The organism is Salinadaptatus halalkaliphilus (genome assembly GCF_006543045.1).
In the GTDB taxonomy this organism is placed as follows: domain Archaea; phylum Halobacteriota; class Halobacteria; order Halobacteriales; family Natrialbaceae; genus Salinadaptatus; species Salinadaptatus halalkaliphilus.
On the sequence record NZ_RBZW01000012.1, the window covers coordinates 1 to 57,466 of the forward strand.

The following is a 57,466-nucleotide window of genomic DNA, read 5'->3' on the forward strand; positions in this document are numbered from 1 at the left end:
ATATCGCCAGACGGCGTCCATTTCCCAGTTAATCTGACGGAAGATAACCGTGAGAGCGTCTGAGACTGTCGTCATTCGGCGGCAAAACAAGGCAACCTCGGAGCGAGACCGCGGCTGGTCGAACGCCATCGGGAAGCCGATCTCGCCGTTGAGTTCTCGCAACAACGAGGCGTGTCGCGCTTCGACGCTGTGGATGCTGAGTGCCGGCGCCACGAGATCGACGTTCTCGATAGAGGGCGCTGCACCGGCGTAGGCGGAAACGCCGATATCCTCGAGCATCGCACCCGTCGCGATGAACTCGTCGGGTTGCTGGACTGCCGTCCCGAAGTCGAACTGCGGGCTCGCGACCGGTTCGCCGCCGAGCATCTCGACCGTCTGACCGAGTACCGCTGCGTGCGTAATTTCGTGGTCCCGAACGGTCCGTAGTCGCTGGAGAACGCGATCCTCCATCACGCCCAGCTCCGCGACTTGCTGTCGGAGGGCCGCCTCGTCGATGTTCTGGAGCCCCTCCCTGTAGAACTCGGCCTCGAGGAACTCGAGCGTTCGAGCGAAGTTGAGGATCTCGATGTCGTTTTCGAACTCGTCGGGCACTGCTTCGGGTGGTTCGTCGCCCATCCGTTCCTCGTCGTTCGGCGCTCCCTTGTGCTCGTCTTTGTGGTCACCAGCTGAAGCCATCGGTGCGACACCGGTTGCACCCGCACCGAGGATCGCGGACGCCGCGAGAACGCGTCGACGTGACGTGGTTTCGGGTACTGCACTGTCCAGATGTTGCTCGACTGTCGGGGTTTTCCCAGGTTCGTGGTCAGTCATTTTGTGTAATTATAATCTACCAAGGACCGAACCACTGCAGTAGCCGGTCCACGACAGGCGTATCTACCAGAACCGCACATATATAATAAACACAGTAAATCTATGAATTTGTTCACCAAGAACACGTTATGGTAGTTTAATGTGGGATTTGGATGGGGAAGAGCGATACCCTATACTATTTCTGTTGATTATGTCCCAGCGGACAACAGTTCGGACACACTCGATCACGTCTCGACGCTCGTTGCGTCCCGCGATGGGGTCTCGAGTTCTTCTCTCCCGCCGTAGGCCCCAACTACGATGGCTCGCATGGTCGACCGTCGGTCGTCCGTTCGGATAACTCTCGAGGGAGCGACACGTCGTCGGCCATCGCGATTCATCTCGCTGCCGAGCGGGTCACGGTTTTCGCGTGCAACATTTGCCCTTCGTATGGTTTAAGACCGCGCTGGCTGACTGTCGATACAATGAGTTCGGAGAGTCAGGAACTCGGGATCACCGAGTCGAAATCGCACAAGCCCGGCGAGTGGTACGCCGAAGTCGTCCAGAAAGCCGGCCTCGCGGACTACGCCCCTATGGGCGGGTTCATCGTCACGAAACCGCGCGGCTACGCCCTCTGGGAACGCATTCAGGACGCACTCGACGGCTGGTTCAAGGAGACCGGCGTCGACAACGTCTACTTCCCGATGTTCATCCCCGAGAGCTTCCTCGAGCGCGAGAAAGACATCGTCGAAGGCTTCGATCCCGAGGTCGCGTGGGTGACCCAAGGGGGCCACGACGAACTCGAGGAGCGCCTCGCCGTTCGACCGACCAGCGAGTCGATCATCGCGCCGTTTATGGCCGACTGGACGCGCAGCCACCGCGATCTGCCGCTGCGACTCAACCAGTGGTGCTCGGTCGTCCGCTGGGAGGCCACGGAGACCAAGCCGTTCTTCCGGACGAAGGAGTTCATGTGGCAGGAGGGCCACACGGCTCACGCCGACAGCGAGGGTGCCTGGGAGGAGGTCTGGACTCGGCTCTCGCAGTACGAACGCGTCTACGAGGACGTGCTTGCGATTCCAGTGCTTCGCGGAAAAAAGCCAGAACACGACAAGTTCCCCGGCGCGGATACGACCACGACCGTCGAGGCGCTGATGCCCGACGGCAAATCGGTCCAGGGCGGCACCAGCCACCACCTCGGCCAGAGCTTCGCCGACGCGTTCGACATCACTTACGTCGACGAAGACGAGGACGAACGAACCGCCTACACCACCTCGTGGGGGCTCTCCTGGCGTGCACTCGGCGCGCTCATCATGACTCATTCCGACGACCAGGGGCTCGTGCTCCCACCGACCATCGCACCCACCCAGGTCGTCATCGTCCCGATCTGGCAGGAAGACACCAAAGACGACGTCCTCGAGTACTCCCAGGACATCGCCGACGATCTCGAGGACGCCGGCTTCCGCGTCGAACTCGACGACCGCGACGAGCGCAATCCCGGCTTCAAGTTCAACGAACACGAACTCAACGGCGTCCCGCTACGGCTGGAGATCGGCCCCTACGAGGTCGAAGACGAGGAAATCACGCTCGTCCACCGACCCGACAACGAAGAGTCCGTCGCCGACCGCGACGGCATCGTCGACAGCGTCGACGACCACCTCGAGACGATCTTCGAGAAACTCTACGACACGGCCGAGGAGCACCTCGAGAACAACATCCGAGAAGCCGACAGTCCCGAGGAGATCATGGGAACGATCGGCAAGCACGGCGGCTACGTCAAGGTGCCGTGGTGTGGCGACGAGGCCTGCGAGGAGGCGATCAAGGAGAAGGTCTCGGCCGAGATCGTGATGCAACCGCTCGAGGAACAGGGTGGAACGACCGCGGGCGTCCCGAAAGCGCCCGAAGACGACGACGCCGTCTGTGCGGTCTGTGGTGAGCCGGCGGATCAACTGGCGTACTTCGCGAAGTCGTACTGAGCCTGGCAACTCGATCGGTGCGGCCTCGTCTGGTCGCACGACGATCGGATCGCATCCACACCCGTCTGATGGCCCTTACGACGATTGGAAATCGGTCGAATATGGCGAATTCCGTTGTAGAGTGCCCACTGTCTGCTGTACAATGTAAGGATTAATGATGAATGGATCTGCATAGAACCTAACTGTTTAACCCAAGATTCCTTACCGGATGCCCGTGAATGGGCTCACGTGGTGTTCACTCTGCCGGGGTGAGCACTACGTGCCTCTGACATTCCGTTCTTCGCTATTCTGCGGATGACTCGCTCGAGTCGCCGGCATCGGCATCGTTGCTAGGCTCGGTCGTCTGGGTCGACCCGTCGATTTGTCCGGACTCGTCGGCCTGTTCGGCCTCGTCGATCGCGGCGTCGGCGAGGATCTGTTCGCCGTCGATCCCTTGCTCGTCGGCGATCGCCAGCAACAGCTCACGCTGTTCGGCGATCTGGTGGTCGAGTCGTTTGACGGTGTCGTGGGTGTCGTCCATCTCCTCCTCGAGGCCGATGATCCGTTGTTGGAGCTGCTGGACCTGCTTGTACATCGCCTCGGCGCGGTCGGAGAGTCCCTGAATCTTCTTTGCGGTGCTGCCAAGTCCCATACGTATTTGATGTGTCGGGCGGCTAATGGGCCTTTTCCTCCCCGGTCGGTACTGCGCTCTTCGTGTCACCGTGTCTCTCGGAAGGAGATATTTATCGCCGGTCGTGAACAAACGACTCGTAAGCTGTTTCAGTTGATATGCGAGCGCAGCGACGGCGTTACCGGCTGTCGGCGTTTGTGTTCGGTCTCGGCGTGGTACTCCTCGAGTTGATCGAGGATCGCCGGCTCGACGCCCGTCCGTTCGACGACGGTTTCGTGATCGATTCCTTCGTCGAATCGGAGCCGAAGAACGCGATCGACGGTTGTGGGCGCAATCTCGAAGTCGGCTATCGGCAACTGGCCGGGGTACAGCGGCGATCCGGATGTCTCGACGGTGAGTTCGTCCGGAATGCCGACAGTTCCTGCGAGTTCGCTCACTTCGGAGTGATAGAGATCGCCGAACAGCAGACAGTCGGCACCGGTCTCACCATGTTTCGTGACGCCCCCGAGCAGATACTGGGTTCGGTCGACGGTCCCGACGACGAGCGCGTTCGTCGTATTCGCTACGTAGTAGGCACACGTCATCCGCAAGCGCGAGAGCGCGTTGTTCGTCGCGACGACATCGTCGGCTGGGCCGCTCGAGTCGCCGACCGCCTCCTGAAACGCCGCCAGGACGGGCTGAAGTTGGAGCCGACAGTGTTCGATGCCGAGCGCGGACGCGACCGTTTCGGCCGTTCGCGAAATCGCCTCGTGGCTCAGAAACGCCGGCATCACGAGCCCGGTGACGCGTTCCGAACCGACGGCATCGACGGCGAACGTTGCCGCGAGGGCCGTTTCGACGCTGCCATCGAGCCCGACGACCAGCCGGTCCGCACCGGCGTCGTCCACCAACTCCTCGAGAAACGCTGGCCGTTGCTCGCGGAGCCGCGCCTGTGCCTCGTCGGTCGTCGCGAGTCCGTCTTCCCGCGGGAGCGACGCTGGCTCACTGGTGTGTGACACCGTCATCGCTGATCGGTCACCCGTTGTGGGAACCAAACCGTCATTCAGCTCATCATCCGCCGCTCGACAATATAATGGTTTGCAGTAAATTCCTTAGTCAGTTGCGTGCTAGTGGCCATAATTAGTAAAATATATATTTCTAAATTCGACTATTGGTGAACGATTAACTCTTATACTCTTCCGCTCCTTACTCGTAGTTGCCGGCTTCATCCACACCCCTGAAGGGTGGGTTTTCGCCTCGATACCGCTGTAAATCGCCAGGCGATCGATACGACTTCGGCTCGGAGGCGAAAAGTCCTTAAGTCGTTCCCCGCTAGGAGAATCTGGATAGGTCGGGCAGTTTGGCCCTGCTCGTTACCCGCGCTATGGTCATTAGCGGGGACCGAACACCGCGGGCGTCCGGTCAGACCGGCCGGGGCCCCGAGAGCCAACGTGGAAGCCTCGTCCGTCGGGGACAGCGGTCCACGGTGGTCGTCCGCAGGGACGTTCCATCGTGGTTAGCCGGCGACAGCCCATCAGGCGCGGAAGCGAGCAGTGGACCGTCGGACACCTGTCGCTCGACGGGTCGCGGGGTGGAGAAGGCAATCGGGATTCCCCCGTCCGGAACGCCAGGCAATCGCGGCCTCCATACTCATACTGCATACCAACTGACACTCGAGAGCAACCGCGTCGTGGTGCTCGAGACCGTAACACGGGTAGAGGACCGACGCGAGGGAAGCGTATAATCTCGCTTGCGTATGTCGATTCGCCAGTGTGACTGTTCTCTCATACGGTTTACTGTACGCCATTTCCGGCGCACCCGCGACCCGGGCGGCGGGTACGCCGGTACATCGGTACAGCAATCCGTATCAGCGCCGCGAGTGGGGCCCACGACGTGGTCTTCGTCACGCGGCGCTGGCTGTGTGCCCCCTCGTTTCGACGACCGATAGTAAGGCTTAGGCATCTTCTCACGATCATATGTGGCGATGGCTCCCCGTCGACTCGTACTCGCCGTTGGACTCGTCGTCCTCGTCGCCCTCCTCGGCGGGTGCGTCGCCCTCCCCACGACCGACGACACGCCCGATCCGGCCGATGTCTTCGAGGACACGTTCGTCCACAGCGACGACCTCGAGGACATCCACGGCGAACGGACGACGACCGTCACCCACGGCGACGAGAGCCGAACGGAGGTCGTCGCCGTCGCCGAACGTCCTTACGTCGAGTACCGCAGCGAAATACTCGAGTCCCCGGCCGAGGACCGCGTCGGTGCTGTCTACGTCTCGAACGCGACGGCGGCCTGGCAGTACCTGCCGGAATCGAACACTGCGACCGTCTACGAGGCCGCCGAGCCCTACGACAACGACGTCGTCGAGGCCGCCCGCGCCGACGAAGCCGACCGCCAGCGCGACCGCTACGACCTCGAGTACCGAGGCACTGAGACTGTCGCCGACCGCGAGGCCCACGTCCTCGCCGTCGAGGCAACGAACGAGTCAGTCGCAGACGGTATCTCCCTGCTCGTCGGTGACACGGAGTTCGTCTATGCCCTCGAGACGGTCGAGCCGTCCGACGATCTCGCGGTCACCGAACAGACGATCTGGATCGATACGGAGTACGCCTACCCGCTGAAAGAGACCGTCGTCGCGGAGGTCGACGGCGAAACCTACGAGTACTCCGAACGGTTCGAGGACATCACGTTCAACGACGGCCTCGACGACCAGACGTTCGCGTTCGAACCGCCCGAAAACGCGAGCGTCGAGGAATTCACGTAACGGCGACCGACCCGTTCCCGACGGTCGGCGCTGTGTCGTGGACCGAATCGATCGCGTGTTACTCGGCCGGTTGTCCGATGGTCCTCGACTCCTCGAGTGCGAGTCCGCCCTCGAGCGTGCGGACGGGGTACGGGATGTCGATGCCCTCCTCGTCGAAGCGCCGTTTGACGTCCGTGATGTACTCGCCTTTGATGCGGACGAAATCGGCTCGAGAGGGGTTCTCGATCCAGAATCGCGACTGGAGTCCGACATCGGAGTCGTTGAGTTCGGTCAGTCGAACCGACGGGCCGGGATCGTCCATGATGTCGGGGTTGTCTCGCGCTTCCTCGACGATAATGTCCGTCGCCTGCTGGATGTCGTCGCCGTAGCCGATCCCGAAGACGAACTTCAGCCGGAGTTTATCGCCGTCGACAGGGTTCTTGAGGACGTTGTCCGTCAACTGCGAGTTCGGGACCGTCAGCAGTTCGTTGTCGAACGTGCGCACGCGGGTCACGCGGAGACTGATGTCTTCGACGGTGCCCGCGTACGTGCCATCGTCCCACTCGATCCAGTCGCCGATCCGGAACGGCTTATCGGCGTAGATGAAGATGCCCGCGACGAAGTTCGAGATGACGTTCTGGAGTGCCAGGCCGACCGCCAGCGCGCCGGCCGCGGCGACGCCGGCCAGCGAGACGAGGAAGTTCTCGAGACCCGCCGCGCCGAACGCGACGGCAACCGCGACGAAGAACACGCCGAATTTCGTCAGCATCAACAGCGGGTTGCGAGCGTGTTCGTCCAGTCCCCGCCGATCGAACGCGCGGTTGATCAGCGGGAGGACGACCACTCGGCCGAGCAACCACACCACGACGAAGCCGACGACGAACCAGATCAGCGCCTCGACGGCGGCCGCCGCCGATCCGAACCCTATCTCCTCAAGCAGCGTCTCGAGGAATCCGCTATCGGCCTCCAGCGCCGGTAACCTGCCAGTCATCGATACAGAACTGCCGTGTGGCCGCGCGTATCGACGAGCTCAGCGTCGACGCGCTCGGCCAGGTCGGCGGCCTTTTCGTCGGTCGAACTGCCTGCTCGAGCGGCCCGGAGAAACTTCACCTTGACCAGATCGTCGTTCGAGAGCTGATCGTCGAGTTCGTCGACGACCGATTCGATGCCGTTCTTGCCGACCCAGACGGTGACGTCGAGGTCGTGAGCTCGCCGCTTTCGCTCTTGTTGATCCATATCCCCGAGTAATGAACCCGATCCGTTTGAATCTTCGCGAAACGGATCGTCCGGATTCGTGATCGTCGGTCGACACCACGCACGGATCACATCGTCTCCAGTTGTCGTGGGCGATCGTCTCCGGGTTACTCGTCGTACGGATACCGCGCGTGAGCGCCACAGTCACACGAGATGACGACGTGGCCGTTCTGCAAGCGCACCCGCGCGTTGTCACCCGGTCGAAGATAGGCATCGCAGCGGTCACAGGTAAAACGCTCGAACGACCGCGGGAACTCCAGTCGGTTTCGCTCCGCGATACGGCGGGCGAGCTGGACGTAGTACTTTGCACGCTCGTCGTCGCCGTCGATAGTTGCCGCTCGAGCGAGTTCCTCGAGCCGGTCGATCCGTTCGGCGGCGACATCCATGGCCGGTTGTTTCGTCGGTTCACGTATTGATGTTTCGTCCGGGGCTCGGGCGAGCCGTCGGTATCTTTGGTCACGACGCCGAAACCACACGGTGGGCCGGGGATACGAGCGCAATACTGTTATAGCGCGACCGGTGAACTCAGATACCGAACGACAATGTGCGGTGCCCTCCCCCGCGACGACCAGAAAACTGGATATAGCCGTCGTGCGATGTTGGCCGCAACCGGACTCGCAGTCGCGACCAGCGGCTGCATTCGCCGGGTGCGAAGCGTCGTCAACCGCGAGGAGATCGACCAGTTCTCGCTGACGATCACGACGCTGCCAGCCGACGGCGACAGGGAAAGCATCTTGCTCGCTCGAGCGATCCGAACGGCACTCGAGGCCGCCGGAATGGCCGTCGATATCCGGATGCTCCCCGAGGACGAGTTTCTCCGGACGGTACTGGTCAACCACGACTTCGATATCTACGTCGGTCGCCATCCGGGTGGCCTCGATCCGGATTTTCTCTACGAAACTCTTCACTCCCGGTACGTCGACGAGGGCGGCTGGCAGAATCCCTTCGGATTCGCGAACCTGACCGTCGACGATCGGCTCGAGGCCCAACGCGACGCCGACGAGGACCGGGAATCGGCGGTTGCAGCGACGCTCGATGCGATCGCGACCGAACAGCCGTTCGTGCCGATCTGCGTGCCGGCGGAGTATCGCCTGGTTCGGACGGACCGCTTCGAGGGCTGGACCGACGCGCATCCGGCGACCCGACAGAGCTATCTCGGCCTCGAGGCGGCCTCGGAGGACGCGACGCTGCGAACGGCACACACGGACCCGCGGCCGTCGAAGAACCTGAATCCCCTCGCCGTCGAGTACCGCAACCAGGGGACGATCGTCGATTTAGTGTACGACTCGCTCGCAACGTTCGACACCGGCGCGGTTTCGCCTTGGCTCGCGACGGACTGGACGTGGGACGACGGGACGATGACGGTCGACCTACACGAGCAGTGTCAGTTCCACGACGGCGAAGCCGTGACGGCCGAGGATGTCGCCTTCACCTACCGGCTACTCGCCGATACGACGCTTGGAAGCCGGGAGTTTACGGCACCAGCGCCTCGATACCGCGGCGAAGCCGGTGTCGTCGACGAGGTGACCGCCCACGACGAGTCCAGCCTCGAGCTCTCGGTCGACGCGGCCGAAGCCGTCGCCGAGCGGGCGCTGCTGGTACCGATCCTTCCGGCCCACATCTGGCGGGACCGGGCGGTGACGGCGTCGCTGCCGGGCTATGCGGTCGACGAGGGGACCACCGAAGCGATCGTGACCGACAACGTCCCCCCGGTCGGGAGCGGCCCCTATCAGTTCGGCGAGCGCGTCGAGCGCGAACACCTCACGCTCGAGCGTTTCGACGAGCATTTTACGCGACGAGACGATGTCTCGCTTCCCGAGCAGACCGCCGGATCGATCCGATTTCAGATCGACCCACGTAGTACGTCCGCGATCGAACTCGTCGAGACCGACGCCGCCGATCTCACCAGTTTACCCCTCGAGAGCTACGTCGTCGACGATATCCTCGACGCCCGAGACGAGGTCGACGGCGCTGATCCCTTGCCCGACGATGTCGACGTCCTCGGGTCGCCCTCCTGGACGTTCTATCATCTGGGGTTCAACACGCGCCAGGCACCGTTTGGCAATCCGAACCTGCGCCGGCTCGTGGCCCGACTGCTCGATAAAGCGTGGCTGGTCGAGGACGTCTTCGACGGTCACGCCCGCCCGATCGCCGCGCCGGTAGCTCAGGAGTGGACGCCAGCGGCTCTCGAGTGGGATGGCGAGGACCCGGTGACCCCGTTTCTGGGGACCGACGGCGAGGTCGATCGCGAGGCGGCAACAGCCGCGTTCGAGGATGCAGGGTTTCGATACGCTGACGACGGAACGCTGCGGGTGAGACGCTGATGCTCGTTCGTGTGCTCACCCAGATCGCCGTCGTCGTCACGCTGCTGGTCCTGGTCGGCGTCGCGCTGTTCGTTGGCCGATACCGGTTCCGGGACACCCGCCTCGAGTGGCGCGACCGCGTTCGAAAGGTAGCGCCGATTACCGCGGTACTTGCTGCGGTCTTGCTGTTCAACAGCGTCGCCAGGCAGATCGTGCCCGACCTCTCCCTGCTGGTCGGCTGGAACGTCACCTGGCCGATCTACGACCTCGAGGGACAGTTTATCCTGTGGCTGCAAGATCAGGCGACACCAGTAGCGACGGCGTACTTCTCCTTCATCTATATCTACGGCTACATCTTCTTGCTCGTCTTTCCCGTCGTCGCGTATTTCGCGCTCTCGAATACGCGGCCGCTCCGGGAGCTGTTGGCCGCGTACACGCTCAACTACACGCTCGGATTGGGGCTGTACGTGCTGGCTTTGGCCTACGGCCCGCGGAACATGATGCCCGAGCTGGTCGAGGCGCTGCTGTACGACACCTATCCGCAGTATCAACACCTGACCCGGCAGGTCAACCGCAACACGAACGTCTTTCCGTCGCTACACACTTCGCTCGCGGCGACGGTCACCTTTTTGGCCTACCGCACGCGGTCGGTCTATCCAGGGTGGGCGGTTATCGCGGTCGTCCTCGGCGTCTCGGTCGCCATCTCGACGATGTATCTCGGTATTCACTGGATGATCGACGTCGTCGCGGGAATCGGCCTCGCCTACGTCAGCGTCGCGCTGGCAGGTCACCTCGTCGGCCGCTGGTCGCTATCGGCGTCGCTGAGCGAACGAGATCTGTCGCCGCGGCGCCTCCTCGAGCGCTAGCGCCGGTCTCGGGGGACTTACAGCTCCTCGAGCGATCGAAGCTTCTGCTCGATGGCGGGAGGTGCAGCGCTCGGGCCGTCCCGAACCCGGTGGTCGGGGATCAAAATGGGGGCCGGATTCGCCTCGAGTGCCGTCCGCACGAGGATAACGTCGTCCTCGTCGTCGGGATCGAGTACCGGCGTCATCCTGGCGAGGGTCTGGGCGTCGACCTGGTCGCCGTAGGGGATCGCCTGGATCTGCTCTAACACGGCCCGCTGGTCGGTCGGGATCGTCAACGCGACCGTGATGTCGTCGAAGGTTACCGCCTCGAGGCCGTCGAGGTACTCGAAGATCCGATCGAGAACCGGGTGGTCGGTCCCGGCGTCGTCCGCCGGTGTGTCAGGAAACGAGACGCGCAGCACGCGGCCGCTGGCGACCCCCAACTGAACGTATCGATCGAGATATGCCGACTTCCGCGCGTAGATTCCAGCGTCGCTCACGTCCTCCATGTGACGTGGGTAGGGGACGGGGACTTGAATATCCTGTCGGCTGCCGGCGCGATATCACTCGAGACGGCGTCGATCGCCCGTCCCCTGGGTGAGTGCGCTCGCGAGTGCGCCCTCGACGACGACGTCGTCGCCGAGATCGGTCACCCGGATTTCGGGGACGTTCGTCATCACCATCTCGGCGACGCGCTCGCGAATCGGATCGACGACGAGGTCCTCGTTGTGGAGGGACACGGCGCCACCGAAGGAGACGACGATCGGCGCGAACGCGTGGATCACGTTCGTGACACCGATCGCGTTCCAGTGGGCGAGCTGGTCGATGACGTAGTCGGCTAACTCGTCTTCGCCCGCGAGGTCGAACACGTCTTTCGCGGTGAAATCGGGCTCCTCGAGCGGGAGGCTAGTCGATATCGTCGGATCGTCTTCGGCGAGCAGCCTGGTGTAGTCGGGGATTCCGTTGCCCGAACAGTAGGCTTCCCAGTGACCGTCCCGACCGCAGCCACAGGTCAGTCGGCCCTGGGGGTCGACGACGTAGTGGCCGACTTCGCCGGCGTTGCCGTCCCAGCCGGCCAGGATCTCGCCGTCGCTGCAGACGCCGGCACCGATGCCCGAGGAGATCGTCACGTAGACCATGTCGTCGGGGTTGCGGTCCGCGTGAAATCGCTCGCCGATGACGCCGGCGTTCGTATCGTTGTGGAGATAGACCTCCTCGCTGTCGACCAGTTTCGATATTGGGCCGGTCAGCGGGATGCGATCGATCGAATCGGGCAGGTTCGCGGGATCGATCACGGCGCCTTCGGCCAGATCGAACGGGCCGATCGAACCGATGCCCGCAGCCACGATCGATTCGGGTGTGACGCCGGCATCAGCACAGGCCTCGCGCAGCGTCTCGAGGACGCCCTCCGTCACGTCGATTCCCGTCGGTCCGCGTGGCGTTCCGTTTCGACCCGTGCCGATCGTCGTCCCGCCGTCGTCGGCGACGACCGCCCGAACGTTCGTCGCACCGAGATCGACGCCCGCGTAATAACCCATCTTGTTCGAACGACATCCCCGACGCTACTTAACATATTGTACTCGGACTCGAGTTACGAATCCGATCACCGTCCAGGAGGCGTCGTCGGGTGATCGGTCATTTCATGGACTCGGGCGGTCGTCGGTTGGCGACGGCTGGATCACGACGACCGCCTCGCCGTCGATAACGGTCGTTTCGTCCTCGTTTCTGACCGTGGTCTGGAGGCGATACCGATCGCCGCCGAGCTCCTCGACGATTTCGCAGTCGGCGGTGACGACGTCGCCGATTTCGACCGGCGCGTGGAACTCGAGATCCTGGGAGAGATAGACCGTCAAGCCGGGAAATCGTGCGAGGGCGGCGCTGATCGTGCCGGCGACGAGCGTGCCGTGTGCGATCCGGCCGTCGAACTGGGTGTCGGCGGCGAACGCCGGCTCGAGGTGGAGACGGTTCGTGTCGCCAGAGATCTGTGCGAACGCGGCGACGTCGGTATCGGTGATCGGTTTGGTAAAGTGAACATAATCGCCGACCCCGAGGTCGTCGTTCGCGTCGGTCGATCGCTTGAGGAGCCAGGTCTCGTCGCCGAAGGCGACTTCGGCGACCGCCGGGTCAGTTCCGGTCGTCGACTCGAGGGTTATCTGGTCGGTGACGGACCGATCGTCGTCGCGGACACAGATCGAGCCCTCGCCATCAGTTGTCGACTCGTCGCCGTGAGACGGCGTCTCGTCGCTGCTGGCTGTCGAGAGACCCATCGCGGCGAGCACGGCGTTGTTCGCTTCGCGGTAGCTGTTGAGCGCGTGTTTCGAAACGGTGGACCAGCCCGTCGGGGACGATACAGCGGCCTCGGAGTCCGAGCGATTACTACTCATGAATTGGAACGTTCGCAGTCGCTGCTGTAAGAAGGGTACGTATCCAGCTGCTTGGGTGCGTCGCCAACGTGTGTTGGCACCTCTTCGAAACCAGATCGGGACGAGCGCTCGTAAACTCAGCCGGCCGGTTCCGCCTCGAGCTGCGAGAGAAACGCACGGGTCGCCTCGTTGAACGCCTGCGGTCGATCCTGATTGACGAGGTGGCCGGACTGGTCGAAGATGAAGTGACGGCCGTCGGCGACGGCGGTCGCGATCCGTGCGCCTTGCTGTTTGACCAGCGGGGCCTCCTGCTCGCCGTGGATGACGAGCGTCGGCGTGTCGACGCCGGTCAACGCCGGCGGCTCGAACCGATAGAGTGCGCCGAAAATCTTGCGAAACTCCGACCGGGAGACGTCGCCGACGGCGTCCATCGCCGCCGTACGCACGTCGGGATCGACCGATAGCCAGCGCTCGCCCGTCGTCGCCCGAATCGAGTACAGCATCGATCGGAACGTCGCCTGTGGCCCCGTCAGCGAGAGGGTCGTCGCCAGCGCCGGCATCGGCGAGACGAACGGCTTGACGCCCGCCGGGAGCTCGACCGGCGGCATCGAACGCACCGCACCGCCCAGAATCGCACCCGTCGCGGCCGCCGGATGTCGATGGAGGTACTGCTGGACGATCATCGATCCCAGCGAGAGCCCACAGAGGATCGGCTGCTCGATCTCGAGGTGGGCCAGCAACGCCTCGAGGTCGTCGGTAAAGAGGTCGATCGAGTACCGATCCCGATCGGTCGCGCCGGTCTGTCCGTGCCCACGAACGTCGAGGGTCACGACCCGGTGGTCGTCGGCGAAGTGCTCGATCTGGGGCTGCCAGGCCTGTCCGTTCATCCAGCCGCCGTGGACGAACACCAGTGGCGGCCCCTCGCCGCTCGTCTCGTACCATATCGTCCCGTCCTCGAGCTCGAGTGCTGCCATCGTCCGTTGTGGGACCTCGACGTATATAGCGTAGTTGGTTGCACGGGAGGTAACAGCCGGCTGTCATCCACCTCCGTCGACGTGCACTCGAGGTAACTCATACGATCATTCACTGCATAGCGCGGGAAAGCTGGTGGGCAGTGCGATACGAAGGTTCAATTCTACCGCCATATTGTCCAGAAGGATGACTGTCGGTACTACTGATAAAATATATATGTGCTATCTTCGACACGCTCTGGTATGCAGTCTACTCGTCGGCCACCCTCCAACTCCTTTCGACCGGCCTCGCATGTGGAGTAGCAGGCTGTGGCGCGCTGACGACGAATCCAACCAATACCGTTGTGATGGAAAACCGCCACGACACACGGCGGTTTGTATCGGTAGCAGTGACGACAATCCCGGAGGGTGAGAGCGGCTATACGATATACTTCGACGAGTCAGCGTGGCTCGGTGCTGACGAGGAACGCACGTACGAGGATGCGATGAGCTACGGAGACGCGGGACCCGACGTCCTGGCTCTCGTTGCGCTCGAGGACGAAACGACGACGCGATCGGAATTCAGCCTCGGCCCAGGCCTCCACGAGTTACGGGTCGTCGTCACTGACGAGGACCAACCCGAGATCCAGGCACACCCATCTTGAGCTGCCACCCGTTTACGGCGGATGGCACGCCACCGACGCATTCAAGTTCGGTTGTTCGAACGAACCCATAATGAACGGATTCGTCCTCGGCGGCGTCAGCTCGAGCGTCGGCAAGACCGTCGCGACGCTGTCGATCACGCAGGCGCTTTCGGACGCCGGCTACGAGGTCCAGCCGGCTAAGGCCGGCCCGGATTTCATCGATCCGAGTCACCACGAGGCGATCGCGGGCCGCCCCTCGCGGACGCTGGATCTGTGGCTCGAGGGGACCGACGGGCTGCGACGGAATTACCGTCGCGGCGACGGCGACATCTGCGTCGTCGAGGGCGTCATGGGCCTGTACGACGGCGACGCCTCGAGCACGGCGATGGTCGCCGACGCGCTCGAGTTGCCCGTGGTCCTCGTCGTCAGCGCCAAGGCGGGGATGGAAAGCGTCGCGGCCACGGCACTCGGGTTTCAGCAGTACGCCGAGACGCTCGAACGCGATATCGAGGTCGCCGGCATCGTCGCCCAGCGAGCCCACGGCGGTCGCCACGAACAGGGGATCGTCGACGCGTTACCCGACGATCTCGAGTACTTCGGCCGAATTCCGCCGAACGACGACCTCGAGATTCCCGACCGCCACCTCGGCCTCGAGATGGGCGGCGAGGCGGCGCTACCGACCGACGCGCTTCGGGCGGCAGCCGAGTCGCTCGAGACCGAGCGGTTGGTCGAGGTCGCATCCGAGGCAGCCGAGCCAACGTCGGCGCTCGAGACCGACGCGACAGCAGCCGGGGAACCGACGATCGCCATCGCCGACGACGAGGCCTTCTGCTTTCGCTATCCGGCGACTATCGAGCGATGTCGCGAGTACGGAACGCTCCGTACGTTCTCTCCGGTCGCTGGCGACCCCGTCCCCGACTGCGACGGCGTCTACCTCCCCGGCGGCTACCCCGAACTCCACGCCGACGCGCTCGCGTCGGCCGGCACCCTCGCCGAGTTGGGCGACCGCGCGAGCGAGGGTTTGCCGGTCCTGGGCGAGTGTGGCGGCCTGATGGCGCTGAGCCAGTCGCTTTCGACCGTCGAGGGCGACCGCCACGAGATGGCCGGCGTGCTCCCGGCCGACGTGACCATGCACGACCGCTACCAGGCGCTCGACCACGTCGAACTCGAAGCGGTAGACGACACGCTCACCGCGGCCGCCGGCCAGTCGATCCGTGGCCACGAGTTTCACTACTCGAGTGCATCGGTCGACGGCGACGCCCGGTTCGCCTTCGAGACCACCCGCGGTGACGGCATCGACGGCGACCACGACGGTCTCACCGAGTACAACTCGCTCGGTACCTACGTCCACGTCCACCCCGAAAGCGGCGCGTTCGATCGATTCCTCACCGAGATGATTCGGTAACGCCGTTTCTGTTGAATTCTGTTGAACAGATTTACCGTTTGTGTAGAGCTAATAGGCTGGGCAAATATTGCCACGGTAGATCATGCCAATTGAGTACAGTAACCGTGAGAAGTCTTACGAGCTGTATCGGAAAGGGAAACGAGAGGGGACGTGGGATCCCGACGACTACGATCTCGAGGGCGACAAGGAAGACTGGGCGGCGTTTAGCGAGGACGAACAGGAACAGTTCCTCCTGACGTGTGCGGGATTCTACGACGGCGAGGAGGACGTAACGCGAACGCTCGCGCCGTACATGATGGCCCTGGACGCGCTCGACAACGACGAGATGCCGTTCGACACCGTCCAGGAGGAGATATATCTCGCCCAGCAGGTCTACGAGGAGGCCAAACACACCGACCTCTTCAGTCGGTACTTCGAGGAGGTCTTCGAGACCCAGGATACCGAGCCGCTCCGGGAAGGCGGCTACCAGGATGAGGGCTACAGCACGGACAACCTCTACGACACCGCCGACGAGTTGCTCGCGGCGATCAACAGCGGCGACCAGCAGGAGCTCGTCTACGCGCTCGGGGAGGCGTACCTGAACTACATGGGGATCGTCGAGGCCCAACTCGCCCGTAGCGGCTACCTCTCGTTCGACCAGATGATCGAGCTGAAAGCCGACGAGATGGGCCGCGACGTGGTCCTCGAGTCGTTCCAGGAAGCGATCGGGCGGGTCCGCCAGGACGAGACGCGCCACATCGAAAACGGTCGCTGGGTGCTGTCGAAACTCGCGGAGGCCGAGCCAGACATCGTCACCGACGTCTACGAACCCCGTATCGACGAGTACGTCCAGAATCGAATCGTCGGTGCCCAGCGCCGGGAGATGCCCTTCGAGGGATACGACGCTCGCAAGATCGGTAAGCAGTCGATCCAGTACCTCCAGGATACGATCGATTACATCGGCGCCGATCGGTTCGACGAGTACAGCGACGTTCAACGGGCGGTGCAGGCCCAGCGCGCTGCGGATTGATCGACGGAGTACGTGCGATTTCACCGTCGTCCTCGAATAGTTTTTGTAGGATCCCTATCACACTCGAGACGTGCTGGCGCTCCGACAGCTCTCCCGGTCGGTGGTCGCGACCGATCGGCTCCTGGCCGTAGCGATCGTCGTAACGCTGCTGGAAGGGCTCGTTCGCCTCGGGCTCGCCCTCGCGCTCGAGCCCTATTTCGGCGATATCTGGCTCTCGATCGCCGTCGTCGCCTGGCCGCCGGTCGTCGCGGTTATCGGGCTCACGGCGATCGTTTCGACGACTCGAACGGGAGACGACGATCGACCTCGAGAGTGGGGCGAGCACGTCGCCGCGTTCGCCCGGAAGCTTCCCGCACTCACGGCGATAGCGACCGTCGGCCACTGGGTGACTGTCGTCGTCGGAGCAGCGGTCTTTCTGGTGATCGATACCCCGCTTCGGTACACCCTCTACTGGCTCGGCTACGACGGGTTGTTCACGTTTCACGTGGCCGTTTACGGCACGTTCGTCGGCATCGCCGTCGGGACGCTCCTCACGTGGGTCGTTCCCGGGATTGCGGTGGTCAGGGTCGGTGGCGGTGAGCGCGCTCGCACTGCAGCCGTTGCAGCGATCACGGCGCCGGTAGCGCGGCCGCGATCGGTCGCGACCCTCATAGGGGCCACGCTCGCGTTCGTGGGACTGGCCGCCGGCGTGACGCTGGCCGTCGCTCGAGCCGTCCGCTGGATCGACGCGGCGGGACTCGCGGACGGACCCGTCCTCGCCGTTTCGCTGGCCGTGGGCGGACTGGTTCTCGTCTTCGCTGGCGGCTACTGGCTCGCGTGGACGATCGTGTTCGTCGGCGATCGGTTCGGGACGCGGGCGTCGAAATCGTCGAACGGCACGAAAGACGCGAGGTGGGCGCATGGAGGCGACCACGGCCGACGATCGGTTCCGGTCGCCCGTCTCGCGCTCGCCTGCCTGCTCGTCACCGCCCTCGTCGGAACTGCCGGCGCGGTCAGAACGAACGAGATTCGGCCGGTGGATAGCTCGCCGGAGCCGTTACCGGACGATCCCGACGAGTTGTACGCGACCGCCCTCGAGAACACGGATCGGACGAGCCACGAGTTCCGGTGGTACCAGCCCGCGGAGAACGGCGACGAGCTGGCCTACGAGTTCGAACTCGACAGGGAGGATCGTCGGCTGTGGGTGTCGCTGGAGGGTCTCGATCAGTACTACACGACGGGGGTATTCTACAACGGCCATCGGGCCCCGCTTCCGGGATACGTACTGATGACGGAGGAAGGGATTCCACGGCTCGGGGAACCGTCACGAGACGCCGAGGGGTGGACCGTCGCCAGCGAGGACGACGGGGAGCTCACGCTCGAGATGACCGACCCACACGCCGTCTACAATGCACAGACCGGACAGGACCTCGAGGACCTCGTCGACGACCCCGAGGTCCACGAGTCTCGGCTTCGGATGACCGTCGACACCGACACCGGGACGCTCGCTGGCGGCGAGTACCGACTGCACGTCAGCGAATCAGACGGGGTCTCCGACGAGAGCGATTTCGAGGACGTCGGCGATGACGACCGAACTGCCGACGGCCCCGACGCCACAGCGACTCCCGACGACGGAGACGACGCCTACGACGTTTACCACGTCTACGAGTACGAAACGGGTAGCGAGGTCGACCGGCCTGACGAACTCGGATCCGCGGGGGTCGGCGAGTGGTTCTGGCGCCTGTTCGTCTACTAGCGGCGCGGCCGTCTGCGCCGTCTCCGCCCGAAATACACAACGACAGTTGTGCTATTACAAACAAAATTGTTTTTATGATAGGACGCTGTTCCACCGGGTAATGCCACCGATTGCGTTGCCACACGACGCGAAAGCCGGTCCGACTAAGTCGGAGGTCCGGGCCGTCGTTCAGTCGAAACTGGCCCTCGAGGCCGACGATCACTTCGCGGAGGTCGGTTCCTGTACCGGCGCGGTCACGATCGAGGCCGCCCAGCGGGCCGACCGCGTGACCGCCCTCGAACGCAAGGCCGAGCGCCTCGAGACGACCGAACAGAATCTCGCCGCAAACGCGGAGACGATTCGGGCCGACGTCGACCTTCGCAACACCGAAGCGCCCGAGGGGTTGCCGGCGGACGCCGACGCGCTCTTTCTGGGCGGCAGCCGCAACTTCGAGGCCGTGCTCGATCACGCCGTCGAGACGGGTGTCGATCGCATCGTGATGAACGTCTCGCGTCTCGAGGTCGCAGGGCAGGCGACCGAGGCCTTCCGCGAGCGGGACATCCTCGAGGAGGTCGTCCAGTTTCAGGTGAGCCACGGCTACGAACTCGCGGGCGCGACGAGTTTCGATTCGCAGAATCCGGTCTACATGCTGGTCGGCAGTGCGACGAACGACGCAGACGGCGGCGCGACGGGAGCCGCGGACGGGAGCGGCGGTGAGGACCGATGACGCTGTACGGCGTCGGTCTCGGCCCCGGCGAAGCCGACCTCGTGACCGTGCGCGGGAAGCGTGTGCTCGAGAGCTGCGACGTGGTCTACTCGCCGGGCCGCCTCTCTCGGAGTGTCGCCCTCGAGCACGTCGACGACTCCAAGATCGGCGAGGTCGACTTCCCGATGACCAGAGATGAGGAGAAACTGCGAGCGGCCTGGAAGGAAGCCGCCGCCGAAATCGCACCCACTGCCCGCGACGGCGACGCCGCCTTCGTCACGCTGGGGGATCCGAACGTCTACTCGACCTTTGGCCACCTTCGGCGGACGATCGACGCCTTCCACCCCGAGGTCGACCTCGAGATCGTCCCCGGTGTCAGCGCCGTGACGGCCTTCACGACGGCGATGGGCGTCGAGATCGAAGCCGGAGCCGGGCTCGCACTTCGGGAAGCCCCAAGCGGCGCGAGTCCGACGGGTCCCGATCGGCTGATCCTCTTCAAGGTCACCGACGCGCCGGCGACCCACGAGGGCCTCATCGAAGCCGGTTACGACGTAACGTACGGCCGCCGATTGTTCATGGTACAGGGTGACACGATCGTCACCGACGACCCCGCCGACGTCGACGAGCGGGATTACTACACGCTCGCCTACGCGGAGAAAGAAGATCTCGAGGTCGAACAGGCGACGGCAGCCTTCCAGCGAGATAGTGACACCGACTCGAGTGCTGACACGGAACTGCCCGATGGCGACTCGAACGGTGAGCCAGTGGCAGACGGCGGGAAGCTGGTTGCACTGGAGCGCGCGGAGGGCTGTGAACACGGCGACTGCGAGGGGCATCGATGACCGACGATAACGATCCCCAGGATGCGATCGACGCCCAGGGCGAGCGGCGGCGCGAGGATCTGGACGACCGGATCTTCGACCACAGTGCCGGCGACGATCAGGAGGGGGTTCCCTTCGTCGGTGCCGGTCCCGGCAACCCACGCTTGCTCACCGTCGCCGGCAAGGAACTGCTCGAAGCGGCCGATCTCGTCGTCCACGCCGGATCGCTGGTCAACAGCGAACTCCTCGAGGCGTACTGTGATCACGCCGAACTGGTCAACTCCGTCGGGAAAGATCTCGAGGAACTGATTCCGCTGATGCGCGACGCCTACGAGGACGGCGAGAACGTCGTCCGGCTGCACAGCGGCGATCCCGCGATCTACGGGGCCGCCCTCGAGCAGATGGACGCCTTGGAGCACGAGGGCGTGCCGACCTACTTCGTCCCGGGGGTCACGTCCGCATTCGCCGCGAGCGCGACGCTGCGGACCCAACTCACACTGAACGAGGTCTCGAATCACGTCGCCTTCACCCGACCCCAAGGCAAGACGCTGACTGCGGAGGAAGACCACATCTCCGAGTTCGTCGGGATGGGCGACGTGACGACCTGCATCTATCTCGGAACGCACGCCGTCCGCGACACGATGGATCGGCTGCTCGAGGACGGCCACGATCCGGAGACGCCGGTCGCAGTGATCTATCACGCCTCGTGGCCCGACGAGGACGTTATCGTCGGCTCGATCGACGACGTTGCGGACAAAGTCGAGGACGCCGGCTATCGGGCCTCGGCGCTGGTCGTCATCGGCGACGCCGTGACCGGGGCGGGCTACGAACGCTCGTACCTCTACGGCGACTGGGCGAACCGCGGCAGCGAAAGCCCGGACTGACCGCACTCGAACGCCGATCGACCCTTGTTCCGCGCCGCGTCGTGCTAACGTTCAAAAGGGATGGCGCGGCCAACGGTGGTATGATCGCCATCGCCGGATCGAAAGGTGGCTGTGGCACGTCCACAGTGACGCTCGGCCTCGCCGAGGCCTTCTCTCGGGTCGAGGCGCCGGTACTCGCCGTCGACGCCGACAGACAGCTACCGAATCTTCACGTCGTGACCGATCTCGAGCGGACGCCAACGCTTGCGGCGCTCGAGAACGACACCGACCTCAGAACGATCGCCCAGCAACACCCTCGAGAACCGCTCGCAGGCGTCGTTCCCGCGCCGAAACCCGAGCAGGCCGTCGGGTTCGAAACACTTGCGTCGAAACTCGACCACGACGGGCCGGAAGTGTTGCTCGATTGCCCCTCGGGTGCTGGGCCTGACGTGGTCGATCCGCTGGGACAGGCTGCGGGTGTGATCGTCGTCGCCGGCAGTACCGAACGGAGTCTGGCGGCGACCGAGACGACGATCGAGATGGCTCGTCGTCTCGGAACACCGGTCTACGGTGCAGTTTTGAACAGGTGTACCGAGATTCCCGAGCGGGCACTCGCGTGGGATGGCGTTCCGTTGCTCGGGTGTGTCCCCGAGCGTCCCTCCCCGCTGGTCAACGACGAGGTCGCGTCAGCCTTCGACGATATCGTCACGGCCCTTCAGAATCAGTCGCCAACCGACCGGGCGCCGCCGGAGTACGCCGGCGAGTTGCTGCCGATCGGAACCGACGAACTCGACTACCGGCTCGGCGGGGGCGTCCCACCCGGTTCGCTCGTCGCGTTCGTCGCCGATCCCGCGAGCCAGGCCGAGCAGGTGCTGTATCGGGCGACTGGGGTCCGCGGAACGCTGTATCTCTCGAGCGAACGAACGCGAGCTAACGTTCGCCGGGCGATCGAATCCAGTACGGTCGCCACCGCAGTTCCGACGGTCAGACGCGTCGCCGGTGAGGACGCTCTCGAGGAAGCGCTCGCGTTGATCGACAAACTGCCGGACGCGGCGAACGTCATCGTCGATCCGATCGACGCGTTCGAGCGCCGCGACCGGGCGGCCTACGTCTCCTTTCTCGAGGCCTGTAAGGAACGAGTGGTCGAGACCGAAAGCGTCGCCATCGTTCACTGTCTGACCGACGATCCACCACACCGATCGGCGACGCTGCGGGCTGCCGACGCCGTGTTCGAACTCAAGACGGCTGCCGGCCAATCCAGCGACGACACGACTCGTGTCGGTACCGGCGCCTACTCCCTCTCGATTCCAAAGTACCGACCGGGAACCGCAGTGACCGACGGCGTGATAATCGATCTCGACAGCGGTCCAATGTCGGCACCCGTCCAGTCCCCGCTCGAGTCCGATTGACCATGACCGGATTGCCATACGACATCCTGATCGCGGTCGCCTACGGCCTCCTCGCTGGGTTCGTTCCTGCAGTGGGAACCGGTCTGGCTGCAATCGGTCTCGGACTCGCACTGGATCGCCAGCTCTCACTTGCCGTCGGGGCAATCGCGACGGCCTGCCTCGCGGTTGCGACGACGCTGGCTCTCGGCGTCATCACTCTCGAGTCGGGGGGACGGACGATACCACAGCTCCTCAGCATCGCGAGCCTCGCGGTCGGCCTCGGCCTCGTCGCGACGAGCCAGGGCAACCAGATCGCAACCAGCGTCCCTCGAGACCGACGCCACACGTTCGTGAGCGGGCCGACGCTCACCGCCGACGCCATCGATGCCGTCGACGCCGTCGGACAGGTGACGATCCGTCCGTCGGGACCGATCCGCGAATTCGACGGCTATCCGTCCGTCCCAGCGACCCTCGAGTATCGTCTCGAATCCAGTAGCTGGCGACTCCCTGCGGACCTCCAGCTATCGGCACTCGAGTCCCGTCTCGAAGCGCGACTCCGCACGAATTACGACCTTGCCCGGACCGACGTCTCGATCGACGGCCGCGGGAGGGCGACGATCACTGCGGCTCCACCGACGGCAAGCCTCGCGAGCGGTCTCGACGCCGGAACGCGGGCTGTTACTCTCTCCGGACTGCTCCCGGCAGGACTCGCGGGCGGCGACGTCGTGTCGATCGTCACGGAAGATCGACAGATTCGGGCGGACGTACTGGCGGTCGGCAACAGGCCGGTCGAACGCGACACGAACGCCGAGATCACCGATACCGCCGAAACCGATCGCCCATGGGCTGGTCGTGGCATCGTCGGTGGCCCTGGTCAACTGACGGTCGCCGTCGAAACGACCGACGCCAGCGCGTTGCTCGAGACGAGTGACTACCGTATCTTCGTCCGACCGAGTGGCGACGATCACGAGTTCGAAGCGGCGACGCTGCTGGCGGCCGCGGGCAAACCGATGAGAACGATTACTGATGGCGACCCGCCCGACGAAGAGACGCTCGCGGTCGAGCGAGACGGTCGCTGGCAGCTCGCGACTGGGGATTCCGGGGCTGCAACCGGCGACAGTGACGATTACGGCGATATCGATCGAGCGTTCGTTGTCGGTCCCTCGGCGGGGGCGAGCGATCGATGATCGATGTCGTCGCGCTCTGGGAGCTAGCCCGAACCGTCGCAATCGGAACTGTGGGATCGGGACTGCTCGCGGCAATCGTCGGCGGGTTCGTCGCCGGCTGGTATCGCTCGCGGACGAAACGAGCGCCGCCGGCCGGAACCGTACCGATGATCGGGCTCGCTGCGGTGACGGGCTACTGGCTCGTCGTCGCCGCCACCACGGGCTCGATCGTTCCCGGCGCACCACTCGAGCACCAACTCAGCGCAGGCATGCTACTCGCGACGGTGGCAGTCGCCGGAGTCGCTGGGACGGTCGGCGGTCGCTTCGTCGATCGACTCGCGTGTCAGGTCGGTGAGATCCCGCGACTCGAGGCCGATGGTGAGCCAGCGGCCGCAGTCCGCGATGCGAGACTCGCCGTTTCCCTCGAGTTGCCGGCGACGATCGACGACGCCGAGGGATATCGGCCGGTGGACGAGTCGACGACACGGCGACTCTCGGGCACGACGATCGAATTACCACACGCGCTCTCGATCGACGAACGTCGTGACCGGATCGAGCGCCAACTCACGGCCGACTACGATATCGACTACACCGACGTGACGATGGCCGAGGACGGCACCGTCGATCGGGTTCTCGTCGGTCGCCACGCGCCCGGTCTGGGAACGACGGTACCACCGAAGACCGTCGGCGTGGCGATTCGCGCCGAATGCCCGTCCGAGGCGAGCCTCGGCGATTCGGTCGAAATCTGGTCGACTGCAGCGGGCGGTCGGTTGCTCGCGACCGGGACACTTCGTGCGACCGACGGGTCGATCGCGACCGTCGTCGTCGACGCCGACCGCACACCCGCTCTCGCGGACGACGAACGGTATCGGCTGGTGACGCGGCCGGCCGGGCCGACCGGCGGCTACGAGTTCGCGTCGACGCTTCACGCGCTCGAGGCGACGGTCAGCACGATCACGGTCGAACCCGACGGCGACCTCGTCGGCGAGTTCGTCGGCTGGCTTCCCGGGCGCGTTCTCGTGATCGATCGGGACGACGACCTTCTCGCCGTCCCGGAGACGAACGAACCGCTTCGGGCCGGCGATACGTGTTGGGTACTCGCACACCCCGACGAACTGACCGATTTCGATCCCACGACGCCGGCCGTCGAATCGGGTCACGAACCACCACAGACGGCCAACTAAGCAACCGATGGTAACACTCGAGACGAGCGTCGTTCGGACGAACGGCGTGACGACCGTCCGTGTAGTGATCGATAACCAGCACTCGACCCACCAGGCCGTTCGCCTACAGAGCACGCTCGAGGGGCCGGTCTGGCCACCGCGACGCGACGGCGTCGTCGACCCGCAGTGGGACGGCGACATCTGGGACGGAACGATCCGATCGGGCCGAACTCGAGGGATCGGTTTTGCGAGTCCGGCACCACCGACCGATCCACCGGTCGACATCGTCTCGAGCGACCGTCTCGAGGCCGACGACCTGAAACGATCGCCAGGCGAGATACTCGCTGCGCTCGATGGCTGGCGGCCGAGCAACGAGGTGCTCGAGTCCGAGCGATGATCGTCGCCGTTGCTGGCGGAAAAGGCGGCGTTGGCAAGTCGACGACGGCTTGGAATCTCGGCTTCGAACTCGAGGCGGTCGTCGTCGACGCCGATCTGTCGACGGCCGATCTCCCGCCGGGATCCGGCCCGAATCTCCACGATGTCCTCGCCGGCTGCGCCGACCCGACCGAGGCGACCGAGACCGTCAACGCGGTGTCGGTCCTGCCGTGTGGCCGAACGCTCTCGGGCGCCCGAGCGGCCGCGATGGACGAGCTTCCCTGGGTGCTCGAGCGCCTGGAGCGGGCGTACGATCGCGTCGTGGTCGACTGTCCGGCGGGGGTAGCCCGTGATGTCGGTACCGTCTTGCGGGCAGTCGACCTCGCCGTGCTCGTGACGACTCCCGAGCGGGCGGCGCTGGTGGATTGCTGTCGGACGGCGAATCTCGCCGATTCGCTCGAGACGCCGGTCGCCGCGCTCGTCCTGAATATGGCCGATCGGGCGCGACACGGGTCGATCGCCGACCGACTCGGGCGGCGGTTAGGCGTCGGCGTGACGATCGTCGACTCCCAGCCGGTGGTCGCCGATGCACAGGCACGCTGGCTGCCGGTTCGGACCCACGGGGCCAACGCGCAGGCGGTATCGGCGTTTCGATCGGTCGTCGACCGGCTCGAGGATGCGATGGAGAGACACATGCGCCGGTCTGGCGCTGCTTGGTCGTCCCGCCGACGCACATCGTGACGATGCGTGGAACGGACGAACCGGGAGTACCCGGAACACCTTTTGCCTTGACGGGAATCCCTCCAGGTATGATCGACGAGACGGTCGAGGAGATTCAGGAGATGCAGACACACAGCTCCTCGGTGGTCGCCGTGAACGCGACCCGCGCCCTCGAGGAACTGCTCGAGCGGGAGTTCGCGACGGTCGAGGAGTACGAGCGATCGCTCGAGCGAAACGGCACGGTGCTCCGGCGGGCCAATCCGTCCCACGCGTCCTTACAGAACGCTGTTCGAGGCGTCGTCGAGGACATCGCAGAGACCGATCACGACACGGTCGAAGCTGCGAAAGAACACACCGCAGAACGGATCGATGCCGTCGTTGCCCGCGTCGAGTCGGGCAAGACTCTCGCTGCCGAGGCCACCGCCGAGTACCTCGAGGACGGCGTGACGTTGCTGACTCACGACTACTCTTCGACGGTGCTCGAGGCGCTCGAGGTCGCGACCGAAGCGGGCAAGCAGTTCGAGGTGTACGTCACCGAAGCCAGGCCGCGGTATATCGGCCGCAAGACGGCCCGCGAACTCGCAACCGTCGAGGGCGTCGAGACGACGATCATCACCGACAGCGCACACGGCTACTATCTCGAAGAGTGCGATCGCGTTCTCGTCGGTATGGATTGTATCGTCGACGAGACGCTGTACAACCGCGTCGGGACGTTTCCGATCGCCGCGACCGCGGCCCAGCTCGAGGTGCCGGTGACGGTCGTCGGATCGGCGTCGAAACTCGTCGACGACGGCTTCGTCTTCGAAAACGAGTTTCGATCGAGCACCGAGGTAATGCTCGAGCCCGCCGAAGGATTTGGCGTGAAAAACCCCGCCTACGACGCGACGCCGGTCGAGTTGCTCGAGAGCGTCATCACTGACGAAGGTCGTCGGGAGCTGTAGATCGTCATCGTCGCCGGACAGTCACTGACTCGTGGCGACAACCTATCCCGGTCTCCGGTGTAGACGGGGTATGCGTCTCGTTCAGGTGTTCGTGCCCGCGGGTGAACTCGAGCTCGTTCTCGAGACGATCGAGGATGCCGGCGTCGACTACGCCGTTGCCGAGGAGACGAGCCACGACGAGTTCGAAGCGGTCGTCTCGATTCCGGTCCCACCGGCTGCCGTCGAACCGCTGCTGTCGGCGTTTCGCGACGCCGGACTCGACGACGACTCCTACACGATCGTGACGGCCGCCGAGACGATCGTCTCGGATCGAACCGACGACCTCATCGGCCAGTTTTCCGGGACGCGGATCTCTCGAGAGGAACTCCAGTCACGAGCGATGGATCTCGCGCCGGCGGCGTCGACGTACTACGTGTTGCTCGTCGTCAGTACGATCATCGCGACGGCCGGCCTGTTGCTCGATTCGGCGGCGACGATCATCGGTGCGATGGTCGTCGCGCCGCTGATGGGGCCGGCGCTCGCGGCGAGCGTCGGTGTCGTCGTCGACGACGACGAGCTCGCGACGCGGGGCGTGACGCTCCAAATCGTCGGACTTCTCGCGTCGGTGGCGACGGCGGCGGTGATCGGCTGGGTGCTCAGGGGAACGGTCTTGCTCCCGCCGGGGTTCGACATCACGACGGTCCCCCAGATCCAGGAGCGAATTACCCCGAACGTGTTGGCGCTGTTTCTCGCGTTGGGATCGGGGATCGCGGGCGTCGTGAGCCTCGTGCGCAACGTCGGCTCGGTCCTCGTCGGCGTCGCGATCGCGGTCGCGCTCGTGCCGCCGGCGGCGACGGCCGGCCTCGGCATCGCCTGGGGCCACCCGACGGTCGTCGTCACCGCCGGGACGCTCGTGCTCGTCAACCTCCTCTCGATCAACCTGACCGCGCTGTTGGTACTGTGGCTCTCCGGCTACCGGCCCCACCGAGGGGCGAGCGTCGAGCGGGTCTACGGCCGTCTCCGGTCGCGCGTCGTCGTTCTCTTGGTCGCGATCGCCGTACTCTCGCTCGTCCTCGGGGCCGTCACCTACGGCACCTACCAGACTGCGTCGGTCGAACACGACGTCCAGACCGAACTCGAGTCGATGAGCGACGACCCCGTCTTCGCCGAGTTGCAGTTCCGAGCGGTCGGTGTCGACTACGAACTGATCGACATCTATACCGGTGACGTGCCATCAGTCACCGTTCTCGTCGAACGGCCGCCCGGCCAGCAAGAACCGCCCGACTTCGCCGAAAGCGTTCGCGAACGTCTCGAGGCCGCGACGGGCCACGATCTCGACGTGGCCGTCGAACTCGTCGATACGCAACGCAGCGAATCGTGACGGAATCGGTGACCGGCGGCGGATGGCCGTCGTGGCTCCCGACGGATCAGCGCCAACCTAACATAAATATGATGATCCCTTGGATACCCCGTTTCGAGTTAGATTCGACAACTGTCCGGATCTATTGACCGTCCGTATAATACAGAGATTACTGGGTCACAACGTTTATTTCGATCCTTGCCCGCCACACTGTATGGACGGCTGTCCCCACACACAAATGACAACAAAATGGTCTCTTTCTCACTATTCGTCTCTCGAACCATCACAGAATAGAGGTATCTTTCGATGAGCGGGACAGATGTCAGCGTCGGCATCGTCGGACTCGGGGGAATGGGAAAACTTCACGCGCGGAGCCTCGAGACGCTCGGTGCGGATGTCGTTGCCGGGGCAGACCTCGTCGAGGCCCAACGTCGGCAGTTCGAAGACGAGTTCAGCGCACAAACGTACGAAACCCACGAGGGGCTCGTCGGCGAGGTCGACGCCGTCGTCGTCACCACGCCGAACCGTTTTCACGAACCGATCACCGTCGCTGCCCTCGAGGCCGGCTGTGACGTTCTCGTCGAGAAACCACTGGCCCACTCGCTCGAGAGCGCGGAACGAATCGTAGCCGCAGCCGCCGAAGCCGACGGCATCTGTATGGTCGGCTTTCACAACCGGCACGCGGCGTCGATGGCGATGTTCGAGGACTACCAGTCTCAGGGCCGATTCGGCGAGTTGACACACGTCGAAGCGAACTACGTTCGCCGACGCGGCGTCCCCGGTCCGGGATCGTGGTTTACCGATCCAGAACTCGCCGGCGGCGGTGCGTTGCTCGATATCGGCGTCCACGCACTCGATCTCTCGCTGTACGCGCTCGGATTCCCGGAGATCACCGAAGTCTCGGGGGTGACACGAACCACCTTCGGCGACGGCGCCGACTACGCCGATCCGGAGGGGTTTGGCGACAGTTGGGACGCCGAAACCGAGGCCTACGAGGTCGACGACTCCGTCAGCGCCTTTATACGCTGTGCGAACGGCCAGACCATCTCGCTCGAGGCCGCCTGGGCGACCAACCGCGAGGAGAGCATGGACATGCGTATCCGGGGCACCGAGGCGGGCGCACAGTTCGACATCGGCGAGACGAATCTCACGGTGCTCGAGGCCGGCACCGGCGGGTGCGATCACTACGCCGACGTCGAACTCACCGGAGATTCGTCGATGAAGGGTTACACGGCGCAGGACGAGCGCTTTCTCGAGGCCGTCCTCGCCGGGACCGAACCGGCGACCAACACGATCGAACAGGCGTTGACCGTCCAGCGAGTGATCGACGCGATCTACCGCTCGAGCGAGTCCGGTCGCTCGGAGACGATTTCGATGCCGATGCTCGAGACGAGCGCTCGAGCAGACTGACGACGCCGACGGGCCGAACGACAACGGTCACGTAACTGAGTTCCAACAGACCGCCTTATACGGTTTCCTGTCCGTCAGTGCCGGCCCAGTCGCGACCCGAGCGGCGGCTGGGCCGGGACATCGGTACAGTAATCCGTATTAGATGACGTCGTCGAAGTCGTGGTGGCCGTGGATATCGACGCCCTCGTCGGTGATCTCACAGAGGAAAACGCCGTTGCCGGAGCCGGTGTCGCGTTCGGCGGCGGATTTGATCCCGCGGGCGGCGATGGTCGTCGCCTCGTCGTTCGAGAGGTCGTCCTCGTAGGCCTGTTCTAAGTGACCGTAGGCAAGTTGCATGCCCGAGCCGGTGACGGTGTAGTCGTCTTCCATGACGCCGCCGGCGGGGTCGATACTGTAGACGTGGCTGCCTTCCTCGTCGACGCCGCCGAGGATGGGATGGATCGCGAAGAACGGGCCGCCGCGGGCGAAGTTGCCAGCCAGCGTCGCGAGCGCGTCGATGCTCATGTCCTCGCCGCGTCGGGATTCGTAGAGGTTGACCTCTGCACGCAGCGTCGAGATGAACGACTGGGCGCCGCCGACGCTGCCGACCATCGTCAGTGCGGCGGTGGGGTGGATCTGCTCGACCTTCTGGACGTTCTTGTTCGAGACGAATCGGCCGCCGAGGCTGGCGCGCATGTCCGTCGCGATGACGACGCCGTCGGCGGTCGTGATCCCGATCGTTGTCGTACCGGTCTTGTTGACGTTGTCGAGATCGGCACGCGTCAGGTCGTTCTGGGGCTGCGAGCCAACTTCCGGCTCGTATGGGTTCGGGTTGCTCGCCAGCTTGTCGGCGGTGCGGGAGAACTCCGAGTCGTGTGTGGGCGTTCGCATTGACAGACCCTTACGCCCGACGCGGTATAAAACATCGGCGTTCGCGGTAGCCGGTCGGCGCGGTTCGTGGCCACGGTTCGGATCGATAGACGGCGCGACTGTAGACCGGTTCGGCGACCGACAGCGAACAGTATATTTCCCGCCCGCCCGAAGCGACGACCGTGCAACTGGTCGGCTACGAACCGCGTGGGCGAGGGTCGGCGCTTCTCACCGCAGATGGCGGCGAGCTGACGCGACACCCACTCGAGGCCGGCGCGGACCTCTCGTTCTCGCTTGGCGAGCGCCACTGCGCCGGGACGATCGACGGCGGCGAACACGTCGCCTGCGATCGGTCGGCGACGCCGTACTGCGAGTATCACACCAGCACGTGGATCTGCGCCCGCTGTAGGGGAACCTGCTTGAAACCGGAGATGGACTGCTATCAAACCCACGCGGTCTACGTCGCCGCTTTCGCCCCCGAGACGTTCAAGGTCGGCGTCACCAAACTCGAGCGTCTCGAGACCCGACTCAGAGAGCAGGGCGCCGACCGGGCTGCCCACGTTCACACGGTCTCGAACGGCCGGATCGCTCGGGAACTCGAGGCCGAAATCGCCGAGCACCTCGTCGATCGGGTCCGGATAGCGACGAAAGTCGCCACGCTCGGCCGCACGGTCGACGAGGACGCCTGGGAGGCGGTTCTCGAGGCGTTCGACGTCATCGATCGCTACGCGTTCGACGACGATCCCCCGCTCGAGTCCCAGCCGGTTCGCGAGACGATCGCTTCGGGGACGATCCTGGGTGTGAAAGGGCGGCTGCTGGTCGTGGAGAACGCCGGCACAAACTACGCCGTCGACATGCGAGATCTCGTCGGTTACGAGCTCCACGACGGAGACACCAGCCGGAACGTCCAGTCTTCGCTCGGCTCGTTCGGGTGAGACAGATCTGCTGTCCGAGAGTACCGAAGACCGTTCCGAGCCGACCGAACTCGAGTTTACACGCCGTCGCCCGTCGGATTCAAAACATGGCAACCCTTTTCCGCGCCGGTGGAGAAGCCGGTGGTATGTCGGACGACAACGAATCCAACGACGGAAGCGACGAGGGAGAGGAGAAATCCTTCCGCGAGCGAGTCGAGGAAATTCGTGAAAAGCGCGCTGAGGAAGGCGAGGGCGAGGAGGGCGAACCGCCGGAGAGTCCGTTCGGCGGCGGTGGCGGCCCCGGCGGGATGGGCGGTGGCGGCAATCCGTTCGCCCAGATGATGGGCGGCATGATGGGCGGCGGTGGCGGCCCACCGGGCATGGGCGGCGGCCCCGGCGGTCCCGGCGGCCCAGGCGGACGCGGTGAGGAGGCCGGCAACGAGGAGCTCGTCCAGGAAGTTCGCCAACTCCGCGACGAGATGCGCGACCAGACGCGCGCGCTCAAGCGCATCGCCGACGCGCTCGAGGACGACTAAGCGAAACGCTCGCGATCGATTCGTTTTCCCGTCACCCCATCGGCTCCAGTCGCAACTGTCGTTTCGACGGATTAACCGGGCGACACAGCGTTCGGGTCGGACGGGGCTTCGATCGAACGGCTTTTGCAACGCCACCGGCTATCAGCGGGCAATGGACGTACTGATCGTCGGAGCGGGATCGATGGGGACGTGGTTCGGCCGCGCCGTCGACGGATGCGTCACCGTCACCGATGTCGACCCCGAGGCTGCACGCGAAGCCGCGGACGCGGTCGGCGCCACCGTCGCCGATCTCGAGGCCGAAGGCAGCTACGACGTCGTCTGCCTCGCGGTCCCGATGACACACGTCACCGACGCGATCGAGGCCCACGCCCGACGAGCCGACCGGGCGGTCGTCGACGTCTCGGGAATCATGGAAGCGCCCCTCGAGGCGATGGACGCGGCGGTACCGGATCGAGAGCGACTGAGCCTCCATCCCCTGTTTGCACCCGAACGCGCACCCGGGACGATCGCGGTCGTTCGCGATCGATCCGGGCCGGCGACTGACGCCATCCTCGAGACCCTCGAGGAACGGGGCAACGAGTTACTTGAGACGACGCCGAGCGAGCACGACGAGGCGATGGAGACGGTACAGGCGGCGACACACGCCGCGGTGCTTTCGTTCGCGCTCGCGGTCGAGCCGGCGCCCGAGGGCTTCGAGACGCCGATTTACGAGCAACTCGAGGACGTTCTGGAGCAGCTGACTGCCGGGACCCCACGGGTGTACGCCGATATTCAGGGTGCCTTCGACGGCGCGGATGCCGTCGCCGACGCCGCCGCCGAGATCGCCGACGCAGAGCCGGCCGCGGTCGAATCGCTGTATCAGGAGGCAGCCAAGCGGTGGCAGTCGGACGAGCGAGCCGACGAAACCGATTCGACCCCCGATCGACCGGGTGATGCCGAATGACCGACCAGCGCGAGGCCGTCCGCTCGAACGCGAAGTACCTGCGCAACGTTCGCCCGATCGATCCCGACGAGATCTGCGAGTACGTTTCCGGAACGCCCCATCCGGCCGTCGTCCGCCAACTGCTTCGCGAGGAGGCGGTCGACCTAGGGTTAATCGAGCGCGACGACGGCACCTTCGTTCCGGTCGACGACGATCCCGTTTCGCCCCGTCGAGAAACGATCACGGCGCTGCCAGCGACCTACGAGCGATCCCTCGAGGAGTTGCTTGCCGACCGGTACGGCCCGAACTGGGAGGCAGGCGCGAGCGGCGACCTACTCCGGTCGACGATCCGCCGGTTCAAAGCCAGCTACCTCGAGGGTCGAGCCGTCGACTACGACGAGGACGTGGCGGCGGGCTACGCGATCTATCACCTGCCGAGTTACTACGCGGCCGTCCAGTACGCCCTCGAGGACCTGACCGACCGCGGGCTGCTCAGTCGAACCCTTCGCGTGCTGGATATCGGTGCCGGCGTCGGCGGTCCCGCGCTCGGGCTCTGTGACTCCCTCCCAGAGAACGCCCTGCTCGAGTACCACGCGGTCGAGCCAAGCGCCGCGGCGGACGTTCTCGAGACACTGTTGAGGGAGACGGATCGGAACGTTCACACGACGATCCACCGGACGACGGCCGAGGCCTTCGACCCCGCCGAGGCGCTCGGTGACGAACGGGTCAGCGACGCCGACGCCTTCGATCTCGTGCTCGCCTGTAACGTCCTGAGCGAACTCGCGGAGCCGACCGCGGTCGCCCGCTCGGCATTGGAGTGGCTCGCGCCCGACGGCACCTTCCTGGCAATGGCGCCCGCCGACAAGAATACCAGCATCCTGCTTCGCGACATCGAACGCGAACTCGAGGACGAACCGATCGGCGAGCACGACGGTGGGTCGACAGCGGGGAGTGATGACGGATCAGCCGGGGAGCGAGACGACAACACAGCTGCCAAGAATCCCGACCGCGTCACCGTCTACAGTCCGACGGTACGGCTCTGGCCCGACGACCGTCCCACCGATCGCGGCTGGTCGTTCGACGTGCGCCCCGACCTCGAGGTCCCGGCCTTTCAGCGACGGCTCGACGAGGCGACGCCCGCAAGCGACGACGAGCACACTCCCGGCGAGTTCGTCAACGTCGACGTCCAGTTTGCCTACTCGGTGTTGCGACGCGATGGCACGCGACGCATCGAGGCGAGCCTCGAGACGAGCAAGTGGGCAAAAATGGCCGAGATGGAACGGCACGTCACCAACCGTATCGATCTCGTCGGAGCGAAACTCAGCCACTCGCTGAGCGATCACGGCGACCACGGTGGCGCCAATCCGCTGTTCAAGATCAGCGACGGCAGCGAGTCGCTCGGTCACTACGCCGTCCTCACCAACGAGACGGCGCTCAACCGGACGCTGCTGGAGGCCGACTACGGGACGGTGCTGTCGTTCGAGTCGATCCTCGCGCTCTGGAACGACGACGAGGGGGCGTACAACCTCGTCGTCGACGAGGAGACGATCGTCGATCCGGTCGCCTAACCTCACGCTGATCGGCTGCGCGCTCGCGTCCGTCTCGAACACGATCATGACTGTCCACCACCAAGGTGGCCGGAAGCGGTGGGCTTTTCGCGCCGGCCACGGACGAACCGGTATGAATGATTCTCTCGAGATTCTGCTGACGAACGACGACGGGATCGGCAGCACCGGGATACGGGTGCTCTACGATGCGCTCGACGAACACGCCAACGTGACGGTCGTCGCTCCCGCGACCGATCAGAGCGCTTGCGGACGGTCGATCTCGCACTCGGTCGAGGTCTCGGAGCACGAACTCGGGTACGCGGTCCACGGGACGCCCGCCGACTGCGTCGTCGCCGGACTCGCGGAACTCGGCCCGTTTCCCGATCTCGTCGTTTCCGGCTGTAACGAGGGTGCGAACCTCGGCGAGTACGTCCTCGGTCGATCCGGAACCGTCAGCGCGGCCGTCGAAGCCGCCTTCTTCGATGTCCCGGCAATCGCGACCTCGATGTACGTGCCCGTCGAGGACGGCCCACTCTCGGCGATCGATCTCACTGGCGAGAACTTCGCCGACGCGACCCGCGTGACAACGTTTCTCGCCGAACACGCCCTCGAGGCCGGCGTCTTCGATCACGCGGCCTATCTCAACGTCAACGTCCCGATCGCCGACGGCGAACCGGCACCGATCGAGATCACGCGCCCCTCGAAGCGCTACGAGATGGACGCCGAGCGAGACGGCGACACAGTCCAACTACAGGATCGAATCTGGGAGTCGATGGATCCCGAGACCATTCCGGATCCCGACGGAACCGATCGCCGCGCCGTCTCGGAAGGGCGCATTAGCGTCTCGCCGCTTACCGCGCCCCATCCGACGAACCACCACAAAACGCTCGAGGCGCTCGCCGACACCTACGCCGAATCCGTTGGAATCAGCGGCTCACGAGCGTGATACGGGAGATATTCTACGGTCGCGCTGTCATTCGCAAGCGAGGGGCCTTTTCCAAATGGCGACGGTATCGCAATCGTGACTGCGTCGCCAGGCAGACTGCCGGCGGCACAAATATAAATCAGTGGATAGAACTCTCGAGTAACTACCGACGTAGCGACCGTCCAGCGGAGGGTAACTAACAGATGGTATTCAGTACACTTTGGGCTCGCCTCTCGTCTCTGTGGCCGCGAACCTCGACGGCGGAGACGGGAAGTACCGAGTCCACGACGACCGAGGAATCGACGACCCAACAGTCCGAGGACGAGACGTTGAGCTACGCCGAGCAGTTCGACTACGGCGTCGACGAGCGGGACCTGCCGGACGAAGATGTCGTGCTCCGACTGCTGGTCAAACGCGGCGGGCGCGTCGATGCCGACACCGTCCGCGAGGAAACCGGCTGGTCGGAAGACCACCTCGCACAGGTCGTCGACCGGATGGAAACCGACGACCAGGTCAGCGCGATTACCGTTGGTCGAAAGCGAGTTATCTGCCGGCGCGGTTTCGAACCGAAAGGGTATCGGTCCCACATCAACGAGTAGTCGACCGTTCTACGGCGGTTACAGAAGTAACAGGTGAAAGCCGTGTGGAGGACGTCACTCCCATTCGAATCGATCCGGATCGCACGCAGCGAGTGCCGTCCGCACCGCGGCGACGTTCTCGGGGACGTCGTGGACGCGGACGATATCGGCGCCGCGGTCGGCTGCGAGTGCGCTCGCGGCGACGGTCGATGCAGTGCGATCGCCTGCCTCGCGGCCGACGTGGCCGAACATCGACTTCTGTGAGTGGCCGACGAGTACCGGACAGTCGAGCGCGCGAAACTCCTCGAGTCGACCCAGCATCTCGAAGCTCTCTCGAGCGGATTTGCCGAATCCGATTCCGGGATCGACGACGATCTGCTTGCGCTCGAGGCCGGCCTTTTCGGCCAACAGCACGCGCTCTGTGAGTTGGTCGATCACGTCCTCGACGACGTCGTCGTACTTGACCTCGCGGTCGGGGACGACCGGTGCGTCGATGCTATGCATGATCACCAGCCCGGCGTCGTGGTCGGCTGCGACGAAGCGCATCTCCGGGTCCTCGAGCCCCGAGACGTCGTTGATGATGTCGCCGCCGGCCTCGAGGGCGGCGTCGGCGACCGCGGCCTTGCGGGTGTCGATCGAGACGAGCGCATCGAGATCGGCGATGCGCTCGACGACGGGGACGACCCGACCGATCTCGTCCGCAACCGGGACTGGATCCGCGCCGGGGCGGGTCGACTCGCCGCCGACGTCGATGACATCAGCGCCGGCCTCGACCATCGCCTCGGCGCGGGCGACGGCGTCCTCGAGCGTGTCGTACTCGCCGCCGTCGTGGAAGCTGTCGGGGGTGATGTTCACGATTCCCATGACGGCGGTGTGGTCGTGCCAGGGGAACCGCGGCTGTGGCTTGGCTGTCGTTGCTGGCGTCGGGTCAGCGCTGCCTGACTCGAGGTCGAGCGTCTCACGGAGGGTTCGAGCGACTGCGCCGAGACCGTGAGGTTGCTCCTCGAGGCGATCGGTCAACTGTCGGAACTGCGAGTGTGTCCCCATCAACACGGCGTCGACGCGATCCTCGTCGCGGTGGGAGGGTGAGCTCGCACACTCACCACCAAGCCGGAGCAGTTCGTCGTTGACGATCGTCGCCTGGCGTTGCTGGAGCGTCGTCTTGACGACGCGGTGGACGCCCTCGTCGCGTAACCGCTCGACGGTTCCCGGAGGCACGCTCGATCCCTCGAGCGTTGCCTGGGCGTCTGCGAGATTCCGGATTCGCTTGGGGACGTCGGCGCTGGTCCAGCGCGAGCGCGCCTCCGCGACCGCAAACAGCGAGCCGGTGACGAGCACGCAGTCGCCGTCGTCGGCGAGCTCGAGTGTCCGCTCGAGGGCGTCCTGGACGGCGTCGGCGGTTTCGACGGCCGAAACGCCGCTGTCTTCGAAGACCGTCGCGAGGACCGATCGATCCTCGGCGCGCTCGAGGGTCGGTTCGGTGGCGACGACCGTATCGGGCGTCGGTAAGGCGGCGGCCATCTCGCGGTGGTCCTTGTCGTGCATCGCGCCGAAGACGACGTGCAACTCGTCGTACTCGTACGTCGAGAGCGTCTCCGCGAGTGTCCGGCAGGCACCTGGATTGTGCGCGCCGTCGAGGACGACCAGGGGCTCGGCGTCCATCACTTCGAACCGCCCCGGCCAGTGAGCGTTTCTGAGTCCGCGCGCGAGATTCGCGCTCGAGACGTCGGCGACTTGGCGGGCGAGAACGGCCGCAATCCCGGCGTTTGTCGCCTGGTGACGGCCGGGAAGCGGAATTTGGGTCTCGACAGCCCAGTCGTCGGCATCGATCGCGATGGCGGCTTCAGTGTGGTTCGTGCGGCCGCCGTAGGCGACGTTCACGTCCGGTTCCCCTTCGAACGTCTCGTCGCTATCGTCGGCGCTCCCGACCGTCACCACGTCGCCAGCGACGTCACGAATCGCCTCGAGCGTCTCGCCCGTGACGCCGGTCACGAGCGGCTGGTCGTCGGGGGCGACGTGGGCCTTGTCGCGGGCGATCGCGTCCTCGGTGTCGCCGATGATCCCGGTGTGTTCTAAGGTGACGCTCGTGACCGCGCTCGCGACGGGGTCGACGACGCTGGTCGCGTCGAACTTGCCGCCGATGCCGACCTCGCAGACGGCGACGTCGACGTCCTCGCGACCGAACTGCCACAGCGCCATGGCGGTCATCGTCTCGAAGAAGGTCGGCGAGTCGCCGTCGGCGCCGCGCTCGGTCACGTACTCGCGGATGGCGTCGACGAACGCACAGACCGCGGACCGAGGGATCTTCCGCCCGTCGATGCGAATCCGCTCGCGCAGGTCCTCGAGGTGGGGCGAGGTGTACAGTCCCACCGACAGTCCCGCTTCCCGTAACGTCCGCTCGAGCATGCGCGCCGTACTTCCCTTCCCGTTGGAGCCGGCGATCTGGACGACGTCGACATCCGCGTGTGGGTCCTCGAGGTGGGCAAGCAGTCGCGCCGTCGACTCCGTCCCCGGCTTCGGGCGAAACCGCCGCAGGCCGAAGACGAAGTCCGCCGCCTCGTGATACTCCATATCCGAACCAGCAAGTCCGGCCGCTTTAGGGTGTCGGACTCGGTTTTGGACGCCGCCGCTCCGAGGTGTCAGATCGTCGTGTCGCTACGAGCGGAGCCAGTGTTTCCGCCGCCGAACCGGGCTCTGATCGTGGCCTCGAGTGCGCCGACAATCGCGAGTACGAGGGCGTACGGGCCAAACAGGAGGATGTGGACCGGACTGTCGGTCGTGACGAAGACCTCGAAGACGAGCACGTACGGCACGGCCAGTGCAAAGAGAACGAGCGGCGCGAGGAGGCCACGCGTAAACAGCCCACCGACGGGGACGGCGGCGACGGCAAACGCGACTGCAAAGACTGCGCCGGCAGCGACCGGCGGCCTGATGCCGGCCTCGAGGACCAGAAGCGTCGTCGCGAGTGCGATGAGTCCCGCCCCACCGGCTGTCCAGCCAGCGATCGTCGAACGTGCCCGCGGGAGCGACGGCAGGTTCTGCAGTCGGCCGTCGGCGACGCCGTACCGTCGGCGGATTCCGAACTCGAGGACGCCGGCGTACAGCGCGAGCGCGAGCCAGAGGTGCCAGGCGTTCGCGTAGCTCGCGACGTAGGTCGGCCCTTCGACGATGGCGTAGCCACCGAGTTCGCCCCACTCGGGTGAGGGCGAGGTCACGTCGAGGTACGTCGTTCCGGCAAGGACGGCGAGCAATCCGAGAGTCGGGGTGAACAATCGCGTGTACGCCGAGACGAACACGGGAACGACGCCGACGACGACCATCGTCGCGACGAGACCGGCAGTCGAACCGGTCGACTCGAGGGCGGGATAGGCGTCGCGAGCGTACAACGCGAGGACGATGCCGGCGTTCGCGACGCCGGCAGCGAGCGCGACCAGGACGGTTCGGATGGACGGCCGGTTCGCGCTCGAGTCGAGGGCAGGGACCATACCCGAAACGTCGTCGCCGATCTACATGTAAATTTCCCAGCAGTCGGTGATCGACGACTCGACACCGCAAGCGCCCGCTCGAGTCGCGTCCGGGCTCACTCGATCGGAATTCGGGTCGGCTCTCCAGCAGGCCGTCGCCGCGGAATGGTGGCGTCGATATCGTCGCCGGCCGCGACGAGCGACTCGAGACGGTGGTGAATACCGTTGTGGTGACCCGCACCGATAACGGCGACGACGTCGTTGCCGTCGCGGGCGAGCGCGTAGAGACGGCGGGCCATGATTCGATCGCGGGTATCGATGAGCACCTCCGCGACCTCCGGAAGCAACCGTCGTACCTGATCGATCGCCGGCTGAACGTCGTCGCCGTGTCGAATCTCCGAAAACGGGACGCGCGTCGCCTCGAGCGCACGCGCCTGTTGGGCGGGATCGATGCGCTGTGCCCGGGCGAAAACCTTGGGAATGGTCTCGAGGCCGATCCGGTCGGTCAGCGCCGAGACGGTCTCGTCGATCGGTCGGTCGATGAGCGCGACCTCCGTGTCCAATTCGGCGGCCGCTTCGATAGCGACCGCCATATCGGTCGTCTCGGGGTCGAGCCCGTAGAGCCGGACGACCGCCCGCTGGACCGTCCGCAACAGCGTGTAGGTCACCGCGACGGGAAACGGCAGGTCGAATGGATCACGATTCGCCTGGCGCTCGAGGCGTTCGAAGCGCTTCTCGTCGAGTTCGACGGCCACGACGTCCGGTTTCGTCTCGCGAATCGTCGCACGGACGCGTCGGCGATGCGTCGGCGAAAAGTGGACGCTGGGGACGAGCGTGATCGAGCCGGAGTTGGACATGGGTACTGGAAGTTCGACATCGACCGGCTTGAAACGCCCCCGTACGAGTAACGAAATTGATACGAACGTCGTCAGGCAGTCGCGTTCCTGGCATCCTCGTACCACTGCGGCTCGGTCACGGTTGCAGCGCCGAATTTGTCGTACTGGGAGGTGATCCGGATGTCCGATCCGGTCGGTTCGTGGTGGTATTTGACCTCGAGTTCGTGGACGATCCCCGTTTCGGTGACGAACGCCGCCGCTCGGTACGCCTCGGCCTCGGACGCGATCTGTGCCGGCGGTTCGGTCGTCGTCACCTGATACCCAGGGATCTCCGCCGTCAGGGTCGGTGACACGTCCGCGTCGCGGTCGTCGAAATAGGTTTCAACGAGGTCGGCACCGATCGCGCCGCTACGAGCGGTCGCGTTCGGATCGCCGGGGATCGCTCGCCGTTCGTAGCGGGGCTCGGCCTCGTTCCCTCGGTCGACGTACTCGTATTCGTACTCGCCGTCCGCGTACCGTTCGTGACCGTCCGTCGTCCAATCGTCGGCGACGCTCCCGCGCTGTGCTACGTGATACGTCCCGCCGTCCAGCCGGACGAGCAAGGCGCCGTCGCCGGGTGCGCCGTCCGGAATCGCCTCCGGATCCCCGTCCACGACGACGCGATGGGTCAGCGCCTTGGCCCCCTCGAGCGTGGTCGCGTGTTCTTCGCCCATGCGCTCGACATCGTGAATGCCATCGTGAAAGATCCCCGGCGGCGGGTAATTGGTTGCCCCGTGGGTTCCCGACTGACCGCCCTCGTCGGCAAGCGTGAGTACTGCGGCGACCGCCCGGGTTTCCGATCCGTCTTCGGATGTCGGGTCGCTGCCCTCGGTTCCAAACGTTGGTTCGCCGTCCTCGATTTCTGACTCGGCCGGTTCGTCCAGGGAGCCGATCGGCGGGCCGTCTCCGCTCTCACCGTCGTTCCCCTCGCCGATCGGCCCGGCGAACGCCCCGGCGTAAAGCGCGATCGCGACGAAGACGCCGACGAGGAGGACCACGGTGAGGCCCTCAACTGAGATATCGGGTGCGGGAATGGTGATTCGAGATGTCGAAAGCAGCGGTTTCCGCGCCGTGTCCTCCGACTGCGCCCCGCTCGCATCGCCGCGAACGCGACGGCCGGAGCGCTCCGCCGGGACACTGGTGTCACGATCGGATCGATCCGCCGCCGCGTACAGATCGGTCCCGAAGTGTTCGAGGAACAGCCGTTCCCCCTCGTCGCGGTCGATCGCGTACAAAAGTCGGTCGCGGATTTCGCCCGGGTCGACGACGGCCGCGTCGGTTCCGATGTTGCTCTCGGAGTCGTCGCTGACGACCAGGTCGGCTTCCGCTGCGGGGGAGTCGACGGCGATCCGTCGAACCGTTCCGCCACGGGTCGCGACGACGAGACCGTCCTCGAGCGTCGTCTCCCACCCCATCGCGTCCCAGAGAGCGTCGACGACGGCCCGTCGCTCGCCCGGCTCCAGCCGAGCGAACAAAGCGGTGAATCGCTCCCGTGAGGGAACGGGCATGTGCGCACGTTCGGACCGTCGCTACAAAGGCTTTCCTCGGGTCCGAGAGTCGACGAGCATCGAAAACCCGGCCGCGTCGATCGAACCGCTACTCGTCTTTCGGCTGGCCCCAGTACTCGTTGCGCTGCGGGCGGTTGCTGACGGCCTGGACGTCGATCGGCTCGTCCTTGGCAGCCCGCGCCTCGAGGGCGGCTTTCGCCGATCCCTCGGTCGAGAAGTAGGTAATCTCCTCCTCGACGGCGACCTCGAGCAGGTCGCGGTCCCGCGAGACGATCAGGTCGACTTCGCCCTTCCTGGCGGCCTCGACGAGGTCGACGGCTTCACAGAGGTCGTAGTACTCGGAGAAGCCCGCAACGAGTTCCTCGCCGGCCTCGGTGTCGGGGTCGGGGAACTCGTCTGCCGAGAGGTCGATGACGACCGTGCCGTCCTCGGGAACCGGCTTGCCGACGGCGTCCTGAGCCTTGTCGTAGGCCTTCCCGAACGCGTCGGCGGTGCCCATGACCTCGCCGGTCGATTTCATCTCGGGGCCGAGACGCGGGTCGGAGCCCGGCAGGCGGTCGAACGGCAGCACGACCTCCTTGATCGAGACCTGCTCGGGCACCTGTTCGTCGACGCCTAACTCCTCGAGCGACTGGCCGGCCATGACCTTCGCAGCGATCTTGGCGATCGGGACGCCCGTCGCCTTCGAGATGAACGGCACGGTGCGTGAGGAGCGCGGGTTGGCCTCGAGGACGTACACCTCGGGTTCGACATCAGGGTCGTCCAATCCGGTCACGGCGAGTTGAACGTTCAGCAGACCCACCGTCTCGAGGGCCTGGGCAATCTCCTCTGTCACCTCCCGGACGCGGCGGTTGACGTCGCGGCCGAGCGAGCGCGGAGGAATCATGCAGGCGGAGTCGCCGGAGTGGACGCCGGCGCTCTCGACGTGCTCCATGACGCCGCCGATCAGGACGTCTTCGCCGTCCGAGACGGCGTCGACATCGAGTTCGACTGCATCCTCGAGGAAGTCGTCCACGAGGATGGGTTTGTCCGGGCTGACGCGGACGGCCTCCTCGATGTAGCTCTCGAGTTCGGCGTCGTCGTAGACGACCTGCATCGCGCGGCCGCCCAGCACGTAGGAGGGGCGGACGAGCACGGGGTAACCGATATCGTGTGCCAGCTCGAGCGCTTCCGCCTTCGAGACGGCGGTGCCACCCTCGGGCTGGGCGATTCCCAGGTCGTCCATGAGGGCGTTGAAGCGGTCGCGGTCCTCCGCCAAGTCCATCGCCTCGACTTCGGTACCCATGACCTCGCAGCCGAGGCCGCGGCGATCGATTTCGTCCTGCAGGGGCTCTGCAATGTTGACGGAGGTTTGGCCGCCGAACTGGACCATCACGCCGTCGGCGTCGATCGCCTCGGCCACGTCGGCGACCTCCTCGGCCGTGATCGGTTCGAAGAACAGCCCGTCGGAGGTGTCGTAGTCCGTCGAAACCGTCTCGGGGTTGTTGTTGACGACGTGGGCATCGACGCCTTCCTCGCGCAACGCCTGGACCGCGTGGACCGAACAGTAGTCGAACTCGACGCCCTGTCCGATGCGGATCGGGCCGCCCCCGACGACGATCACACTCTCGACATCGCGGTCGACCTCGAGTTCGCCCGAGGCGGCTGCACCCTCGAGGGGGCCGGACTCGAACTCGTTTTTGCGCGCGGAGTAGTAGTACGGCGTCTCCGCGGCGAACTCGCCGGCGCAGGTGTCGACCTGTTTGTAGGTGCGACCCGGCACCTCCTGTTCGACGGTGTCGACGTCGCTGCCGGCCGCGGCCGCGATGGTCGCGTTGGTGTGGCCCGTGATCGCTGCCTCGGTGAAGTCACCCGCCTGTGCGGCGATCGTCGACTCGGCAATGCGGGCGTAGCGCTCGGCGTACCACTCGAAGATGCCCGTGAGCTCGACGACCTCCTCGACGCTGTAGCCGCGTTCGTAGGCCTCGAACATCGCGTACGGACGGTCGGGCGAGGGGCGCTCTAAGTAGTGCTCCTCGAGTTCCGCGTCGCTGACCTCGGCCCAGTCGACATCTGGCTCGTACTCCGACGATCGGAGGGCCTTCAGCAGGCTCTCCTCGAAGGTTCGGCCGATAGCCATCGCCTCGCCGGTCGACTTCATCGCCGTGGTGAGTTCGAAGTCGACGTCGTCGAACTTGTCTTTGGGCCAGCGCGGAACTTTGGTAACGACGTAGTCGATCGCGGGCTCGAAGGCCGCGGTGGTCTCGCCCGTGATCTCGTTGTCGATCTCGTGGAGGCGCTTGCCGAGCGCGACCTTCGCGGTCACGCGGGCGATCGGATAGCCCGTCGCCTTCGAGGCCAGCGCGGAGGAGCGAGAGACGCGGGGGTTAACCTCGACGACCCGATACTCGCCGCCGGGCGTGCCGTCGTCGCGCCAGGCGAACTGGATGTTACAGCCGCCCTGAATCCCGAGTTCGCGGATGACGTCGAGCGCCGCGGTACGCATCTCCTGGTGGCCCTTGTCGGGGACGAGTTGGGAGGGCGTAACGACCGTCGACTCCCCGGTGTGGATCCCCATCGGGTCGATGTTCTCCATGTTACAGATGATAATACAGGAGTCGTCGGCGTCGCGCATGACTTCGTACTCGTATTCGACCCAGCCCGCGATGGACTCGGTGATGAGGACTTCGCTGTTACGGGAGAGTCGCAGTCCCTTGCGGACGCGGGCGAGCAGTTCGTCGAACTCGTGGACGACGCCCGAGCCGGAGCCACCCAGCGTGTAGGTGGTGCGGGCGATGACCGGCAGCCCACCGACTTCGTCGACCGCCGCCTGCACGCGCTCCTCGAGATCTTCCTCGGTCAGTTCCGAGACCGATTCGCCCTCGTCGAGGGAGATGGTCGTCGAGGCGGGAACCGGCTGGCCGATCTTCTCCATGCGCTGGCGAAAGAGGTCGCGGTCTTCGGTCGCGTAGATGGTGTCGAGTGGCGTCCCCATGATCTCGACGTCGTACTCCTCGAGGACACCCTCTTCGGCGAGTTCCGCGGTGACGTTCAGGCCGGTCTGGCCGCCGAGGCCGGCGATGACGCCGTCGGGCTGTTCTTTGCGGATGATCTCGGCGATGGCCTCGGTGGTGATCGGCTCGATGTACACCTCGTCTGCCATCTCCGGGTCGGTCATGATCGTCGCCGGATTGGAGTTGACGAGGACGACCTTCGCGCCTTCCTCCTGCAGTGCGCGACAAGCCTGGGCCCCGGAGTAGTCGAACTCGGCCGCCTGGCCGATTTGGATCGGGCCGCTCCCGATCAGTAGGATCGTGCGTCCGTCCCCTGTGGTCTCGGTCTGGTCCGTACTCATTGGTCTTGTTCGTTCGAAGTTCGCACATCGTAATAAGCGCCACGAAACAGTACGAATCTCGAAACGGCTTTTCGAAATTCGAACTCGTCGCCAGACCGGCGCCTCGAGTGCTACCCGTCGAAGACCGTCGATTGGTCACACTCGAGGTCCTGTTCTTGGACAACCCGCGTATACTCGAGTCGCGAGACGCGGTTCGTGACACCAACCATCTCAAGACGGTCGTCCCGATCGGCTCTCGGTACTCTTCGGGAACGCCTTCCGAAATGCACGCGAACACGTCGGCGAGGGCGTCTCCGACACCGACACCGGATTCGCGAACGCCGACGATGGTACCGGAATCACCCCGAGACACGCGACTGTACTTCGAGTCGGGCTACAGTACGGCACGCGACAGCAAGTTTGGCCCGGCTCAGACAGTCACAGATCGTGATCTAACCCTAGGTCTTATATATTCGCCGTGAGAACGCCAGGTACATGTCAACCCATGCAGACGGCGATACGACGATGGCAGCGCTGGCACACATATCGGCACTCGTTGCGTCGTTTCTCGGGCCACTACTGATCCTCGTGCTCGCGGACGACACCGACACGCTGGTCAAAGAGAACGCGAAAAATGCGTTGAACTTTCAGATCCTGGTGTTCATCGCGATGGTCATCTCCGGGGCGCTGACGGTGGTCCTTATCGGGCTCCTCTTGATCCCGATAGTCGGACTGGTAAACGTCATTCTGGTCATTTTGGCGACGATAAAAGCGAACAACAGCGAGATTTACTCGTACCCGTTCACGCCGAGTATCATCTGAGACGGATCGTCGTCGCAGCGTCTCCGTATCGATCGAGGCCATCCATATTTGAGCCTTGGGTACAAAACACGGTCGTGTCCCGAATCGCTATCGTCGGCGCGGGTGTGGCTGCGGCCGCCGCCAGCACCGTCCTCGAGCAACGTACCGACGCGGCCGTGACCGTCCTCGAGAAATCCCGCGGACTCGGCGGTCGCGCGGCGACGAGACGTCGAGCTGAGATCGTTTACGATTACGGCGCGAACTACGTCAAATCCGACGACGAGCGCGTCGTCGAGTTGCTCACCGAGACGCTCGAGACCGACGGGCTGGTCGACGTCACCGAACCGGTCTGGACGTTCGACGCAGACGGAACCATCTCGGAAGGCCGGGACACCGACGATCACAAGTGGACTTACCGCGCGGGGCTAACACAGATCGCCAAGCGACTCTTTGCGCGGACCGGCGCCGAGATCCACCGCGAAACGCGGATCGAGCGACTCGAGCGGGTGGGTGCCGATGGCGATGCTGGTCGGTGGCGACTCGCGGACGCCGACGGGACCACGTGGGGACCGTTCGACGCCGTCCTCCTGAATCCGCCGGCGCCCCAATCCGCCGAATTGATCCGGACGGCGACGTGGGAACACGACGGTCGCGACGCGCTGGCCACCGCCGTCGACGACGTGCCGTATCGGACGATCTGGACCGGCGTCTTTCACTACCCGTTCGCCCTCGAGCGGCCCTACTACGCGCTGGTCAACACCGACAAAGCCCACGAGATCGGCTGGCTCTCCCGCGAGGAGTGCAAGCCCGACCACGTTCCCGACGACGAGTCGCTCCTGATCGTCCAGGCCAACCACGAGTGGTCCGTCGATCGAGTCGACGACGACCCCGAGACGACCCTCGCGGAACTGGCCGAGCTGACGGCGACCCTGCTCGAGGACGACCGCCTCCGTGAACCAGACTGGAGCGACCATCAGGGCTGGCGGTACGCGCTGCCGGAGACGGGCGTCGATCGAGATCCACTCGAGCGCGCCGAACGCGAGGGCTTGTACTGTCTCGGCGACTGGGTCGCCGGTGACGGTCGCGTCCACGCCGCGCTCCGCAACGGCCTCGCGGTCGGTGACCGTGTATCGGCCGACCGGTAGCTCTTGGCGGCGGTACGCGACCAACGGCCGAAACCACTCGAAATCGGATTACTCGCTCGAGGGCTCGAGGGCGATCGGGTAGTCGGTCAGGTTCTCGTACCCGTCCTCGGTGACGACGATCAGATCCTCGATCCGAACGCCGCCGACTGCGGGGTCGTAGATGCCGGGTTCGATCGAGATCACGTGGCCGGACTCGAGTTCGCCGCCGGCGGGCGAGACGCTGGGTTCCTCGTGAATGTCCAGCCCGACGCCGTGGCCTGTGCTGTGGATGAAACCCGTGTTGGTACTGGGATCGCTTCGCAGCGTCTCGTACCCGGCGTCTTCGATCACGTCGCAGGCGACATCGTGGACGGTCGCGCCGGTGACGCCGGCTTCGACGGCCTCGAGGGCGGCCTCGTAGGCGTCGTGGGTCACGTCGTAGCGCCGACGGGCCTCCGCCCCGGGGTCGCCACGGGCGAAGGTGCGGGTCATGTCGCCGAAGTAGCCCGTTTCCTTGTCTCGCGGGAAGATGTCGATGACGATCAGTTCGTTGGCCCGCAGCGGGCCGCTACCGCGGTCGTGAGGGTCGGCACCGTCGGCCCCGCAGGCGACGATCGTGTCGTCGAGTCCGCAGCCGTGGCGAAGCAACGTGACTTCGATCGCCTCTTTGACGCGCTCGCTGGTGAGGGGGTCGCCGTCGTAGACGAGCGTCCCGTCCTCGTCGATCTCGGCGCTTGCGATCAGCTCCTCCGCGCGGGCCATCGCACCCTCGTTAGCGCGCTGGGTTGCCCGGATCTGTTCGCGTTCCCAGTCGGTCTTTCGCGAGCGGATCTCGGTGACGATCCCCTCGGTTTCGACCGTGACCGAGATCCCCTGCTCGCGGAGGCCGTCCGCGGTACCCGTCGGGAACGTCTTCGGAACGGCGGCCGAGTCGATGTCGTGATCGGCGAGAAAGGCAGCGATCGTTCGGACCGTTCCCTCGTAACTGCCGTACTCCCCGATTAGCTCCTGGTAGTCGTAGGCTGCCCGGCGACTGACCGAATCGACGCTTGCCTGTGCGTTCGCGCGACCGTACTCGAGTCCCGAGACGAGCAGGTGGACGCCGTCGTGGGTGACGAGCGTCTGGTAGGGGTCCGGTGCGGTAAAGCCCGAGACGTAGCGGTGGTCGGCGTCCGACGCATCGTCGTCGATGAGATAGCCGTCTGCCTCCGCGTCTTCGAGCGCGGACCGAAGCGGCGTGAGGTCGGCCTCGACGTTCATAGACGGATATCGTCGGCGAGTGCATATATATGCCCGCGACCGGTCGTCGCGGTCGAACCACCGCCGATCCGATATGTCGATCCAAACTGTTATTGAGACATAACGAAATGGCTCGTTCATGTACCGTCGACGGCTCCTCGCTGTCGCTGCCGGTGGCGTTCTCGGCCCCGCTGGTGGATGCGTGGCCGTTCCATCGAGTGCCGACGAGCCACGGGGAGCGTCCCTCCTTCGGGACGCGATCGACACGCGGACAGAGCTCACCACGCTCGCCGGCCGTCGCGTCTTGACCGCTGAAACGCCGGAGGACACCTCCCAACGCGTCGAGCGCATCGTCAGGCGGCCCCCAGGGAACCGCCGAACCGAGATCCTCGAGTCGGCGGACCCACACCTTCCGACGGGGTTCGTCTCGGTTACCAATCGAGAAGTCACCTGGGAGTACGACCCCGCCGAGGAACTCGTCGTCGAGCGCCATCACCCGAATCGGGTCGTCACCGACGGCCCCAGAGTAGCCCTCGAGGCGCTGCTCGAGGAATACACGTTCACACACGAGGGTGTCGAGACGGTTGCGGGCCGCGAGACCCACCGCATGGACGCCGAACCGATCGCCGACGACCTCGAGCGATCGATCGAGTTGCTCGTCGGCGAGACGGTCTATCGGATCCCGCTCGAGCGAACCGAGGCGGCGGCTCTCGAGTCTGCGACGGTAACGCGGTCGGTCTGGATCGACGACGAGTATCGGTACCCGATCCGGGAACGGGACGTGCTGCGCGACGGTGACGGGGAGCTGTTACACCGATTGACGGCCACCTACGAGGACCTCGCGATCGACCCCGACCTCGAGGAGGGGACGTTCGTCTATGAGCCGCCCGAGGACGCCACGGTCGAACGACTCGGGACCGAACCGACCGGCGTCTACGCTGCTCGAGCAGACGCGGCTGCGGTCGTGAGTTACGACCTTCCCGATCCGGCCGTGCCCGACCCCTACGTCCTCGACCGAATCACGGTCGTCGATAGGACTCCCGACTTTGGCGTCCGAACCACGTTCTGGTATCACGATCCCGATCGCCCCGAACGCGAACTGTTTGTCGCCGTCCGCGACGAACGGCGATACGATCCCGACGCCCTCGAGGCGATCGACCTCGACGGCCACACCGCCTATCGCCGGGACGGCGGGATCGACAGCGTCTTCTGGAGCTGTGAGGGGCTCCACTACGAGGTCTCGAGTTCGACCGTCGCCGAGCCAGTTCGGGAGCTCGCTACCTCGATCGGCTGTCCATAGTTCGGCTGGCTGCCACGCCGTCGGACGACAGCCCCCACGAAACGGGGTCGGGGTGTCAGGATCGGTACCGGTATAGGGTGGCCACCCCACAGACCGATCATGAGCACGGACGTTACCATTGTTCCCTCGAGCGTCCAGGGGACGGTTCGGGCACCGCCGTCGAAGAGTTACACCCACCGCGCGATCCTCGCCGCGGGTTACGCCGGCGATACGACGGTTCGAGACGCGCTCTGGAGTGCCGATACGCAGGCGACCGCACGAGCGGTGACCGCATTCGGCGGCGCCCTCGAGCGACGCGATGACGGTACCCTCGAGGTCGAGGGCTTCGACGGCCGTCCCGAGGTTCCAACGGACGTCATCGACTGTGGGAACAGCGGCACGACGATCCGCCTTGTCAGCGGCGCGGCCGCCCTCGCCGACGGCACCACGGTCCTGACCGGCGACGAGTCGCTTCGCTCGCGACCGCAGGGGCCGCTGCTCGAGGCGATCACCGACCTCGGCGGCGAGGCCACGAGCACCCGCGAGAACGGACAAGCGCCGCTGGTCGTCACCGGCCCGCTCGCCGGCGGATCGGTGTCGATCCCCGGCGATGTCTCCTCGCAGTTTATTACGTCGCTGCTGATGGCCGGCGCAGTGACCGACCAGGGCATCGAGATCGACCTCGAGACGGCGCTCAAATCGGCACCCTACGTCGACATCACGCTCGAGGTGCTCGAGGCCTTCGGCGTCGACGCTCGACAGACCGACACGGGCTTTGCCGTCGAGGGTGGTCAGTCCTACGATCCGGTCGGCGGCGAGTACGCGGTTCCCGGCGACTTCTCCTCGATCTCCTACCCGCTCGCAGCAGGGGCGATCGCCGGCGAGGACGGCGTTCGGATCGAGGGCGCACACCCGAGTGCACAGGGTGATACCGCCATCGTCGAGATCGTCGAACGGATGGGCGCCGATGTCGACTGGGACCGCGGGGCGGGTACCGTCGATGTCACAGCAGCCCTACTCGAGGGGATTACTGTCGATGTCGAGGATACGCCCGATCTGCTGCCGACGATCGCGACGCTCGGGGCCGTGGCCGACGGCGAGACGCGGATTACGAACGCCGAGCACGTCCGCTACAAGGAGACCGACCGGGTGAGCGCGATGGCCGAGGAACTGGGGACGATGGGCGTCGAGACGACCGAAGAACACGATTCGCTGACGATCCACGGCGACGAGTCACGTCTCGAGGGTGCGACCGTCTCGGGTCGCGACGATCACCGCATCATCATGGCGCTGGCACTCGCCGGACTGGTCGCCGACGGCGAGACGACGGTCGAGGGTGCCGACCACGTCGACGTCTCCTATCCCGGGTTCTTCTCGAGTCTCGAGGAACTGGGGGTCGACCTCGAGCGTCAGGAAAGCGGGTGAACATCAGAATTCGTAGGCCATGAGTACCTCGTCGACATGCTTGTCGTCGATCGTATAGTGATTCTTGCGGATGCCCTCCGTGTGCCAGCCGTGGGCCTCGAGGAAGGCCAAGGCGGTGTCGTTGGTCGCGGGAACGCTGTTGTACACCTTGCGGTAGCCGTTTGCTTCGGCCCACTCGAGCCCGCGAGTCAGGAGTTGACTGCCGACGCCGTCGTTGCGGTGGCTCGAGCGGACCCCGACGGTCAGTTGCGCGGTGTCGTGGAGTTTCTCGATGTGGGGCAGATCGAGGTGGGTCCAGCCGACCACCGAGCCGTCGGCGGTCGCGACGAAAAACACCCGCGATTCGACCGTATTGTGTCGCGAGACGGAGTCGTCGTACAGTAGCTGTTCGGCGACCGTCTCGGCGACGACGTAGGATTCCGTCGACGTCACGTCCCGAATCGTCCCGAGGACGCCCTCGAAATCCGCGTGGCGTGCAGGCCGAATCGTGTACGTTTCCTGGTCGGTCGAATACTCCTCGAGCGAGCCGACGTCCAGTGGCACGCGGATCGTCCCGCCATCTTCCTCGAGATACCCCTTCGTCTTCAGCGACTCGAGCGTCTCCTGAAACTGGTCGGCCGACATCGATGTCGCGTCGCGAACCCGGTGTCGCGCCGCCGTCCCGTGGCGCTCGACGTACTGGTAGAGTGCTTTGCTGCCCTCGGTCTCGAACGTGGGTCGTTCGGGCGCGCGCATACAGAACCCAATCCAGCCAACCGGCATAGTTCTTGTTGCAAGTTATCATAATGCATGGAGATGGCACTGTGTGCCGTCTCGAGGGATAGCGAGTCCCACAGCGGTCCGTCCGTCCACAAAACACGACCGTTAAGCCGGCGGAGACACAAGCCTGGGCTATGAGTCTCGAGACGATGCAACCGAATCCGGCGTGGGATCCAGCCGCCTACGACGACGCCGTCGACACGCTCGAAGCACACAACGACGAGCTCGTCTACAAAGTCTGGGGCGGTGACTGGTGTAAGGACTGCCGAAAGCTACTCCCCGACTTCGGCGCGGCACTCGATGCGGCTAACGTCCCCGACGACCGCATCGAAGCGGTCGGCGTCGACGAGGATAAGCAGGGGCCGGGCGTCGACGAGTACGACATCGAATACATCCCGACGGTCGTCGTCGAAACTGACGACGGCGAAGAGGTCACCCGGTTCGTCGAAGAAGAAACGCTGCCGCCGGCCGTCTGGCTCGCACAGGAACTCGAGTCGACGCTATAGAACCGTCCATTCTTTTCAGCGATCGTTCGACGGACGGCTCACACCGGTGATTTCGAAGCGAGCCCCGCCGGTCTCACTCTCGCCGACGGTAATCTCCCAGTCGTGCGCCTCCACGATGTTGGCGACGATGTCGAGGCCGAGTCCCGTGCCGTCCTCGGCCGTCGAATACCCTCGCTCCAAGACGTCGTCGCGTTCGTCCGTCGGGATGCCGGGGCCGTTGTCGGCGACGTAGAAGCCGTCCGTGGTCGCACCTACCTCTATCGTCGGATCCTCGCCGGTGTGTTCGACGCTGTTTCGAAGTAGGTTCTCGAAGACCGTCCGGAGCTGTTCTCGGTCGGCACGAATAGTCGCCGCCGAATCGGTCACCCGGAGCGTCGCCGCCGGCGCATCGACGACACTCCAGGCTTCGTCGACGACGGGCCCGAGTGCGACCATCTCCACGTCGTCGGCGACCGTCCCCTCCCGGGCGAGGGTCAACACGTTATCGATGATGTCGTCCATCCGATCCAGTGACTCTTCGATTTCTCGCAGGTGTTCCCGGTCGCTGTCCGCAACGGTCTCCTGGAGCAGTTCGGTTCGGCCCTTGGCGACTTGAAGTGGGTTCCGAAGATCGTGACTGACGACGCTTGCGAACTCCTCGAGACGTTCGTTCTGTGCCGTTAGTTGCTCGAATTGCCGACGGTGGGCCAGCAGATTCGAGAGCCGGCGGGCGAGAACGTGCTCCCGAACCGGTGCCTCGACGATATCGTCGACGAGCGGGCGGCCGTCCGACGTGGCCGTAAGCAACGATTCGTCGATGGTCGTCCCCGATCGGCACACGAGCACTACGGGCACAAACGTCGGCCCGTTTTGATCGATGTGGGCCTCGAACCGCTCACGATACGTCGAAAAGGATCGGTCGTCGACGAGTACGATATCGCCGACTAGCGCTTCGGTCTCGGTCGTGACCGCGTAGTACTCCGAGAGCAGTGCTTCGAGGGCGTCGCTGTTAGCGTCGTCGCCGACGAACAACTGCACTGTATCCGTCGACTCGGAACTCATCGGTTCGGCAGCGATTGTAGTGGCCTCGAACAGCCTGTCCACCGTAATACGGGTCGACTGCGTCCGCGATCCAGGGCCAACGCCGCCGGCGGTTCGTTCGAACAACGAATAGAATGGTCCATACTCATAGTCGTCATACGCCGACTCGAGTGGCCCGTACTTCGTCTTATCGGCTGACGTTGTCAGTTCTATGGGGTGTTCCTTCGAGGATACCCTGGACGGCCGTCAGCGGTTCGCCGACCTGAATGCCATCCGGTGTAATCTCGAAGTCGCGAATCGTCCGTTCGAAATTCCCGGCGCGCTTTTTCAATACACCGATCCCTTTCCGCAGCTCGCCGCCGGTTTCGACGTAATTCAGATACAGGATGTTGTCGGCGATGTAGCTGATGTTCGCACTCGAGGCACTCGGCATACCAGTTACCTGATCGGTTTCGTCGAGCAGGAGAACGGCGATGTCCCTGTTTTTGAGCGACCGGATCAGCGCGTGGAGTTTACGGCCGAGTACGGGTTCCTCGCCCTGAATCGAGAGCTTGTAGCCGTCGACGCCGTCGATCATCACGAGCTCGGTCCCTTCGGTTTCGATTCTGCTCATCACTCGCTGTGCGAACTCCTCGGCCGACATCGCGAGCGGTTCGATCGCTTCGATCGCGAGCTTGCCCTCTGTTTGCTGCCGTGAGATCGGAATGCCGAGCTCGTTCGACCGGTGGATGTAGGTCTTGGGCGACTCCTCGAAGAGGTACGCGACGGGGTTTGCCCCGCGTTCGGCTGCAGCCGAGAGAAACTGCGTGCCGGTCGTCGTCTTCCCAACGCCGGTCGGCCCGCTGATAAACGTCGCCGTCCCCCGCTCGAGACCGCCACCGAGCAGGGAATCGAGCGCATCGATACCCGACGGCGTCTGCCCGGGGTCGAACTCGTGGTCCGAGTGTTCGGGAACGAGACTCGGATAGACCTCGAAGCCGCTCGATCGAATCTCGAGGCCGTGCGAGCCGTCGCGTTGGCCGATCCCGCGGTGTTTGGCGACGGTGATTCGACGACCGCCGCTCCCGCGCTCGAGTTCGACGATCCCGTCGCTTAGCGACCGGACCTCGTCGTCGGCGCGTGACTTCTCGTCGGTCTTGGTCGCGATGACAGTCGTTCCTCGCCCTTTCAGAAACCGCATAAACGAGATGAGCCGTTTGCGAAACTGGTACTCCGAGGGTTCGATGTACTGCAGTTGCGAGATCGGATCGAGCAGTATCCGATCGGGGTTGATCTCCTCGATCGCCGCCCGGATCTCTTCGATAAACTGCTCGGATTCGATGTCGCGAGCGTCGACCAGATCGTACGTCTGATCGCCGTCGAAAAAATCCGAGTCGGGCCCCAGATCGAGGAAGGTAGCGTCCTCGAGGTCGATACCGAAACTCGAGGCGTTGGCGAGAATTTCGCTCTCCGTTTCTTCACCGTGAATAAAGAGGACGGTTTCGTCCCTGCTGAGTCCCGTCCGCAGGAACTCCATTCCGAGCAACGTCTTCCCAGTGCCAGGTCGTCCCACCACGAGATACAGTCGGCCGGTCACTAACCCGCCATTGAGTAGCCCATCGAGACCAGAAATACCGGTCTCGACCGTTCGTAACGCGTTTCCCATAGAGTGAGCCATAGAAGGGGTCGGTCGAAGATAAATTTACGGATTCGACACCTATCCGAAAGCGAATACGTATTGTCGATGCCAGTTGCCCGAGTCGCTCGATAGCGGTCCGTTACGAGCCGTTTCCCGAAGCGAGCGTCCCCGACTCCCACCGTGAGGCATTCATATTGTTGTCATATTGGTGCAGCTGTATCGCGTTCGAGCCACTCGAGGGCATCCCCAACGTCGTGGGTCGATGGCGAACACGTTCGGTTCTCGCAGACGTAGAGGGTCGGCTCGCCGTCGCGAGCATCGCGGCCGGCCCAGATCGGCGGCGCGTCCGACAGCTCGAGGCGGTCGAGCCAGGCGTCGAGTCCATCTTCGGTCGGCGGCCGCCGCGCGAAGAGCCGACCGGGAAGATACCGCGAACCGAGCCGATCGTACCACTCGACCGGCGTCGATTCGGCGGCGACCGTGATCTCGAGGGGGCCCGCCGCCAGCCGATCCGCGGCGAGCGAGAGCGTCGCGTGCTCGAGGGCGTTTGCCTCGAGGCGGTTTGCGTGGGTCTCGAGGACGCCGGTCGCGATTTCGTCGAATCCGTCGTCGGAAAATTCCGCGAGCGAAAGCAGCGTCTCGACGGCGACGCCGGCGGCCGACGGCGTCGACTGATCGCCGAGTTCCTGTGGTCGCGTGACGAGCGATTCGCCGCTTTCGGGCGTGAAATACAGCGTTTCCCGGTCGGCGTCCCAGAACTCCGCCTCGACGACGCGGCCGAGTTCGAGCGCAAATTCGAGGTGCTCGACGTCGCCAGTCGCCTCGTAACAACCAAGCGCGCCGCGAGCGAGGAAGGCGTAGTCCTCGAGATAGCCGTCGACGGCAACGTCCCCGTCCTTGTACCGTCGCGAGAGGCGCTGCTCGTCGCTATCCCAAAGCCGGTCGCGGACGAATTCGAGTCCCTCGGTGGCCATCGCGGCGTATTCGTCGTCTCCGAGGACGATGGCTGCTTCCGCACACGTCGAGATCATCAACCCGTTCCAGCCCGCAAGCACCTTCTCGTCGCGGTTGGGTCGCGGGCGCTGCTTGCGAACCTCGAACAGCCGCTCACGGGCCGACTCGAGGCGCTCGCGGACGGCGTCTTCCGCGAGGTCGAACTGTTCGGCGAGTGTCTCGCAGTCGGTGACTCGGTTCGGCTGGTTCCGGCCTTCGAAGTTGCCCGAGTCGGTGATATCGTAGCGGGCACAGAACAGTTCGGCGTCGGTGTCGTCGGCGAGCGCGTCGTGAATTTCCTCGGGCGTCCAGACGAAGAAGGCCCCTTCCTCCCGCTCGCCCGTTTCGGGGTTCTCGCTCTGGGCGTCGAGCGTAGCGAAGAAGCCGCCATCCTCGTGGGTGAGTTCGCGGTCGACGAACGCCAGGGTGTCCTCGACGACCGCGGCGTAGCGTTCCTCACCCGTCTGCTGGTAGCCCACGAGCAACGCGCGCGGAATCTCGGCGTTGTCGTACAACATCTTCTCGAAGTGGGGAACCGTCCAGTCGCGGTCGACACAATAGCGGTGAAATCCACCCCCCACGTGGTCGTAGAGCCCGCCCGAAACCATCGCGTCGAGTGACTCCGCGAGCACGTCGCGGTAGGCCTCCTCGCCGGTTCGATCGGCCGCTCGAGCGAGCACGCGCAATCGCGACGGCTGGGGAAACTTCGGTCCATCGGCGCCGAATCCGCCGTACTGACGGTCGGCGCTGCGCACCGCAGCATCGGCCGCCCGCTCGAGCAAGTCGCTCGAGGGAGCCGTCCGATCGTCGGGCGTTTCGGGCGTCTCCTCGAGTCGATCCCGGGCCGCGGTCGTCCACTGTTCGGCGCGGTTCTCGACTTCGTCGCGGTCCTGTTCCCACGAGTTCGAAATCTGTTCGAGGACATCGAGAAAGCCGGGTTGTCCGCGCTTTGATTCTCGAGGGAAGTAGGTGCCGACGTAGAACGGCTTTCCCTCGGGCGTGAGCCAGGCCGACAGGGGCCAGCCACCGCGGCCGGTGACGAGCTGACAGACCGTCATATAGATGCTGTCGACATCCGGGCGCTCCTCGCGGTCGACCTTGATCGGGACGAACTGTTCGTTCAGCACCTCGGCGACCGCCTCGTCGGCGAAGCTCTCTTCCTCCATAACGTGACACCAGTGACACGCCGAGTAGCCGATCGACAGGAAGATCGGGCGATCGTGCTCGCGGGCCGTCTCGAGGGCCTGTTCGTCCCAGGGCTGCCAGTTGACGGGGTTGTCCGCGTGCTGGCGAAGGTAGGGACTTTGCTCCTCGTCGAGCCGGTTGCGTTCGGTAGGCTGATCCATGTGCCGGTTACGGCCAGGGATAATAAAAGTCCGAGGTATATTGCTAAGGTGGCCGGTCAGCGTGAGAGAACCAACGAGCGTGGTGGGGAGTCGGAGTACTCGTTTCGACGGTCTATCGCGCCGGTCCGGCCGACGGTGCGAAGTCATCGGCGAGATGATCGAGCGTCCGATCGATCGACTCGATCTGGTTCGTCTGTGACTCGAGTTCGTCCGCGATTACGCCGGTATCCTCGGCGATGCTCTCGGCGCTTTCGACGGTCTGGTCGACCATACTCGCAACCTCCTCGGTGCTCGAGGCCTGCTGGTCGGTCGCCGTCGCGACTTCGTCGATGCCGTCGGAGACTTCCTCGACGGTCTCGTGGATCTCTGCTAAGATTTCGACGGCGCGGTCGACCGATTCGATCCCGCGGTCGATTCGTTCGTTGTTTTCGTCGAGACTCTCGACGGCCGCC

General features: G+C 64.8%; 51 protein-coding genes, 1 other RNA gene and 1 pseudogene (1 of these 53 cut by a window edge). 31 read left to right on the plus strand and 22 right to left on the minus strand.

The features are described from left to right. Positions 1-93 precede the first annotated feature (93 nt). Positions 94-675, minus strand: a pseudogene (locus D8Y22_RS03565) (ferritin-like domain-containing protein); the annotation flags it as partial. 596 nt (positions 676-1,271) lie between these two features. Between D8Y22_RS03565 and proS the strand changes: the two are divergent. After that, positions 1,272-2,759, plus strand: coding sequence for a proline--tRNA ligase (gene proS, locus D8Y22_RS03570; protein ID WP_141463351.1), 1,488 nt, complete (start codon positions 1,272-1,274; stop codon positions 2,757-2,759). 283 nt (positions 2,760-3,042) lie between these two features. Here the strand turns inward: proS and D8Y22_RS03575 are convergent, their stop codons facing one another. Together D8Y22_RS03575 and nadE are read right to left on the minus strand one after the other, a co-directional pair. Beyond that, positions 3,043-3,390 (minus strand): DUF5798 family protein, encoded by a 348-nt coding sequence (locus tag D8Y22_RS03575; protein WP_141463352.1) that lies wholly within the window; start codon positions 3,388-3,390, stop codon positions 3,043-3,045. 128 nt (positions 3,391-3,518) lie between these two features. Next, entirely contained in the window at positions 3,519-4,373 is an 855-nt protein-coding gene (nadE, locus tag D8Y22_RS03580; RefSeq protein ID WP_141463353.1) for an NAD(+) synthase, read from the minus strand. A 314-nt stretch (positions 4,374-4,687) separates the two neighbouring features. On the opposite strand from nadE, the gene ffs reads away from it, so the two are divergent. Then, positions 4,688-4,999, plus strand: an RNA gene (gene ffs, locus D8Y22_RS03585) — signal recognition particle sRNA. Positions 5,000-5,332: 333 nt separating this feature from the next. Next, entirely contained in the window at positions 5,333-6,115 is a 783-nt protein-coding gene (locus D8Y22_RS03590) for a LolA family protein (protein WP_141463354.1), read from the plus strand. 58 nt (positions 6,116-6,173) lie between these two features. Here the strand turns inward: D8Y22_RS03590 and D8Y22_RS03595 are convergent, their stop codons facing one another. From D8Y22_RS03595 to D8Y22_RS03605, 3 genes are all read right to left on the minus strand, one after another. Beyond that, positions 6,174-7,085 carry a mechanosensitive ion channel family protein gene (locus D8Y22_RS03595; protein ID WP_141463355.1) on the minus strand — a complete coding sequence of 304 codons (912 nt, stop codon included), beginning with the start codon at positions 7,083-7,085 and terminating at the stop codon, positions 6,174-6,176. Then, the gene (locus D8Y22_RS03600; protein WP_141463356.1) at positions 7,082-7,330 is read right to left on the minus strand and encodes a YhbY family RNA-binding protein; all 249 of its coding nucleotides are present in this window, start codon (positions 7,328-7,330) and stop codon (positions 7,082-7,084) included. Before D8Y22_RS03600 ends, D8Y22_RS03595 begins: the two co-directional genes overlap by 4 nt. Before the next feature lie 125 nt (positions 7,331-7,455). Then, on the minus strand, positions 7,456-7,734 hold the full coding sequence (locus tag D8Y22_RS03605; RefSeq protein WP_141463357.1) for a ribonuclease P protein component 4: 279 nt from the start codon (positions 7,732-7,734) through the stop codon (positions 7,456-7,458). A 210-nt stretch (positions 7,735-7,944) separates the two neighbouring features. Here D8Y22_RS03605 and D8Y22_RS03610 point away from each other — a divergent pair, with 210 nt between their 5' ends. Both D8Y22_RS03610 and D8Y22_RS03615 read left to right on the plus strand, forming a co-directional pair. Next, positions 7,945-9,672, plus strand: a complete 1,728-nt coding sequence (locus D8Y22_RS03610; RefSeq protein ID WP_246084347.1) for an ABC transporter substrate-binding protein — start codon at positions 7,945-7,947, stop codon at positions 9,670-9,672. Beyond that, a complete protein-coding gene (locus D8Y22_RS03615; protein WP_141463359.1) occupies positions 9,672-10,517 on the plus strand; it encodes a phosphatase PAP2 family protein in 846 nt (281 codons plus the stop codon). Before D8Y22_RS03610 ends, D8Y22_RS03615 begins: the two co-directional genes overlap by 1 nt. 17 nt (positions 10,518-10,534) lie before the next feature. Here D8Y22_RS03615 and D8Y22_RS03620 read toward each other — a convergent pair whose 3' ends face one another. The 4 genes from D8Y22_RS03620 to D8Y22_RS03635 form a co-directional block, all read right to left on the minus strand. Further along, a complete protein-coding gene (locus tag D8Y22_RS03620; RefSeq protein WP_141463360.1) occupies positions 10,535-11,005 on the minus strand; it encodes an MGMT family protein in 471 nt (156 codons plus the stop codon). A 54-nt stretch (positions 11,006-11,059) separates the two neighbouring features. Continuing rightward, on the minus strand, positions 11,060-12,034 hold the full coding sequence (locus D8Y22_RS03625; RefSeq protein ID WP_141463361.1) for an ROK family protein: 975 nt from the start codon (positions 12,032-12,034) through the stop codon (positions 11,060-11,062). Between the two features lie 102 nt (positions 12,035-12,136). Next, complete coding sequence (locus D8Y22_RS03630) at positions 12,137-12,880, minus strand: MaoC family dehydratase (RefSeq protein WP_141463362.1); 744 nt, start codon at positions 12,878-12,880, stop codon at positions 12,137-12,139. Between the two features lie 116 nt (positions 12,881-12,996). Further along, positions 12,997-13,833: an alpha/beta fold hydrolase gene (locus tag D8Y22_RS03635; protein WP_141463363.1), complete on the minus strand. Its 837-nt coding sequence runs from the start codon at positions 13,831-13,833 to the stop codon at positions 12,997-12,999. 386 nt (positions 13,834-14,219) lie between these two features. On the opposite strand from D8Y22_RS03635, the gene D8Y22_RS03640 reads away from it, so the two are divergent. From D8Y22_RS03640 to D8Y22_RS03710, 15 genes are all read left to right on the plus strand, one after another. Beyond that, positions 14,220-14,474: a hypothetical protein gene (locus D8Y22_RS03640; RefSeq protein WP_141463364.1), complete on the plus strand. Its 255-nt coding sequence runs from the start codon at positions 14,220-14,222 to the stop codon at positions 14,472-14,474. A gap of 70 nt (positions 14,475-14,544) precedes the next feature. Then, positions 14,545-15,858, plus strand: a complete 1,314-nt coding sequence (locus D8Y22_RS03645; RefSeq protein ID WP_141463365.1) for a cobyrinic acid a,c-diamide synthase — start codon at positions 14,545-14,547, stop codon at positions 15,856-15,858. 82 nt (positions 15,859-15,940) lie between these two features. Then, on the plus strand, positions 15,941-16,867 hold the full coding sequence (locus D8Y22_RS03650; RefSeq protein WP_141463366.1) for a ferritin family protein: 927 nt from the start codon (positions 15,941-15,943) through the stop codon (positions 16,865-16,867). Positions 16,868-16,937: 70 nt separating this feature from the next. Continuing rightward, positions 16,938-18,602, plus strand: a complete 1,665-nt coding sequence (locus D8Y22_RS03655; protein WP_141463367.1) for a hypothetical protein — start codon at positions 16,938-16,940, stop codon at positions 18,600-18,602. Positions 18,603-18,702: 100 nt separating this feature from the next. After that, a complete protein-coding gene (cbiT, locus tag D8Y22_RS03660; RefSeq protein WP_141463368.1) occupies positions 18,703-19,308 on the plus strand; it encodes a precorrin-6Y C5,15-methyltransferase (decarboxylating) subunit CbiT in 606 nt (201 codons plus the stop codon). After that, on the plus strand, positions 19,305-20,129 hold the full coding sequence (locus D8Y22_RS03665; RefSeq protein WP_141463369.1) for a cobalt-factor II C(20)-methyltransferase: 825 nt from the start codon (positions 19,305-19,307) through the stop codon (positions 20,127-20,129). The genes cbiT and D8Y22_RS03665 overlap by 4 nt, the downstream gene beginning before the upstream one ends. Further along, on the plus strand, positions 20,126-20,992 hold the full coding sequence (locus D8Y22_RS03670; protein WP_141463370.1) for a cobalt-precorrin-4/precorrin-4 C(11)-methyltransferase: 867 nt from the start codon (positions 20,126-20,128) through the stop codon (positions 20,990-20,992). Before D8Y22_RS03665 ends, D8Y22_RS03670 begins: the two co-directional genes overlap by 4 nt. Positions 20,993-21,072: 80 nt before the next feature. Then, a complete protein-coding gene (locus tag D8Y22_RS03675) occupies positions 21,073-22,380 on the plus strand; it encodes a DUF7125 family protein (protein ID WP_141463371.1) in 1,308 nt (435 codons plus the stop codon). Positions 22,381-22,382: 2 nt separating this feature from the next. Continuing rightward, positions 22,383-23,546: a hypothetical protein gene (locus D8Y22_RS03680; RefSeq protein WP_141463372.1), complete on the plus strand. Its 1,164-nt coding sequence runs from the start codon at positions 22,383-22,385 to the stop codon at positions 23,544-23,546. After that, positions 23,543-24,709: a hypothetical protein gene (locus D8Y22_RS03685; protein ID WP_141463373.1), complete on the plus strand. Its 1,167-nt coding sequence runs from the start codon at positions 23,543-23,545 to the stop codon at positions 24,707-24,709. Before D8Y22_RS03680 ends, D8Y22_RS03685 begins: the two co-directional genes overlap by 4 nt. Positions 24,710-24,716: 7 nt before the next feature. After that, positions 24,717-25,085, plus strand: coding sequence for a DUF7857 domain-containing protein (locus D8Y22_RS03690; RefSeq protein WP_141463374.1), 369 nt, complete (start codon positions 24,717-24,719; stop codon positions 25,083-25,085). After that, positions 25,082-25,804: a MinD/ParA family ATP-binding protein gene (locus D8Y22_RS03695; RefSeq protein WP_141463375.1), complete on the plus strand. Its 723-nt coding sequence runs from the start codon at positions 25,082-25,084 to the stop codon at positions 25,802-25,804. Before D8Y22_RS03690 ends, D8Y22_RS03695 begins: the two co-directional genes overlap by 4 nt. A gap of 68 nt (positions 25,805-25,872) precedes the next feature. Continuing rightward, positions 25,873-26,724 carry a translation initiation factor eIF-2B gene (locus tag D8Y22_RS03700; RefSeq protein ID WP_141463376.1) on the plus strand — a complete coding sequence of 284 codons (852 nt, stop codon included), beginning with the start codon at positions 25,873-25,875 and terminating at the stop codon, positions 26,722-26,724. Between the two features lie 70 nt (positions 26,725-26,794). After that, positions 26,795-28,084: a TIGR00341 family protein gene (locus D8Y22_RS03705; RefSeq protein WP_141463377.1), complete on the plus strand. Its 1,290-nt coding sequence runs from the start codon at positions 26,795-26,797 to the stop codon at positions 28,082-28,084. 285 nt (positions 28,085-28,369) lie between these two features. Then, entirely contained in the window at positions 28,370-29,473 is a 1,104-nt protein-coding gene (locus D8Y22_RS03710) for a Gfo/Idh/MocA family protein (RefSeq protein WP_141463378.1), read from the plus strand. A 138-nt stretch (positions 29,474-29,611) separates the two neighbouring features. On the opposite strand, the gene psmB is transcribed toward D8Y22_RS03710, so the two are convergent. Further along, a complete protein-coding gene (gene psmB, locus D8Y22_RS03715) occupies positions 29,612-30,343 on the minus strand; it encodes an archaeal proteasome endopeptidase complex subunit beta (protein ID WP_141463379.1) in 732 nt (243 codons plus the stop codon). Between the two features lie 161 nt (positions 30,344-30,504). Between psmB and D8Y22_RS03720 the strand changes: the two genes are divergently transcribed. The 6 genes from D8Y22_RS03720 to D8Y22_RS03745 all read left to right on the plus strand — a co-directional run bounded on the left by D8Y22_RS03720 (position 30,505) and on the right by D8Y22_RS03745 (position 35,765). Beyond that, the gene (locus D8Y22_RS03720) at positions 30,505-31,257 is read left to right on the plus strand and encodes a DUF2797 domain-containing protein (protein WP_141463380.1); all 753 of its coding nucleotides are present in this window, start codon (positions 30,505-30,507) and stop codon (positions 31,255-31,257) included. 86 nt (positions 31,258-31,343) lie between these two features. Beyond that, positions 31,344-31,772 carry a hypothetical protein gene (locus D8Y22_RS03725; protein ID WP_174811743.1) on the plus strand — a complete coding sequence of 143 codons (429 nt, stop codon included), beginning with the start codon at positions 31,344-31,346 and terminating at the stop codon, positions 31,770-31,772. Positions 31,773-31,923: 151 nt separating this feature from the next. Next, the gene (locus D8Y22_RS03730) at positions 31,924-32,715 is read left to right on the plus strand and encodes a prephenate dehydrogenase/arogenate dehydrogenase family protein (RefSeq protein ID WP_141463382.1); all 792 of its coding nucleotides are present in this window, start codon (positions 31,924-31,926) and stop codon (positions 32,713-32,715) included. Continuing rightward, a complete protein-coding gene (locus tag D8Y22_RS03735) occupies positions 32,712-34,262 on the plus strand; it encodes a small ribosomal subunit Rsm22 family protein (protein WP_141463383.1) in 1,551 nt (516 codons plus the stop codon). The genes D8Y22_RS03730 and D8Y22_RS03735 overlap by 4 nt, the downstream gene beginning before the upstream one ends. Positions 34,263-34,374: 112 nt before the next feature. Beyond that, positions 34,375-35,187: a 5'/3'-nucleotidase SurE gene (gene surE, locus D8Y22_RS03740; RefSeq protein WP_141463384.1), complete on the plus strand. Its 813-nt coding sequence runs from the start codon at positions 34,375-34,377 to the stop codon at positions 35,185-35,187. A gap of 182 nt (positions 35,188-35,369) precedes the next feature. Next, positions 35,370-35,765, plus strand: a complete 396-nt coding sequence (locus D8Y22_RS03745; RefSeq protein ID WP_141463385.1) for a helix-turn-helix transcriptional regulator — start codon at positions 35,370-35,372, stop codon at positions 35,763-35,765. A 54-nt stretch (positions 35,766-35,819) separates the two neighbouring features. Here the strand turns inward: D8Y22_RS03745 and folP are convergent, their stop codons facing one another. The 5 genes from folP to carB all read right to left on the minus strand — a co-directional run bounded on the left by folP (position 35,820) and on the right by carB (position 44,925). Next, a complete protein-coding gene (gene folP, locus D8Y22_RS03750) occupies positions 35,820-38,315 on the minus strand; it encodes a dihydropteroate synthase (RefSeq protein ID WP_141463386.1) in 2,496 nt (831 codons plus the stop codon). Positions 38,316-38,383: 68 nt separating this feature from the next. After that, on the minus strand, positions 38,384-39,229 hold the full coding sequence (locus D8Y22_RS03755; protein WP_141463387.1) for a hypothetical protein: 846 nt from the start codon (positions 39,227-39,229) through the stop codon (positions 38,384-38,386). Positions 39,230-39,324: 95 nt separating this feature from the next. Further along, positions 39,325-40,065 carry a TraB domain-containing protein gene (locus D8Y22_RS03760; protein WP_141463388.1) on the minus strand — a complete coding sequence of 247 codons (741 nt, stop codon included), beginning with the start codon at positions 40,063-40,065 and terminating at the stop codon, positions 39,325-39,327. Positions 40,066-40,136: 71 nt separating this feature from the next. After that, the gene (locus D8Y22_RS03765; protein ID WP_141463389.1) at positions 40,137-41,591 is read right to left on the minus strand and encodes a hypothetical protein; all 1,455 of its coding nucleotides are present in this window, start codon (positions 41,589-41,591) and stop codon (positions 40,137-40,139) included. Between the two features lie 88 nt (positions 41,592-41,679). Continuing rightward, positions 41,680-44,925: a carbamoyl-phosphate synthase large subunit gene (carB, locus tag D8Y22_RS03770; protein WP_141463390.1), complete on the minus strand. Its 3,246-nt coding sequence runs from the start codon at positions 44,923-44,925 to the stop codon at positions 41,680-41,682. A gap of 474 nt (positions 44,926-45,399) precedes the next feature. Between carB and D8Y22_RS03775 the strand changes: the two genes are divergently transcribed. Further along, positions 45,400-45,726: a DUF4870 domain-containing protein gene (locus tag D8Y22_RS03775; RefSeq protein WP_141463391.1), complete on the plus strand. Its 327-nt coding sequence runs from the start codon at positions 45,400-45,402 to the stop codon at positions 45,724-45,726. A gap of 74 nt (positions 45,727-45,800) precedes the next feature. After that, complete coding sequence (locus tag D8Y22_RS03780) at positions 45,801-46,850, plus strand: NAD(P)/FAD-dependent oxidoreductase (RefSeq protein ID WP_141463392.1); 1,050 nt, start codon at positions 45,801-45,803, stop codon at positions 46,848-46,850. 48 nt (positions 46,851-46,898) lie between these two features. On the opposite strand, the gene D8Y22_RS03785 is transcribed toward D8Y22_RS03780, so the two are convergent. Beyond that, positions 46,899-48,089, minus strand: coding sequence for a M24 family metallopeptidase (locus tag D8Y22_RS03785; protein ID WP_141463393.1), 1,191 nt, complete (start codon positions 48,087-48,089; stop codon positions 46,899-46,901). A gap of 118 nt (positions 48,090-48,207) precedes the next feature. On the opposite strand from D8Y22_RS03785, the gene D8Y22_RS03790 reads away from it, so the two are divergent. Then, positions 48,208-49,368: a LolA family protein gene (locus tag D8Y22_RS03790; RefSeq protein ID WP_141463394.1), complete on the plus strand. Its 1,161-nt coding sequence runs from the start codon at positions 48,208-48,210 to the stop codon at positions 49,366-49,368. A 99-nt stretch (positions 49,369-49,467) separates the two neighbouring features. Beyond that, the gene (gene aroA, locus D8Y22_RS03795; RefSeq protein WP_141463395.1) at positions 49,468-50,772 is read left to right on the plus strand and encodes a 3-phosphoshikimate 1-carboxyvinyltransferase; all 1,305 of its coding nucleotides are present in this window, start codon (positions 49,468-49,470) and stop codon (positions 50,770-50,772) included. A gap of 3 nt (positions 50,773-50,775) precedes the next feature. On the opposite strand, the gene D8Y22_RS03800 is transcribed toward aroA, so the two are convergent. Continuing rightward, positions 50,776-51,507, minus strand: a complete 732-nt coding sequence (locus tag D8Y22_RS03800) for a GNAT family N-acetyltransferase (protein ID WP_141463396.1) — start codon at positions 51,505-51,507, stop codon at positions 50,776-50,778. Positions 51,508-51,665: 158 nt separating this feature from the next. Here D8Y22_RS03800 and D8Y22_RS03805 point away from each other — a divergent pair, with 158 nt between their 5' ends. After that, complete coding sequence (locus D8Y22_RS03805; RefSeq protein ID WP_141463397.1) at positions 51,666-52,037, plus strand: TlpA family protein disulfide reductase; 372 nt, start codon at positions 51,666-51,668, stop codon at positions 52,035-52,037. Between the two features lie 15 nt (positions 52,038-52,052). Here the strand turns inward: D8Y22_RS03805 and D8Y22_RS03810 are convergent, their stop codons facing one another. The 4 genes from D8Y22_RS03810 to D8Y22_RS03825 all read right to left on the minus strand — a co-directional run. After that, complete coding sequence (locus tag D8Y22_RS03810) at positions 52,053-53,078, minus strand: sensor histidine kinase (RefSeq protein WP_141463398.1); 1,026 nt, start codon at positions 53,076-53,078, stop codon at positions 52,053-52,055. 166 nt (positions 53,079-53,244) lie between these two features. After that, the gene (locus D8Y22_RS03815; RefSeq protein ID WP_141463399.1) at positions 53,245-54,702 is read right to left on the minus strand and encodes an ATPase domain-containing protein; all 1,458 of its coding nucleotides are present in this window, start codon (positions 54,700-54,702) and stop codon (positions 53,245-53,247) included. Positions 54,703-54,875: 173 nt separating this feature from the next. Next, positions 54,876-57,014, minus strand: coding sequence for a thioredoxin domain-containing protein (locus D8Y22_RS03820; protein WP_141463400.1), 2,139 nt, complete (start codon positions 57,012-57,014; stop codon positions 54,876-54,878). A 112-nt stretch (positions 57,015-57,126) separates the two neighbouring features. Beyond that, positions 57,127-57,466, minus strand: the end of a protein-coding gene (locus D8Y22_RS03825; RefSeq protein ID WP_141463401.1) for a methyl-accepting chemotaxis protein. 656 nt of this gene lie beyond the right edge of the window; 340 of the gene's 996 nt are visible here — the last part of the coding sequence; its start codon lies beyond the right edge, outside the window — the gene reads right to left on this strand; the stop codon is at positions 57,127-57,129.

Excerpts from the sequence above, each read along its gene's own strand:
- proS (WP_141463351.1), top strand. The coding sequence starts at position 1,272 with ATGAGTTCGGAGAGTCAGGAACTCGGGATCACCGAGTCGAAATCGCAC.
- D8Y22_RS03575 (WP_141463352.1), bottom strand. The coding sequence starts at position 3,390 with ATGGGACTTGGCAGCACCGCAAAGAAGATTCAGGGACTCTCCGACCGC.
- nadE (WP_141463353.1), bottom strand. The coding sequence starts at position 4,373 with ATGACGGTGTCACACACCAGTGAGCCAGCGTCGCTCCCGCGGGAAGAC.
- D8Y22_RS03590 (WP_141463354.1), top strand. The coding sequence starts at position 5,333 with ATGGCTCCCCGTCGACTCGTACTCGCCGTTGGACTCGTCGTCCTCGTC.
- D8Y22_RS03595 (WP_141463355.1), bottom strand. The coding sequence starts at position 7,085 with ATGACTGGCAGGTTACCGGCGCTGGAGGCCGATAGCGGATTCCTCGAG.
- D8Y22_RS03600 (WP_141463356.1), bottom strand. The coding sequence starts at position 7,330 with ATGGATCAACAAGAGCGAAAGCGGCGAGCTCACGACCTCGACGTCACC.
- D8Y22_RS03605 (WP_141463357.1), bottom strand. The coding sequence starts at position 7,734 with ATGGATGTCGCCGCCGAACGGATCGACCGGCTCGAGGAACTCGCTCGA.
- D8Y22_RS03610 (WP_246084347.1), top strand. The coding sequence starts at position 7,945 with ATGTTGGCCGCAACCGGACTCGCAGTCGCGACCAGCGGCTGCATTCGC.
- D8Y22_RS03615 (WP_141463359.1), top strand. The coding sequence starts at position 9,672 with ATGCTCGTTCGTGTGCTCACCCAGATCGCCGTCGTCGTCACGCTGCTG.
- D8Y22_RS03620 (WP_141463360.1), bottom strand. The coding sequence starts at position 11,005 with ATGGAGGACGTGAGCGACGCTGGAATCTACGCGCGGAAGTCGGCATAT.
- D8Y22_RS03625 (WP_141463361.1), bottom strand. The coding sequence starts at position 12,034 with ATGGGTTATTACGCGGGCGTCGATCTCGGTGCGACGAACGTTCGGGCG.
- D8Y22_RS03630 (WP_141463362.1), bottom strand. The coding sequence starts at position 12,880 with ATGAGTAGTAATCGCTCGGACTCCGAGGCCGCTGTATCGTCCCCGACG.
- D8Y22_RS03635 (WP_141463363.1), bottom strand. The coding sequence starts at position 13,833 with ATGGCAGCACTCGAGCTCGAGGACGGGACGATATGGTACGAGACGAGC.
- D8Y22_RS03645 (WP_141463365.1), top strand. The coding sequence starts at position 14,545 with ATGAACGGATTCGTCCTCGGCGGCGTCAGCTCGAGCGTCGGCAAGACC.
- D8Y22_RS03650 (WP_141463366.1), top strand. The coding sequence starts at position 15,941 with ATGCCAATTGAGTACAGTAACCGTGAGAAGTCTTACGAGCTGTATCGG.
- cbiT (WP_141463368.1), top strand. The coding sequence starts at position 18,703 with ATGCCACCGATTGCGTTGCCACACGACGCGAAAGCCGGTCCGACTAAG.
- D8Y22_RS03665 (WP_141463369.1), top strand. The coding sequence starts at position 19,305 with ATGACGCTGTACGGCGTCGGTCTCGGCCCCGGCGAAGCCGACCTCGTG.
- D8Y22_RS03670 (WP_141463370.1), top strand. The coding sequence starts at position 20,126 with ATGACCGACGATAACGATCCCCAGGATGCGATCGACGCCCAGGGCGAG.
- D8Y22_RS03675 (WP_141463371.1), top strand. The coding sequence starts at position 21,073 with ATGATCGCCATCGCCGGATCGAAAGGTGGCTGTGGCACGTCCACAGTG.
- D8Y22_RS03680 (WP_141463372.1), top strand. The coding sequence starts at position 22,383 with ATGACCGGATTGCCATACGACATCCTGATCGCGGTCGCCTACGGCCTC.
- D8Y22_RS03685 (WP_141463373.1), top strand. The coding sequence starts at position 23,543 with ATGATCGATGTCGTCGCGCTCTGGGAGCTAGCCCGAACCGTCGCAATC.
- D8Y22_RS03690 (WP_141463374.1), top strand. The coding sequence starts at position 24,717 with ATGGTAACACTCGAGACGAGCGTCGTTCGGACGAACGGCGTGACGACC.
- D8Y22_RS03695 (WP_141463375.1), top strand. The coding sequence starts at position 25,082 with ATGATCGTCGCCGTTGCTGGCGGAAAAGGCGGCGTTGGCAAGTCGACG.
- D8Y22_RS03700 (WP_141463376.1), top strand. The coding sequence starts at position 25,873 with ATGATCGACGAGACGGTCGAGGAGATTCAGGAGATGCAGACACACAGC.
- D8Y22_RS03705 (WP_141463377.1), top strand. The coding sequence starts at position 26,795 with ATGCGTCTCGTTCAGGTGTTCGTGCCCGCGGGTGAACTCGAGCTCGTT.
- D8Y22_RS03710 (WP_141463378.1), top strand. The coding sequence starts at position 28,370 with ATGAGCGGGACAGATGTCAGCGTCGGCATCGTCGGACTCGGGGGAATG.
- psmB (WP_141463379.1), bottom strand. The coding sequence starts at position 30,343 with ATGCGAACGCCCACACACGACTCGGAGTTCTCCCGCACCGCCGACAAG.
- D8Y22_RS03725 (WP_174811743.1), top strand. The coding sequence starts at position 31,344 with ATGGCAACCCTTTTCCGCGCCGGTGGAGAAGCCGGTGGTATGTCGGAC.
- D8Y22_RS03730 (WP_141463382.1), top strand. The coding sequence starts at position 31,924 with ATGGACGTACTGATCGTCGGAGCGGGATCGATGGGGACGTGGTTCGGC.
- D8Y22_RS03735 (WP_141463383.1), top strand. The coding sequence starts at position 32,712 with ATGACCGACCAGCGCGAGGCCGTCCGCTCGAACGCGAAGTACCTGCGC.
- surE (WP_141463384.1), top strand. The coding sequence starts at position 34,375 with ATGAATGATTCTCTCGAGATTCTGCTGACGAACGACGACGGGATCGGC.
- D8Y22_RS03745 (WP_141463385.1), top strand. The coding sequence starts at position 35,370 with ATGGTATTCAGTACACTTTGGGCTCGCCTCTCGTCTCTGTGGCCGCGA.
- folP (WP_141463386.1), bottom strand. The coding sequence starts at position 38,315 with ATGGAGTATCACGAGGCGGCGGACTTCGTCTTCGGCCTGCGGCGGTTT.
- D8Y22_RS03755 (WP_141463387.1), bottom strand. The coding sequence starts at position 39,229 with ATGGTCCCTGCCCTCGACTCGAGCGCGAACCGGCCGTCCATCCGAACC.
- D8Y22_RS03760 (WP_141463388.1), bottom strand. The coding sequence starts at position 40,065 with ATGTCCAACTCCGGCTCGATCACGCTCGTCCCCAGCGTCCACTTTTCG.
- D8Y22_RS03765 (WP_141463389.1), bottom strand. The coding sequence starts at position 41,591 with ATGCCCGTTCCCTCACGGGAGCGATTCACCGCTTTGTTCGCTCGGCTG.
- carB (WP_141463390.1), bottom strand. The coding sequence starts at position 44,925 with ATGAGTACGGACCAGACCGAGACCACAGGGGACGGACGCACGATCCTA.
- D8Y22_RS03775 (WP_141463391.1), top strand. The coding sequence starts at position 45,400 with ATGTCAACCCATGCAGACGGCGATACGACGATGGCAGCGCTGGCACAC.
- D8Y22_RS03785 (WP_141463393.1), bottom strand. The coding sequence starts at position 48,089 with ATGAACGTCGAGGCCGACCTCACGCCGCTTCGGTCCGCGCTCGAAGAC.
- D8Y22_RS03790 (WP_141463394.1), top strand. The coding sequence starts at position 48,208 with ATGTACCGTCGACGGCTCCTCGCTGTCGCTGCCGGTGGCGTTCTCGGC.
- aroA (WP_141463395.1), top strand. The coding sequence starts at position 49,468 with ATGAGCACGGACGTTACCATTGTTCCCTCGAGCGTCCAGGGGACGGTT.
- D8Y22_RS03800 (WP_141463396.1), bottom strand. The coding sequence starts at position 51,507 with ATGCGCGCGCCCGAACGACCCACGTTCGAGACCGAGGGCAGCAAAGCA.
- D8Y22_RS03805 (WP_141463397.1), top strand. The coding sequence starts at position 51,666 with ATGAGTCTCGAGACGATGCAACCGAATCCGGCGTGGGATCCAGCCGCC.
- D8Y22_RS03810 (WP_141463398.1), bottom strand. The coding sequence starts at position 53,078 with ATGAGTTCCGAGTCGACGGATACAGTGCAGTTGTTCGTCGGCGACGAC.
- D8Y22_RS03815 (WP_141463399.1), bottom strand. The coding sequence starts at position 54,702 with ATGGGAAACGCGTTACGAACGGTCGAGACCGGTATTTCTGGTCTCGAT.
- D8Y22_RS03820 (WP_141463400.1), bottom strand. The coding sequence starts at position 57,014 with ATGGATCAGCCTACCGAACGCAACCGGCTCGACGAGGAGCAAAGTCCC.